The organism is Streptomyces sp. NPDC012474, from assembly GCF_042955185.1.
GTDB classification, from domain to species: domain Bacteria; phylum Actinomycetota; class Actinomycetes; order Streptomycetales; family Streptomycetaceae; genus Streptomyces; species Streptomyces cahuitamycinicus.
On record NZ_JBIBEP010000017.1, the window covers coordinates 171,827 to 212,967 of the forward strand.

General features: G+C 69.4%; 32 protein-coding genes and 1 pseudogene (1 of these 33 cut by a window edge). 19 read left to right on the forward strand and 14 right to left on the reverse strand.

Going from position 1 to position 41,141, the window contains the following annotated elements:
- The 4 genes from ACFY9S_RS30950 to ACFY9S_RS30965 form a co-directional block, all read right to left on the reverse strand.
- On the reverse strand, positions 1–455 hold the 5' portion of the coding sequence (locus ACFY9S_RS30950) for a hypothetical protein (RefSeq protein WP_391134773.1). 37 nt of this gene lie to the left of the window's left edge; the window shows 455 of its 492 coding nt (coding positions 1–455); the start codon lies at positions 453–455; the stop codon falls past the left edge of the window.
- 367 nt (positions 456–822) lie between these two features.
- Positions 823–2,331: a DUF4246 family protein gene (locus ACFY9S_RS30955; protein ID WP_391134776.1), complete on the reverse strand. Its 1,509-nt coding sequence runs from the start codon at positions 2,329–2,331 to the stop codon at positions 823–825.
- Positions 2,332–2,532: 201 nt separating this feature from the next.
- Entirely contained in the window at positions 2,533–4,845 is a 2,313-nt protein-coding gene (locus ACFY9S_RS30960; RefSeq protein ID WP_391134779.1) for an FdhF/YdeP family oxidoreductase, read from the reverse strand.
- Positions 4,846–4,878: 33 nt separating this feature from the next.
- The gene (locus tag ACFY9S_RS30965) at positions 4,879–5,499 is read right to left on the reverse strand and encodes an SRPBCC family protein (protein WP_391134782.1); all 621 of its coding nucleotides are present in this window, start codon (positions 5,497–5,499) and stop codon (positions 4,879–4,881) included.
- Positions 5,500–6,359: 860 nt separating this feature from the next.
- Between ACFY9S_RS30965 and ACFY9S_RS30970 the strand changes: the two genes are divergently transcribed.
- The 6 genes and pseudogenes from ACFY9S_RS30970 to ACFY9S_RS30995 form a co-directional block, all read left to right on the forward strand.
- Entirely contained in the window at positions 6,360–6,725 is a 366-nt protein-coding gene (locus ACFY9S_RS30970) for a hypothetical protein (protein WP_391134785.1), read from the forward strand.
- A 572-nt stretch (positions 6,726–7,297) separates the two neighbouring features.
- Positions 7,298–8,278 (forward strand): alpha/beta hydrolase, encoded by a 981-nt coding sequence (locus ACFY9S_RS30975; protein ID WP_391134787.1) that lies wholly within the window; start codon positions 7,298–7,300, stop codon positions 8,276–8,278.
- On the forward strand, positions 8,275–10,347 hold the full coding sequence (locus ACFY9S_RS30980) for a hypothetical protein (protein WP_391134790.1): 2,073 nt from the start codon (positions 8,275–8,277) through the stop codon (positions 10,345–10,347). Before ACFY9S_RS30975 ends, ACFY9S_RS30980 begins: the two co-directional genes overlap by 4 nt.
- On the forward strand, positions 10,344–11,282 hold the full coding sequence (locus ACFY9S_RS30985; RefSeq protein WP_391134793.1) for an AAA family ATPase: 939 nt from the start codon (positions 10,344–10,346) through the stop codon (positions 11,280–11,282). Before ACFY9S_RS30980 ends, ACFY9S_RS30985 begins: the two co-directional genes overlap by 4 nt.
- A gap of 37 nt (positions 11,283–11,319) precedes the next feature.
- Positions 11,320–14,247: a TIR-like protein FxsC gene (locus ACFY9S_RS30990; protein ID WP_391134796.1), complete on the forward strand. Its 2,928-nt coding sequence runs from the start codon at positions 11,320–11,322 to the stop codon at positions 14,245–14,247.
- Positions 14,244–15,245, forward strand: a pseudogene (locus tag ACFY9S_RS30995) (KGGVGR-motif variant AAA ATPase); the annotation flags it as partial. The gene ACFY9S_RS30990 and the pseudogene ACFY9S_RS30995, both read left to right, overlap by 4 nt.
- A gap of 210 nt (positions 15,246–15,455) precedes the next feature.
- On the opposite strand, the gene ACFY9S_RS31000 reads toward ACFY9S_RS30995, so the two are convergent.
- Together ACFY9S_RS31000 and ACFY9S_RS31005 are read right to left on the reverse strand one after the other, a co-directional pair.
- Positions 15,456–16,028, reverse strand: a complete 573-nt coding sequence (locus ACFY9S_RS31000) for a hypothetical protein (RefSeq protein WP_391134877.1) — start codon at positions 16,026–16,028, stop codon at positions 15,456–15,458.
- A gap of 221 nt (positions 16,029–16,249) precedes the next feature.
- The gene (locus ACFY9S_RS31005) at positions 16,250–17,377 is read right to left on the reverse strand and encodes a SpoIIE family protein phosphatase (RefSeq protein ID WP_391134799.1); all 1,128 of its coding nucleotides are present in this window, start codon (positions 17,375–17,377) and stop codon (positions 16,250–16,252) included.
- Positions 17,378–17,567: 190 nt separating this feature from the next.
- Between ACFY9S_RS31005 and ACFY9S_RS31010 the strand changes: the two genes are divergently transcribed.
- Positions 17,568–20,255 carry a SpoIIE family protein phosphatase gene (locus tag ACFY9S_RS31010; RefSeq protein WP_391134802.1) on the forward strand — a complete coding sequence of 896 codons (2,688 nt, stop codon included), beginning with the start codon at positions 17,568–17,570 and terminating at the stop codon, positions 20,253–20,255.
- A gap of 287 nt (positions 20,256–20,542) precedes the next feature.
- Here the strand turns inward: ACFY9S_RS31010 and ACFY9S_RS31015 are convergent, their stop codons facing one another.
- Positions 20,543–21,865 carry an aldehyde dehydrogenase family protein gene (locus ACFY9S_RS31015; protein ID WP_391134805.1) on the reverse strand — a complete coding sequence of 441 codons (1,323 nt, stop codon included), beginning with the start codon at positions 21,863–21,865 and terminating at the stop codon, positions 20,543–20,545.
- Positions 21,866–21,956: 91 nt separating this feature from the next.
- Between ACFY9S_RS31015 and ACFY9S_RS31020 the strand changes: the two genes are divergently transcribed.
- Both ACFY9S_RS31020 and ACFY9S_RS31025 read left to right on the forward strand, forming a co-directional pair.
- Positions 21,957–22,289: a hypothetical protein gene (locus tag ACFY9S_RS31020; RefSeq protein ID WP_391134808.1), complete on the forward strand. Its 333-nt coding sequence runs from the start codon at positions 21,957–21,959 to the stop codon at positions 22,287–22,289.
- 253 nt (positions 22,290–22,542) lie between these two features.
- A complete protein-coding gene (locus ACFY9S_RS31025) occupies positions 22,543–22,785 on the forward strand; it encodes a DUF5302 family protein (protein WP_391134810.1) in 243 nt (80 codons plus the stop codon).
- Positions 22,786–23,235: 450 nt separating this feature from the next.
- Here the strand turns inward: ACFY9S_RS31025 and ACFY9S_RS31030 are convergent, their stop codons facing one another.
- Positions 23,236–23,733, reverse strand: a complete 498-nt coding sequence (locus ACFY9S_RS31030) for a peptidylprolyl isomerase (protein WP_391134813.1) — start codon at positions 23,731–23,733, stop codon at positions 23,236–23,238.
- A gap of 423 nt (positions 23,734–24,156) precedes the next feature.
- Between ACFY9S_RS31030 and ACFY9S_RS31035 the strand changes: the two genes are divergently transcribed.
- The 3 genes from ACFY9S_RS31035 to ACFY9S_RS31045 all read left to right on the forward strand — a co-directional run bounded on the left by ACFY9S_RS31035 (position 24,157) and on the right by ACFY9S_RS31045 (position 26,293).
- Entirely contained in the window at positions 24,157–24,369 is a 213-nt protein-coding gene (locus tag ACFY9S_RS31035; RefSeq protein ID WP_391134816.1) for a hypothetical protein, read from the forward strand.
- The gene (locus tag ACFY9S_RS31040) at positions 24,366–25,067 is read left to right on the forward strand and encodes a restriction endonuclease (protein ID WP_391134819.1); all 702 of its coding nucleotides are present in this window, start codon (positions 24,366–24,368) and stop codon (positions 25,065–25,067) included. The genes ACFY9S_RS31035 and ACFY9S_RS31040 overlap by 4 nt, the downstream gene beginning before the upstream one ends.
- A gap of 683 nt (positions 25,068–25,750) precedes the next feature.
- A complete protein-coding gene (locus tag ACFY9S_RS31045) occupies positions 25,751–26,293 on the forward strand; it encodes a pyridoxamine 5'-phosphate oxidase family protein (RefSeq protein ID WP_391134821.1) in 543 nt (180 codons plus the stop codon).
- A 281-nt stretch (positions 26,294–26,574) separates the two neighbouring features.
- Here ACFY9S_RS31045 and ACFY9S_RS31050 read toward each other — a convergent pair whose 3' ends face one another.
- Positions 26,575–27,471 carry a phosphotransferase gene (locus ACFY9S_RS31050; RefSeq protein ID WP_391134824.1) on the reverse strand — a complete coding sequence of 299 codons (897 nt, stop codon included), beginning with the start codon at positions 27,469–27,471 and terminating at the stop codon, positions 26,575–26,577.
- Positions 27,472–27,729: 258 nt separating this feature from the next.
- Positions 27,730–28,935 carry a hypothetical protein gene (locus ACFY9S_RS31055; protein ID WP_391134827.1) on the reverse strand — a complete coding sequence of 402 codons (1,206 nt, stop codon included), beginning with the start codon at positions 28,933–28,935 and terminating at the stop codon, positions 27,730–27,732.
- A 409-nt stretch (positions 28,936–29,344) separates the two neighbouring features.
- Between ACFY9S_RS31055 and ACFY9S_RS31060 the strand changes: the two genes are divergently transcribed.
- From ACFY9S_RS31060 to ACFY9S_RS31075, 4 genes are all read left to right on the forward strand, one after another.
- On the forward strand, positions 29,345–30,193 hold the full coding sequence (locus ACFY9S_RS31060; protein WP_391134830.1) for an alpha/beta hydrolase-fold protein: 849 nt from the start codon (positions 29,345–29,347) through the stop codon (positions 30,191–30,193).
- 651 nt (positions 30,194–30,844) lie between these two features.
- Positions 30,845–31,525, forward strand: a complete 681-nt coding sequence (uppS, locus tag ACFY9S_RS31065) for a polyprenyl diphosphate synthase (protein ID WP_391134832.1) — start codon at positions 30,845–30,847, stop codon at positions 31,523–31,525.
- Positions 31,526–31,671: 146 nt separating this feature from the next.
- Complete coding sequence (locus tag ACFY9S_RS31070) at positions 31,672–32,286, forward strand: ATP-binding cassette domain-containing protein (RefSeq protein WP_391134868.1); 615 nt, start codon at positions 31,672–31,674, stop codon at positions 32,284–32,286.
- Positions 32,283–33,104 carry an ABC transporter permease gene (locus tag ACFY9S_RS31075; RefSeq protein ID WP_391134835.1) on the forward strand — a complete coding sequence of 274 codons (822 nt, stop codon included), beginning with the start codon at positions 32,283–32,285 and terminating at the stop codon, positions 33,102–33,104. Before ACFY9S_RS31070 ends, ACFY9S_RS31075 begins: the two co-directional genes overlap by 4 nt.
- A gap of 183 nt (positions 33,105–33,287) precedes the next feature.
- On the opposite strand, the gene ACFY9S_RS31080 is transcribed toward ACFY9S_RS31075, so the two are convergent.
- The 3 genes from ACFY9S_RS31080 to ACFY9S_RS31090 form a co-directional block, all read right to left on the reverse strand.
- Positions 33,288–34,376 carry a polyprenyl synthetase family protein gene (locus tag ACFY9S_RS31080; protein ID WP_391134838.1) on the reverse strand — a complete coding sequence of 363 codons (1,089 nt, stop codon included), beginning with the start codon at positions 34,374–34,376 and terminating at the stop codon, positions 33,288–33,290.
- 144 nt (positions 34,377–34,520) lie between these two features.
- Complete coding sequence (locus tag ACFY9S_RS31085) at positions 34,521–35,723, reverse strand: polyprenyl synthetase family protein (RefSeq protein WP_391134841.1); 1,203 nt, start codon at positions 35,721–35,723, stop codon at positions 34,521–34,523.
- A gap of 49 nt (positions 35,724–35,772) precedes the next feature.
- Positions 35,773–36,594, reverse strand: a complete 822-nt coding sequence (locus ACFY9S_RS31090; protein ID WP_391134844.1) for a squalene/phytoene synthase family protein — start codon at positions 36,592–36,594, stop codon at positions 35,773–35,775.
- Between the two features lie 245 nt (positions 36,595–36,839).
- Between ACFY9S_RS31090 and ACFY9S_RS31095 the strand changes: the two genes are divergently transcribed.
- Positions 36,840–37,286 carry a substrate-binding domain-containing protein gene (locus tag ACFY9S_RS31095; RefSeq protein ID WP_391134871.1) on the forward strand — a complete coding sequence of 149 codons (447 nt, stop codon included), beginning with the start codon at positions 36,840–36,842 and terminating at the stop codon, positions 37,284–37,286.
- A 121-nt stretch (positions 37,287–37,407) separates the two neighbouring features.
- Positions 37,408–38,229, forward strand: coding sequence for an AbgT family transporter (locus ACFY9S_RS31100; RefSeq protein ID WP_391134874.1), 822 nt, complete (start codon positions 37,408–37,410; stop codon positions 38,227–38,229).
- Between the two features lie 9 nt (positions 38,230–38,238).
- Here ACFY9S_RS31100 and ACFY9S_RS31105 read toward each other — a convergent pair whose 3' ends face one another.
- Positions 38,239–38,493: a hypothetical protein gene (locus ACFY9S_RS31105; protein ID WP_391134847.1), complete on the reverse strand. Its 255-nt coding sequence runs from the start codon at positions 38,491–38,493 to the stop codon at positions 38,239–38,241.
- 749 nt (positions 38,494–39,242) lie between these two features.
- Between ACFY9S_RS31105 and ACFY9S_RS31110 the strand changes: the two genes are divergently transcribed.
- The coding region (locus tag ACFY9S_RS31110) for a DUF6531 domain-containing protein (RefSeq protein ID WP_391134850.1) at positions 39,243–41,141 on the forward strand (1,899 nt) is incomplete at its 3' end.

Here is a 41,141-nt window from a genome sequence, read left to right on the forward strand (position 1 = left end):
ATGGTTCGGGCCGTGCGGACGGCGTGCGTCCGCAGTTCCCGGTAGGTGGTCCGTTCGCCGGCCGGGGCCCTGCTCTTGAGGTTGTTGACGGAGGTCGAGGCGCGGAACCAGCGTTCCTGGTCGCCGTAGAGGCGCTGCTGGGCCTGAGCCAGGCAGCCATCGGTGTGCTGGCGGACCTCGGGGCCGCCGGGCAGGGTGAGGGAGAGTTCGGCCCGGCCGGTCCCGAACAGCGCGTCACTGACCCGGCTCTGCTCCTCGGCGTCGCGCGGGCCCTGTCCCGGACGCGGAGGGGTGAGGCCCTGGCGGGTCAGGCAGCGGTCGGTGAGCAGGAGCTGGGCGGCCTTGACGGTGTCGTCGGCGCCGAGTGGCGGGGCTTTCGGGGCTGTGCAGGCGGTCACGACGCACAGTGAGGCGAGGAAGGCGACGGCTGTCGCGCGGCGCGGGTACCTGGGCATGAAGGAGTTCAAGCCCTCCGGCGGCCCGGCGGGGTGCAAGACGTCGCAGGGAAGATCTTTCGCATGATCAACTCAACGGTGACGGAGGGGCCGCAGGAACGGCGGAGACCGGTCCTTCACTCCAGGGAGCGGCGCTCGGGGGTCAGCCCCCCGCGCGGGTAGCTCCTCCCGGGCGCCCCGCTCACGTTTCACGCATGCCACGTTCGCGGCGCTCGGTGAAGTCGTGCGCCGGGCAGGACCGCTCCGGCTCCTGGGCTTCGCCATCACCGTCGACACCGAGTTCACGTTCCCGGACCGACTGCGGGAGCTGAGTACCCGCAGGGGCGCCGTGTCCGAGTGCGCACCCGGCCATGCGAACCGGAAAAGGTCAGTGCTCGCAGAGGGAGAACTCCCGTTCGTAGAGCTGCTCGTTGTGTTCGTCGACGAAGAACTTGCGTTCTTGCATGAGCTGTTCGCGGTAGTTCCTGGCCTGCTCAAGCGTCATGGTCGAGGTGTCGGACCACGGTTGCTGCGGGGGCACATCGGATGTCGAGACGATGGTTTCCGATGGGTCGACCAGAAAGAACGCGAGAATTTTGCGGTGCCCCGGGCGAGTGGGGTCCTTGAGGCGGAATGAGTCGACCCGGTGCTGCAGAATGTTCGGGAACGCAAGGCAGCGGCCGGCTGGGGTCGATGCCGATCCCAGCATCTGGTTCAGCGCGTCTTCGTCCTCCAGGCCATAGACCTCACGCAGACCGTTGTCGTCGTTCTGTTCGTAGTGCGGGTCGTCGAGTGCCGCCCGGAAGCTCAGCCGGCTTTCGGTGATGTTCTCGCTGTCCCAGTAGTAGATTCCGGTGGAGACGATCCGCTCGTTCAGCATTCCCTCGACATGCCAGGATCCGCCACTGTATTCGGGCTTGTCCGGGGTGAGATGAATGGTGGCGAGCTTGACGATGACCTGGAGACGGTGGCCGCGCAGATCGACCCGGGCGGATTCGTCGGGCCGCTCGGGCGGGGTGAAAGCCGGGGCGTCCGGGAGGACGGGACGGCGGTTTTCCCACCAGTCGTCCTGGGCAACTTCCCATGCGCGGAGGGCTTCGGCATAGGCCCCATCCTCACTGTAGGAGGATTTGTCTGGATACTCTGGCTCTGAGTCGTACCAGCCGTACGGATCGGCCTCGATCCGCAGGGGCCGCGGATGGCGCAGATCGTTGAGCACGTTCTCCAGTAGCGGGCGCATACGCGCGAACAAATCCGGCAGGACGGTGGCCAGTGCGTGGTGGAACTCGGGGTGGACGTTGTTGACGTACGAGCGGAAGGCGACATCGCCGTTGTCACTGACGTCGACGTCCGTGGGCAGCCACTGGAACTTCTCGGAGAATTCGTACTTCGAGTAGTGGTTCGTCGGGTTCTGCCAAGCCCGCTCGGACGCTCCGCTCACCCCTCTCACCAGACAGAAGAGTGAGGGATGAACCAGATCCAGCACCTGGCCGTCGGATCCGGGATGCCAGTCCAATTCTGCTTCGGGGACCCGTTCCAGAACCTGAACGGCCTTACACAGCCTCGATCTGAGCGAGTCGTCGACCAGCGTGTCCGACTGCCATACTCCATCGACGGCCGACACCTCGACGCCGGTTCGCTCGTCCCTCAGTGCGGCGTAATGCGCGAGTTCGTCCAGCACATAGCGAACTTGCGCTTCGGTGAGGCCCTGGGTGACGGCCTCTTGCGTCCACCTCGCGACGATGTCGGCATCGTTCATCTTGTCGAACCACCCCGGCTTCGCCCGGATGTGTGCGCTGCACTGCATCATCTGGAGTTCCCGCAGCGTTCGCGGCGGCGTGAACGATATGGAACGGGAAGCCTGAAAAGGCAAGGGGAAAGCAGACAAGCCGGTCAACTCTCTCGGTCCTCACAGTCGGTGCGCGGTGCCGGGAAGGATACGTCAGCAGACTGACACCGCTGCCGTGGACGGAGTGGTCGGGTTCGCGCGCACGGTGGGGACGGCACCCCTGCCGGAACGGGTGGGGACGGCACCCCTGCCGGAACGCCCGGCGGGGCCCGCTGCTGTCGCGGGCCCCGCCGGGATCGTGCCGCCGGGTCAGGCGGAGGTGGGCTGTGTCCGGTTGAGGACGGGTTCGAGGCGGACGACGATGCCCTTCGAGGCGGGCTGGTTGCTGATGTCGGCGACGCTGTCCAGCGGCACCAGGACGTTCGTCTCCGGGTAGTAGGCGGCGGCCGAGCCCTTGGCGGCCGGATAGGGTACGACCTCGAAGTTCTCGGCCCGGCGCTCGGAGCCGTCGGCCCAGACGCTCACCAGGTCGACGTGATCGCCCTGGGCCAGGCCGAGTTCGGTCAGGTCGGCCGGGTTGACGAGCACGACGTGGCGGCTGCCGTGGATGCCGCGGTAGCGGTCGTTGTTCGTGTAGGGGACGGTGTTCCACTGGTCGTGCGAGCGCAGCGTCTGCAGCAACAGGTGCCCCTCGGGCGCCCGGGGGACCACACGCTCGTTGCAGGTGAACAGGGCCTTGCCGACCTTGTTCTTGAAGACGCCCTCGTTCACCGGGTTGGGCAGTTGGAAGCCTCCGGGGCGGGTCACCCGTGCGTTGAACTCGTGGAAGCCCGGTACGACGCGGGAGATGCGGTCGCGGATGGTGCCGTAGTCACCCTCGAACGTCTCCCAGGGGATGTCGGCTTCGCCGTTCAGGGCGCGGCGGGCGAGCCGGCACAGAATGGCGACTTCGCTGAGCAGCAGCAGGGAGGCCGGTTCGAGGCGGCCCTGGGAGGTGTGTACCTCGCTCATGGAGTTCTCGACGGTGACGAACTGTTCGCCGTCGGCCTGCACGTCACGCTCGGTGCGCCCCAGGGTCGGCAGGATCAGCGCGGTGTCGCCGCAGACGGTGTGCGAGCGGTTGAGCTTGGTCGAGATGTGGGCGGTCAGCCGGCACGAGCGCATCGCCGCCTCCGTGGCCTCGCTGTCGGGAGCGGCGCGGACGAAGTTGCCGGCCAGGGCGAGGAAGACCTTGACGCGGCCCTCGCGCATGGCCTTGATCGAGTTCACCGAGTCCAGTCCGTGCGGGCGCGGCGGGTCGAAGCCGAACTCCTCCCGCAGGGCGTCGAGGAAGGTGTCCGGCATCTGCTCCCAGATGCCCATGGTGCGGTCGCCCTGGACGTTGCTGTGGCCGCGCACCGGACAGGCGCCGGTGCCGGCTCGCCCCAGGTTGCCGCGCAGCATCAGGAAGTTGACGATCTCCCGGACGGTGGGCACGCCGTGTTTGTGCTGGGTGATGCCCATCGCCCAGCAGACGATGACGCGTTCGCTCTCCAGCACCTCGTCGCGGACCTTCTCGATCTCCTCGCGGGTGAGTCCGGTCGCGGTGCGCACGTCGTCCCAGTCGACGGTGCGGGCGTGGCGGGCGAACTCCTCGAAGCCGGTGGTGTGGGCGTCGATGAAGTCGTGGTCCAGGACGGTGCCGGGCCGGGCCTCCTCGACCTCCAGCAGCAGACGGTTGAGGGCCTGGAACAGGGCGAGGTCGCCGCCCGGCTTGATGTGCAGGAAGCGGTCGGCGATCTGGGTGCCGCGTCCCACGATCCCGCTCGGCTTCTGCGGGTTCTTGAAGCGCCGCAGCCCGGCCTCCGGCAGCGGGTTGACCGCGACGATCCGGGCGCCATTGCGTTTGGCCTCCTCCAGGGCGGTGAGCTGGCGCGGGTGGTTGCTGCCCGGGTTCTGTCCGACCAGGAAGATCAGGTCGGCGTGGTGGAGGTCGTCGAGGCTGACGGTGCCCTTGCCGGTGCCCAGGGTCTCGCTCAGGGCGAAGCCGCTGGACTCGTGGCACATGTTGCTGCAGTCGGGCAGGTTGTTGGTGCCGAAGGCGCGGGCGAAGAGCTGCAGGACGAAAGCGGCCTCGTTGCTGGCGCGGCCGGAGGTGTAGAAGACGGCCTCGTCGGGGGAGTCCAGCGCCTTCAGCTCCTGGGCGAGGACGCCCAGGGCGTCGTTCCAGCTGACGGGCTCGTAGTGCTCGGAGCCGGGCCGCTTGATCATCGGCTCGGTGAGCCGGCCCTGCTGGTTGAGCCACATGTCGGAGCGGGCGGCGAGGTCGGAGACGCTGTGCTCACGGAAGAAGTCCGCGGTGATCCGGCGCGTGGTGGCCTCGTCGTTGATGTGCTTGGCACCGTTCTCGCAGTACTCGTTGCGATGGCGTCGGCCCGGGGCCGGGTCGGCCCACGCGCAGCCGGGGCAGTCGATCCCGCCCACCTGGTTCATGGTCAGCAGGTCCAACCCGGTCTTGCGCGGGGAGGTCTGCTCCAGGGAGTACCCCAGCGCGTGCACGACCGCGGGGACTCCGGCCGCCCACTTCTTCGGCGGTGACACGGAGAGGGTGGTCTCCGGTTCCTCGTCGGGCGGGTTCTGCATCGGTTCGCCTTTCTCTTGCCGTGTGCACGCCGGTCAGCCGACGGGCCACTGGGCCACGCGGCTCCTGGGCGGTTCCGGATGGTCGTGCTGCACGCGGCCGTTGCGGATGGTGCCGCGCCAGGCCCCGCCCTCCTGACCCAGCCCTTCGATGAACTGCTTGAAGTTCATGAGCTCCCCGCGCACCGACCGGGCCGTGAGCCGGGCGGCCCCGGACGAGCGGGTGAGGATCTTCGCGGCTCCCTGCGGTTGCAGCAGCATCCGGACAGTGATGGCGGTGCCGCCGGACTCCGTCGGCATGAACTCGACCTCGCCCTGATGGGAGGGCTTCTGCTCCAGGCCGCGCCAGGCCAGGTAGGAGTCGGGGTCCTGCTCCACGATCTCGATCGCGAAGCGGTGGCGCAGGGGCCCGTAGCCGATGGTCCATGCGGTCACGGTGGGCCGGAGTTGCTCCACGTCGCGCACCGCGGTCGAGAAGCGGGGGAACGTCTTGAACTGCGTCCACTGGTTGTACGCCGTCCGCACCGGCACGTCGACCTCGACGGTCTCCTCGACGTGCTGCCCCCGCAGCGGACGGCGGCGCGTGACGCCGTCCCCGTCGGTGCGCATCCTCGGAGCGGTCGGCACGGCCCGCTGGGCTTCGTCTTCGTGCGCCATCGTGATCTCTCTTCCGGTGAGGGAGCCGGGCGTCCGGACACCCGGTATCCCCTCGTACGGCGGGGCTTCTCTCCCGGTTCCCCCATCGTGCCCTTCGAGTCACCTCAGCGCCTCCGGGGCCCGCGTGATCCGCCCGCGAGCGGGCGGGCCGGACAGTGGCTTTCCCGCGGCGGCTGAGAGGGCCGGCCCGGAGGTCGGCATGCACGCTCTCCGCCCCCGCAGCGCGCCTCGAACCTGAGCAGGAGTTTTTCCTTCCGCTGGACGTGCGCATGACTTTTTCCGGCAGCGGACGTTCCCGGAAGGGCGGAGTCATGCGAAGAAGAGGACGGTTCTTCGGCCGGAATCCTGCACCCGATGATTTCCGTGCGGCAGGCCGGCTGCTGGGCATCTGGGTCAAGTAGTGCGCCAGGTGTATTGATCACGAGCGTTGTTGACAGCACGGCTCGCGACAAGCGACGTGCGGGTCGCGCTCACGGGCGGTCGATCGGTCACTACGCGTTCGACACATACGAGACCGACGTCGCGCTCCGGGCGCAGCTGGGCGGCGAGCAGGTGCCGGCACGGATGCTGTTCGCCAACCAGGAGACGCTCTTCTCGATCTCCGCGGAACCTGTGCCTCCGGGCAGGATGCCGTGGTGCGACGACCGCAGTCCCTGACATCTGTCAGGACCGTTCCCGCCTGCGCCGTCCCTAGCCTTTCGTGCGCGATCTCCTGTCATCCCCGCCCACCGGAACCGCACAAGCCACCTTCCACCGACAGCGGATCCCAGGCCGCCCTCACCACCGTCAGGGTGACCAGTACGCCGACCTGCCGGCCGCAGCCCCGTGCTGACGACGGCAGCAAGAAGAGGAGGACCTTCATGCGACTTCACCTGCGTGTACGTGCCGCCGCGCTGACCGTCGCCGCCGCCCTCGGGAGTGTGGGCCTCATGGCGCCCACGGCCTCGGCCGGCGCTCGGCACCAGTGCACGCTCGAGACGAACGCCTACTACTGCTACAACGTCTACGCCGCGAAGGTGTACGACAAGTTCGACGGCACCGGCAAGGTCGCCGGATATATGTACTCCACCTACAGCTGGTTCAGTTGCCGGCTCGACAACGGCGGTTATGTGGGCGGCCCGCACCCGAACCGCTGGCTGCTGACGAAAGCGGACAACGGAGTCTGGGGATGGATGAAGGACACGTCCGTCAGCTCCGAGACGGACCCGCTGATCCGCTGCAACTGACCGCCTGCGCCCACCGGCCCGGACCGCACCGGCATCGGACCTCCGGAATGTGCTGGGTCAGGACGACCCTGGTCGGCCGGCGGGGCCCGGGGTGAGCGCCTGGGGCAGCCGCGCAGGGCGCCCAGGTCGCACAGCGTCTGCCAGACGGCCTCCCCGGCGTCGGCCGGGGCGTCGTCCGCCCAGGCTTCGAAACCGACGGCACCCAGGCCGCACGCCCGATGCGGAGCCGACCCGAGGCGGCCTGGTGGGCTCCCCGGGGCGTGGACGGCAGCCGCCACGCCCTCGATCCGGTCAGGGACGCTGGCCCTGCCTGCGGGCGCCGTCCGGGGCATACTGCTTCCCCTCGCGGCCCGCCGAGCGGTATCCCCACGCAGCGGGAGTACGCGGCCGTGTCGTCGGCGCGGCTGCCTCCGGCCCGATCGGACCGGAGGAAATTGGTGTTCCCAGGCCCGCGACGGGGAAACCACATGCAACTGGGCGGAGTCCGCTCGCGATACCGGGGTGGCCACGGCCACGACCTCGGAGTCCGCCTGGAACGCCGAGCATGGGGAGTTTCGGGGGTGGGGGGAAACGTGAGGCCGCGTCTGGTGTTCGTGCACGGTATCGGTGGGTTATGCAATCCCACCGCCGAACTGGACGTATGGCTGCGGGCGTTGGCCGACGGCGCCCGGGACGCGGGGCATTCGAACCGAGTCCTCGATCTGATCCAGGGGTGGGCGGCGGACACGCGCTTCGCCTACTACGGTGACCTGTTCCGAGACGCCCAGGCGCAAGGCGGGGCCGCCCAGGTGGACGACGACGAGGCCGTGTTCGTACGGGAGATGCTCAGAGCGGCCGTCACCGAAAGGCTGGAGGAAACCATCCAGGAATCCATCCAGGAACCCATCCGTGGCGAGGAGATTCCGGTGCTGCGCCATGCCCAGGCACAACTCGGGCCCCGGGGTGCTCCCCAGGGGCCCGGCTCGGTGGCCCGCCAGGTGCTCGGCGCCGCGAACACCCTGCTGTCCGTGCCCGGACTGCGCAGCTTCGGTGGCTGGGTCAGCGCCCGCCTGATGGTGGGGCACCTGCGTCAGGTGGCCCGGTATCTGGGGCGTGGTGAGCCGGATGAGGAGGGCCTCACTCTCGACACCAGAATCCGCCGCCGCCTGGAGCGCGAGTTGGACACCGGCGCGCCCACCGTCGTCGTCGCGCATTCACTCGGGACGGTGGTGGCCCTCGAGACGCTGTCCGCGTATCAAGGGGACGTCCCCCTGCTGGTGACCCTCGGATCCCCGGTGGGAATGCGCGCTGCGGTGGGCCTGCGGATGCGCCCCCAGCCGTTACGGGTTCCCGGCTCGGTCGGCCGCTGGCTCAACTTCTGGGACCGGGACGACCTCATCGCCGTACGGCCGCTGCTGGAGAACGCCGTCCGACCCAACGCGCGCGCCGTGCTGCCCCGCAGCAGACGCGTCGACTCGGACGGCATCTCGGTGCATCCCGCCGTCAAGTACCTCGCACAGGCGCGCGTCGCCGGACCCGTCGTCGAGCAACTTCAGGCGGTCACCCCTTCATGAGCGCCTCTATGCCACTGCGCCACGCCCTCGTCATCGCCCCGCAGAACACGGGCCTGGGACTCCTCAGCGAACTGGAGGACGCCGCGCCCTCCCTGCGGGACGCGCTCACACACCACTGGACGGGAGGCTGCACACGCAGCCCTTCGGTCACCTCGGCGCTCCTGTACGGCGATGCAGCCCGCAAGGACGACATCGAGCGGGCGGTGCGGACCGCGGCGGTGAGAGCGGGCGAGGCCGGCGCCGTACTCGTCGTCGCGTTCCTCGGCCACGGCATCACCGACGGGGAGAACCCCGGGCTTCACCTGATGGCCGCGGACTCCCAGGAGGACTGGATCGGCTCCGGGGTCGACGTCGGACAGATGTTGACGGACATGCTGAGAACGCCCGGGCTTTTGGGGCTGATAGCCCTGGTCGACACCTGCCACGCGGGTGGCGCGACGCCCGACATCCGGGCGCTGTCCGCCGGGGTTCGCAGGGGAGCGACCAGGTTCGCCCTGCTCACGGCGGTCGGTGCAACCGAGGAGGCGCACCGGCTCGCCTTCAGTCGTGCCCTGGTGCAGGTGCTCGGCGAGGGGGTGGTCGCATCCGGGGAGTTCCTCAGCCCCGCCGAGGTGCTCACGGCCGTACGCGCAGTGGTGCCGGACCAGACCGCCCACTTGGTCGAACACGACGGCACGCGATTCGGCGAGCCCCTGTGGATCGCGCGCAACGCCAGCCACTTCAGGGGGATCGCCTCGGTCCTCGGCCCCATCGCGACCGAGAAGCTGGCGGAGGCGCTGGCCCCGATAGGCGGCTCGGAGCTGCTGCCGACGCCCGTGACCGACCTCCTGGTGCTGGAACGGCTGCACGAGGCACTGAACCTCCGTACGGCCTCGGACGCGACCGAAATGGCCTGGGCCCTGCGGGTCGTCGACGGTCTGCGCGTCGTGCTGCGCACCGTCGATCTGCTCTATTCCTGGCCGGGACAGCCGCTGACCACCGACCGGCTCAAAGACGCCCTCCGGTCGGCCGCCGGACTGCCGGAGAAGGAACTGCCCGAGACTCACGGCAGTGAACTGCTCCGTGACGCGGTGGAGTTCCTCCGGTTCCGGGCCCGTCGCCCCGGCGAGTCGCCCACGGCGCGGCTCGCGGTCTTCGTGGCCGCGCTGGCCGCGGACGAGGGGCGGAGCGAGGACAGCCCGGACCTCGCCGTCTGGGCACGCGCGGTCGGTGCCAAGGTCGAATTGGGCGATGCCTTCGAGGCCCTGCGCAAGCAGCGGGACAGAACCCGGCTCCGGCTGATCGTGAGCCTCCATGCCGCTCTCGCCGACGAATGGCCGGAGACCCTGGAGGCATGGCTGGTGGACGGCGGTCAGGTGCACGCGCACGAGACGTTCGATTGCCGGCCGGACCAGCCGGGTGTCGAGGCGGCGCTGGCCCGGGCACTCAAATGGGGCTCCCAGGCGGGCGGGGAGGCAGGAGCGCTCCGTCGCGTCGAGGTCGCCGCGTCCGCGCCGCTGCTGCTGCGCTGGCGGCCGGAGCTGACCAACTTCGGTGAGCGGCTCGGCGATCGGTACGACGTCGTGATGCGCTGGAGCGAGCGGCTGTGCCCGCCGGAACATCTCTTCTGGATCAACTGGCGGGCCCGGGAGAAGCTCACGGCGATGCGCGAGGCCGGAGCGGAACACGCACCGGTGGACTGGCTGGGCCCGCAACTGACCAGGAACCCGGGCGAGCTCGTCGAGCGGTTCCTGCGCGGTGTGTACGTTCGGGCCATCGGACTCGGGCACCGGCCGAAGGACTTCGAGCAGATCATGGAGATCCTCTTGGCGTACGCCCCCATCGTCCTCTGGCCCGGGGTGGAAGGCCGCATGCCCGGCGGCTGCCGGAGCAGCCTCGACCAGTACTGGAACCTGTTGCCCACAGAGTTCAGCGAGGCCTACCGTCGCAGCTGGGGCCAGGGGGTTCGGGCGGCCGGACGAGGCGGCCGGGATCACCTGGCCCTGTGGCGGAGTGTGTGGCACGACCACGAGTGGCTCGACTTCTGCGACTGGTTCGGGCGTATCGACGAACGGGGGGAGCCCGCATGACTTGGCAGCCCTATTTCGCGGGCGACGGTGTTCCGCGCGACGTCGATCTCGGTGATCCGCCGCCATGGCGGAGCTTCCCACGGCAGCCCCTGCACCGGCAGTTCCAGCCGCCGCCGGGACTCGTCTGCGCGGTCAACGCCGCCCTGGCGCTGCGCCGCCCGCTGCTGATCACCGGTCCGGCGGGTTCGGGCAAGTCCACGGTCATCGAACAGGTCGCGGCGGAACTGAAGCTGGGCCGGCCGCTGCACTGGCACATCACCTCGCGCAGCACGCTCACGGAGGCGCTGTACCGCTACGACGCGCTGGGCCGCATCCACGCGCAGCGGCTCTCCGGACCCGAAAGCAGCGATGACATCGCGCCGTTCCTGCAACTGGGCCCCCTGGGAACCGCGCTCGTGCCGGCCGAGCGTCCCCGGGCACTGCTGATCGACGAGATCGACAAGAGCGATCTGGACCTGCCCAGCGATCTGCTCGACGTCCTGGAGCGCGGAGAGTACGAGATCCCGGAGCTGGCCCGGTACACGGAGAGGGTCGTTTCCGTGCGGCACTGGGACAGCGACCAGGACCGCAGCCCTGTCGAGCGGGGGCGCGTCCAGTGCGACCGCTTTCCGTTCGTCGTGATGACGAGCAACGGCGAACGCGACTTCCCGGCGGCCTTCCTGCGGCGCTGCATCCGTTTCACGATGCCGACGCCGACGGTCGAGGCGCTGCGGTCCGTGGTCGAAGCCCATCTGAACATCGGTACGGATCCGAAGCGGACCAAGACGGTCGACGAACTCATCAGGTCGTTCGTCGAGCGGGTGGCGGCCGGCCAGAGCCTGGCCGTGGACCAGTTGCTGAACGCGGTCCACCTCCTGACCGGCGGCACCGCGCTGTCCGACGCGGACCGGCGGGAGGTCCTCGACCTGGTGCTGCGCGAGCTGTCCCGTGCCTGAGCCGGGCGTTTCGGGGGCAGACCCGTTGGGGCAGGTGGTGGCTGCGCTTCAGGTGGTGGCACCCGGCCTGGACGGCACGGCCCTGGCCGACCTCCTCTGGCTCGCGTCCCGTATGGGCGAGGCCGGGGGAGAGGAGCCCGCCACCGCCGTGCCCGGGCATCCGGACGAGCCCCGCCGGGAACCACGGCCGGTCCCCAGGGCCTCGGCCGCCGAGCCCGGGGCGGAGCCGCAGGCACCGGAGCACCCCTTGCACGAGCGGCTTGCCGGAGCGCCGGCCCGGCTCCGCGGTGACGCCGTCGCGGTGTCGGGGGCCGGGGGCCTGCCTGACGGGCTGCCGCTGACGCGCGCCTTACGGCCGTGGAAACGGCCCTGGCCCCGCGGGCGCAGGGACGAGCTGGACATCGAAGCGACGGTGGACGGCTATGCCCGCAGCGGAGAGCTCGTGCCCGTGTTCCGGCCCGCCCCCGAGCGGTGGTTCGGGCTGGTCCTGGTGGTGGACCGCTCCCCGGCAATGCAGGTGTGGCGGGAGGTGATCGACGACTTCACCGTCGTTCTGGACCGGCTCGGTGCCTTCCGGACCCTGCAGGTGCGCGACCTCAGCTTCGGCGAGCGAGGGCCGGAACTCCGGGACGGGCTGGGGCGGTTGACCGGACCAGGACAGTTGTGCTCGCCGGACGGGCGTCTGCTCGTGGTAGTGGTGTCCGACTGTGTGGCCGGGGGATGGCGGGATCCGGCCGTGTGGCGGCAGCTGCGAGCCTGGTCGCGGTCGGCCCCCGTGGCGCTGCTCAACCCGCTGCCGGTGAAGCTGTGGCGAAGGACAGGGCTCGACCTGCCGACGGTCCGGGCGCTGCCCGGGCCACCCGGCGCGCACAACACCCAGCTGTCGTTCGATCAGCCGCTGCTGCCCGACGCCGGACCCGGTGCGGAGGACAAGGGCACCTGGCTGCCCATACCCGTACTGTCCATGTCACCGCATTCCCTGAGCCGCTGGTCGCGCACCCTGATGCGCACGGCCGCCGACGGATGCGGCGCGGTCCTGGTCCCACCAGGGGGCCGGCCCGCCCGCCGAACCGACCGGCACGGCGGGCCCGTCACGGCACAGAGCTCCGCGCGGCCCGTTCCGCCGGCCGCGGTGAGATTCCTCCGCACGGCCTCGCCCGCCGCCGCCCGCCTGGCCGGACTGTGCTCGCCCTTCGACAAGCTGAGCATCGGCCTGCTGCACCTGATCCGCCAGGAGCTGGTGCCCGAGGCGGGTGTCGCGGACATGGCCGAACTGCTCGTCAGCGGGCTCTTCCCGGTCAGCGCGGACGACGGCGGGGCTGTGGCGCTCCGGGTACCCGAGGAGGTGCGGGATCAGCTCCTGGACAAAGTCACCGAGCACCAGATATGGCGGCTGAACAGGGCTCTGAGCCGTCACCTCTCGTCCCGCCCGGGAGGGAGCGGGCAGCTGACGGCGGTCGTGCCCGGCCCGGCGGGCGGCATGGAGGTCCCGGCCGAACTGAGGTCGTTCGCGCAGGCATCGCAACGGACGCTGGAACTACTGGGACTGACGGCCACCCGGCGGGGACAGAGGAAGGAAGCCCGGCCGAGACAGGGTTGGACGGACATGGCCACAGCCGTCACCCGGTCGCCGAAGGCGGGACTTCGCGCACACACGACGGAACGGGAACGAGTGGTGGACAACCGGCCGTACTTCTTCCTGAGTTACGCACACACGCCGAGCTCGGGCCCTGGCGGCGGAGATCCCGACCACTGGGTATCCGTCTTCTTCCGCGACCTTTGTGACCACATCATGGCGCTCACGGATCTGCCCGCGGGCGCTGCCGCGGGGTTCATGGACCGGGAGATGCGCGCCGGCGACGGGTGGCCCGAACGGCTCGCGGAGAACCTCGCCACCTGCCGGGTGTTCGTCCCCCTCCTCTCGCCGCGCTACTTCACGAGCGAGATGTGCGGACGGGAGTGGTACGCGTTCAACGAACGTGTTGTGCAGGCGCGCTCCTCAGGTGCGCTCGGGCCTGCGTCGCCGATCGTCCCAGCCCTGTGGGCGCGGGTCGAGTACGCCCAGCTGCCGGACTCCGTGCGTCATCTCCAGGTGGCGTCGGCGGAGTTCGGGAAGCGATACATGGAGAGCGGCCTCTATGGCCTGATCAAACTCAACCGGCTGCGTGACGAGTACGAGGAGACCGTTCTCCAGCTGGCTCAGCGCATCGTACGGACCGCGGAGGAGTTTCCGCTGCCCTCGGGCGCGCCGCGTGCCTACGAACGGACCCCCAGTGCGTTCAAGCCGCGCGGCGAAGGCCCCCGGCGCATCCACCTGACAGTGGCGGCGCCCACCCGGGACACCATCCCTCCCGGCCGCGACGTGCGCCCGTACGGCGACACCGCCCATGACTGGAACCCGTACTTCACCGAGTCCACCCGGCCCATCGCGGCCCTCGCTGAGGAGCTCATACGCGCGCTCGACTACCGGGTCACCGTCTCCTCCCTGGACGACTTGGACGCGAGCGGACCCGCCGACGACGAGGAGTCGACGAGCCGGCCCGGCATCCTCCTCATCGACCGCTGGGCACTCACGGACAGTGCACGCCGACAAAAGCTCCATCTCCTCGACGCCCGGTCACGGCCTTGGGTCAGCGCGATCGTCCCCTGGAACCGTGTCGACGTGCAGTGTCAGGGCGAGGAGGGCCGCGTGCTCGCGAACGACCTGGAGAGCACCCTGCCGCTCAGCCTCGACCGGGGCCGCCGTGCGGGGTCCCGTACCGCCGTGAACGGAGTGCCGACGCTCCGGTCGTTCGTCGACGTGCTCCCCGCGGTCGTCGCCCATGCGACCCGGCAATACCTCAACCATGCCGCGCCGCATCCCCCCAGCGGCTCATACACCCCGCGGCCCCGCCTCACGGGGCCCGCTCTCCCGCCCTACCGCCACCCTGCGGACACAGGGCCCGAGACCGGGGAGGAAGCATGACGACGCCACAGCACGGGCGCATTGTCACGTTCTATTCATACAAGGGCGGTACGGGCCGCACGATGGCTCTCGCCAACACCGCGTGGATCCTCGCCGCCAACGGCAAGCGGGTGCTGACGGTCGACTGGGACCTCGAAGCTCCGGGACTGCACCGCTTCTTCCACCCGTTCCTCGATCCCGCCATGCCGGCCGCCACCACGGGCGTCATCGACCTCGTACAGGAGTACGCCTGGGCGGCGACCACTGGGGGGCCGCGCTCCGGTGCGTGGCATCTGCCCTACGCCGATGTCGAGCAGCACGCCGTGTCGATCATGCCGGAGCGTCTGGGCCTGAGCTTTCCGGAAGGCGGCACGCTGGACTACCTCTCCGCCGGCCGGTACGACCGCGCGTACTCCACGGCCGTTCTGGGATTCGACTGGGAGAACTTCTACGAGCGCCTGGGCGGCGGCCTTCTCCTCGAGGCCCTGCGCGACAACATGAAGCAGACGTACGACTACGTACTGATCGACAGCCGGACCGGGCTCTCCGATACCGCCGACATCTGCACCATCCAGCTTCCCGACGTCCTCGTGGACTGTTTCACGCTCAGCAACCAGTCGATCGACGGCGCCGCCGCCGTGGCCCGCAGCGTCGAGGCGAACGCGGCCGTCCGGGAACCGATCAAGGTCCTGCCGGTCCTGATGCGTATCGACGAGGGCGACAAGGAGAAGGCCGACGCGGGCCGGGCCCTGGCGCGCGCGAAGTTCGGGGGGCTGCCCCGAGGACTGGACCCGGAGGCTTCGGCTCACTACTGGGGGTCCGTCGAGATTCCGTACCGTCCGTACTACGCGTACGAGGAGATCCTCGCCACCGTCAGTGACCCGGCCGGCCTGCCCGGCTCCCTCCTCTCCGCCTTCGAACGCCTCACCGCTGTCATCTCGGACGGTGACGTCACGTCGCTGCCGCCCGTGCCCGAGCCGCTACGGCTGCGATGCCGTGAGGCCTTCGCCCGACGGCGAGGCCCTGCGTGAGACCGATGCCGTGCGAGGGCCGGACTGAGAGGACGGGCCGGCACGCCGTCGACGCGGGCCAGAGTCCGAGCCGGTCTTCGCCGAGGCCCGCCACGGCCAACCGCCGACAGAGCCCCTCGGGATGGCGGAGCCGCAGGAACACGCGCTCCCACTCGGCATCGAAATGTCAGCGGTGTCCAGGGGACCGGCGAGAACGACCTACTTCAGGGCGGATTTCAGCGCTTTCGCGGTGGGCCCTGAATCTGTGGGAGGAACCCTCCAGCGAAACGCGACGCCGTTGCCATCAACGTAGACGAGGGTGCCGCCCCTCTGGGCAGGGGTGATGTCGAACGCAACGGTGTTGACCTGGTGGGTATCGGCCCGCACCACCGGTTTGCCGCCTCCGTCGTCGAAGCCGACGGGGGCGATACTTCCTGCCCCGTCGGTGTTTGAGGCTTTGATGGTCTTCCCGTCGAGCGTCTTCCACCGGAAGCCGCCCTGGGCGGCAGTGGTCGTCACCGAATCCTCGGCCCGATTTCCTGCTCTGAACGCGACCACAGCGAAGAGACCGTGCTCCGGAGCGCCGGCGCCGGCTTGGTCGACGTAGACGACGGTTTCCGGGGTGATCTGCGCGGCGCCCTTCCCGTCGACGCCGGCGGTGTCGGCGGTCTGTCCGAATGTGAGCGCGGTGCGCGGGGTCGGCTGCGGATCACTCGCGCCGTCACCATCAGAACAGGCAACAAGGCTCAGACAGGCTGCGGCGAGCACGAATGCTCTGGCGGCATGGCGCATGATCCCCCCGGACCGACACAGTTGCAGCAGGTGATTGCCGCACCACGCTAGCAAGCCACGGGAACATCGTTGCCCCTGTTGCCAACACGACGGGGATCATGAGTCGCCGGGACGACCTTGCAGAACCGGGCCAGTACGTTGCCGAGGGCAGAGCGGCAAACCGAGAGGTGCGCTTTCCTCCGCGCGGGTTCACGGGCCGACGCCAGCCCCCGGTGCCGACGTCAGCCCCCGGTACCGACGCTTCCCCGGTCCAGTGCGGTGGAGTGCCTCAGTGCGAGGGCCGCGATGTCGTCGTCGAGCCTTCCGCCGCTGTGCCGGAGCAGATCCCGGTGCAGCTGGTCCAGCACCTCGCGGGGGTGCTCCCGGTCCTGCCGCTTCATCCAGTCCGACAAGGGGAAGAACCGGCCCGTGCGGTCCCGGGTCTCCGATACGCCGTCCGTGTAGAGCAGCAATTGATCACCCGGGGCGAAGGAGACGCTGTCGACCCAGTAGCGGTCACCGATGAGCGCCGCGAGGTTGAGGGGCGGGGAGGGGATGGTGGGCTCCAGGACCCTGACCTTCCCACCATGCGCGATCAGTGGCGGGGGATGCCCGCAGTTGAGAAGTCGTAGCCGGCCGCCGCCGTGCGGGATCTCGGCGAGGAGAGCGGTGGCGAAGTGCTCGGGCTGGTCCTGGACGGGAAACGCGGCGCTGTGGCGTATGACGGTGGTCTCCAGGCGGTGGACGATGCCCTGCAGGTCGGGTTCGTCGTAGGCGGCCTCCCTGAAGCAGCTGATCACCGCCGAGGCCGCGCCGACAGCGGACAGGCCCTTGCCCCGCACGTCGCCTATGAGCAGCCGGACCCCGTGCGGGGTACCGATCGCCTCGTAGAAGTCGCCGCCGATCCGGGCCTGTTCCTGGGCTGCCAGATACAGCGATTCGATCTCGACGCCCTCGATGCGGCGCGGCAGCGGGCGCAGCAGCACCTTCTGGGCCGTGTCGGCGACAAGCCGGACCTGGAAGAGCGTCTCCTCCCGCTGAAGCCGGACATGACTACCGTATGCGGCCGCCAAGGTGACCGCGATGATCGCGGCCGACGTGTACTGCGTCCCCAGATCGGTGTGGAAGAAGCTGAGGACGATCATGAGCAGGAGGCAGAACACCCCCAGCGACATCGTGGGGAGCACCGGCCACATCGCGGCCGCAAGGGCGGGTGCGGCGGGCAGGAGGCGGCTGAATGCGATCTCCCTGGGGGTGGAGAACGCCAGGCCGGCGATGAGAACGGTCAGGATCAGCGGCGACAGCCGGGCAGCTTCCCATCGGCCGCTGTAGGCGGGGCGACGGCGCCACGGCCGTGCAGACGTGATCACAAAAGCATCTTATCGGTCCAATCGGGCACGGGGGGTGGAAGGATCTTCCGCGCACGAGATGCCGCGGCGGACGATCTGGGTTCCGAGAGGTGAGAACGCGCGGCGCACGGCTGCGCAAAAGCCCGAGACCGGTCGAACAAGGATCGGACGCGCCCTGGCCACTTGGGATCACCAGTGTTACAAAGGTCGCATGGCGAGTCCTTTCGCCCGTCTTCGACACCTGTCGGTCAAGCGTCTGATCATCAAGAGCACGCGGACTGTTGCCGGGCAGGTGTTGGTTTTCCAGGTAGCCCTGGTAGTGCTGCTCGTGGCCTGCGGCGTCTTCGCTCTGATCCTGCAGTCGGAGCGGGACACCAGCGCCGAGGCCAGGCGCCGCTCCATGGCCGTGGCGCAGACCTTCGCGCACTCGCCAGGCGTCCAGGCGGCACTGCGGACCCCGGACCCCAGCAAGACCCTCCAGCCGCTCACCGAGGCGGCGCGCCGGGCCGCCGACGTCGACTTCATCGTGGTCATGGACACCGAGGGCATCCGGTACACGCACCCCTTGCCGGACCGGATCGGGCGGCGGTTCGTGGGTGAGATCGGGCCGTCGCTGGCAGGGAGGGTCTACGTGGAGAGCGTCGACGGGCCGCTCGGCCGCGAGGTACAGGCCACGGTCCCGGTCGAGAGCGCCGACAGCGAGGTGGTGGCCCTCGTCTCGGCCGGGATGAAGGTCGAGAATGTCGAAAGTCAGTTGAACCGGCAACTACCAATCATCCTGGGCGCGGGGGCGGGAGCGCTCGTGCTGTCCGCCACCGTGACGGCGCTGGTGGGCAGGCGGCTGCGACGGCAGACACACAGCCTGGCCCCGGACGAGATGGCGCTGATGTACGAGCACCACGACACAGTGCTCCACTCCGTTCGCGAAGGGGTGCTGATCGTGGCCGCCGACGGACGGCTGATGCTGGCGAACGACGAGGCCAGACGACTGCTGGAGCTGCCCCGGGACATCGAGGGGCGGCTCGTCTCGGAACTGCCGGGCCTCGATCCCGAGACGAAGGCGCTCCTCGCCTCCGGGCGTGAGGTCACCGACGAGGTGCACCTCGCGGGAGAGCGGCTCATCGCGGTCAACCAGCGGCCCACGGGTCGCGAGGGAGGCCCCAGAGAAACGGTGGTGACACTACGCGACTCCACCGAGCTCCAGGCGGTGACGGGCAGGGCGGAGGTGGCACGGGAGCGGCTCAGGCTGCTGTACGACGCCGGACTGCGCATCGGCACCACCCTGGACGTGCTGCGCACCGCCGATGAGTTGGCCCGGGTCCCCATCCCCCGCTTCGCCGACTTCGTCACCGTGGACCTGGCCGACGCCGTCCTGCACGGCGAGGAGCCGGCCCCCACGGGGACGGACATGCGACGCGCGGCCGTGTCCGGCATCGTGGACAACCACCCGCTCACCGAACAGGGCCGGCTATTCGACTATCTCCCCGCCACGCCGCAGGCGCGCGGCTTCGGCAGCGGCCGCTCCCAGCTCGTGAGCGATCTGCCGACCGCCACGGACTGGCGCGTGCAGGACCCGGAGCGGGCCAAGGCGATCATCGACTACGGCATCCACTCCCTCATCACCGCCCCCATCCAGGCCCGCGGCGTCGTGCTGGGCATGGCCACCTTCTGGCGCACGCAACAGCATGAGCGCTTCAACGACGAGGACGTGTCGCTGGCGGAAGAACTGGTGGCCCGTGCCGCGATCAGCATCGACAACGCCCGCCGCTACACCCGCGAGCACGCCCTGGCGGTCACCCTCCAGCGCAGTCTGCTGCCGCAGGCCATGCCCGAGCAGAACGCCCTCGACATCGCCTACCGCTACCTCCCCGCCCAGTCGGGCGTGGGCGGAGACTGGTTCGACGTGATTCCCATGCCGGGCAGCCGGGTGGCACTGGCCGTCGGAGATGTGGTCGGGCACGGCCTCCACGCCGCCGCCACGATGGGACGGCTGCGTACGGCGGTGCACAACTTCTCCGCCCTCGATCTGCCCCCCGACGAGCTGCTGAGCCATCTGGACGACCTGGTCGGAAGCATCGACCAGAGCGAGGCGGCGGAGAGCGCGGCGGGCGTCGTGGGCGCGACCTGCCTGTACGGGATCTACGACCCCGTGACGCGCCGCTACGTCATGGCACGGGCGGGGCATCTGGTGCCCGCGCTGGTCCGGCCTGACGGGACCGTCACGTTCCCGGACGTGCCCGCCGGTCCACCGCTGGGCCTCGGCGGCATGCCGTTCCAGACCGCTGAGTTCTGCCTCGATGAGGGAACCCAGCTCGTCCTGTACACCGACGGCCTCATCGAGGACCGCAGACGCGACCTGGATGTGGGAATGGAGCTGCTGCGCGAAGCGCTCACCGGCAGCCCGGGTCGGTCACCCGAGGAGACCTGCCAAAACGTGCTGGACCGTGTGCTTCCCGGACGCCCCAAGGACGACGTCGCCCTGCTCGTCGCCCGCACGCGGCAACTGCCGCCCGACCGGATCGCCGACTGGGACGTACCACCGGACCCCGCCGCTGTCGCGGGTATGCGCGACGCCGTGTCCCGAAAGCTCGAAGCATGGGGCCTGTCGGAGGTCGCCTTCACCCTGGAGCTCATCCTGAGCGAGCTCATCACCAACGCCATCCGCTACGGCTCCGGGCCGATCCACGTGCGGCTGATCCGCGACCGGACGCTGATCTGCGAGGTGGCCGACGGCAGCAGCACCTCGCCACATCTGCGCTACGCCGCGACGACGGACGAGGGCGGCCGGGGCCTGTTCCTGGTGTCGCAGATGGCTGAGCGCTGGGGAACCCGGTACACCCCGCAAGGAAAGGTGATCTGGGCCGAACAGGCCCTGCCCCAAGGGCTTGCGGATCATTGACACGTCGTCTTGATCTCGCTGTGGGGATCTCCCGCCGGGCCGAGGACCCGAGCCCGGCGGACCCCAAGGACGTCGGGCTGCCGAGCCATCCACCCCTGATCAGTCCCGTGTCCAGGGCGATGATGCAGACGGCGATCGCTCACTCGATCCGGGCGTGTCGCGGGTGACACGGCCATGGCCGCCGTCCTGCCTGTCACGGAACCCTCCGACCACGGCCCAAGTCCGGCCGGGCGTTGCACGACAAGCAGATGATGAGCTGAGGCCGCGTCGGATACCCGCCGGGCTCGTCAGCGCAGCGGCTTGTCCAGGACCGCCTTGCGGTGGCTGAAGGTCTCTATGGAGTAGCGGCCGTGGTAGTTGCCCATGCCGCTCTCTCCCACCCCGCCGAACGGCAGGTCGGAGACGGTCAGATGGGCCAGCGGCAGGCCGTACCCCAGGCCGCCCGAAGAGGTCTCGGCGGCGAACCGGCTCCGTGTCCCGTCGGACTCGGTGAAGACGTACAGGGCGAGCGGCTTGTCCCGGTCGTTGACGAAGTCGATCGCCTCGTCGAGGCCGGGGACCGTGACGATCGGGAGGATGGGGCCGAAGATCTCCTCGCGCATGACGGGCGCGTCGGCGGCGACGTCGGCCAGGACGGTGGGCGCGAGGTACTTCGCCGCCCGGTCGCTCGTGCCGCCGACCACGGTGCGGCCGGAGTCGAGCAGGCCGGCGAGCCGGTCGAAGTGCCGTTCGTTGATGATCCGCCCGTACTCGCCGGAGGCGGCCGGGTCGCTGCCGTACAGCGCCTTCACGGCGTTCGCGAGCAGCGGTTCCAGGGCCGCCGCGGTATCCGGATCGGTCAGGACGTAGTCGGGGGCGACGCAGGTCTGTCCGGCGTTGAGGAACTTGCCGCGGGCCAGCCGGTCCGCGACGACGGCCAGGTCGGTGTCGCGGTCGACGAACGCCGGTGACTTGCCGCCGAGTTCGAGCGTGACCGGGGTGAGGTGCTCGGCGGCGGCGCGCAGCACGATACGGCCGACCGTGCCGTTGCCGGTGTAGAAGATGTGGTCGAAACGCTCGGCCAGCAGCGCCGTGGTCTCGGGAACGCCGCCCTCCACCACGGCGACCGCGTCGGTGTCGAGGTACACCGGCAGCAGCCGGGCCAGGACGGAGGAGGTGGCGGGGGCCAGCTCGCTCGGCTTGGCGATCACCGCATTGCCGGCGGCCAGGGCCCCGACCACGGGGGCGAGCAGGAGCTGGGCCGGATAGTTCCAGGGCGCGATGACGAGAACGACGCCGAGGGGGTCGTACTGCGTCCAGACCGTCACGTCGGCGCCGAGGTGGGCCGGGGCAGGGGCGGGCTCGGGGCGCAGCCAGTCGGCGAGGTGGTCGAGGGTGTGGTCGATCTCGCGGACGGTGAAGTCGATCTCTGTGCGGAAGGCCTCTGTGGGGCTCTTGCCCAGGTCGGCGTGGAGGGCGGCGACCAGGTCCGTGCCGTTCTCGGTGAGCATGTCACGCAGTCGGCGCAATTGGGTCACGCGCCACTCGGCCGGCTTGGTCCGGCCGGTGCGGAAGGTGGTGCGCAGGCGGGCGACGACGTCGGCGGGCTGCTCAGGGGCGGAGTGGTTCACGGGTACCTCACAGGGCTCACAGTCAGATGTATATGCCAACCTTCTGCCCGCCCTCCTGCATTCCACCGCTTCCGCACCCCATCCGTGCCGTGTGTCACAGCGGATCGAGCCCCACTCGCCGACCAGGAGTGAATCCCGCGCCGACAACCATCCCGTCGCCGACGTCCTGCGCCGCGGCTGCCGCCAGGCGGGATTCGAGCCGCGGATCGGCTGCTCCTCGCACGGCTGCCAGGAGGCACAGGCCATGGTCGCCGCCGGGCCCGGCATCGCCCTCGCCCTCCGCCTGGCGCTCACCAGCCGGCGCAGCGACGTACACCTTCTGTCCTTCGCGTCAGACGCCCCGGCCCCCACCCGTCGCACCCTCCTCGCCCGCGGGTCCCTTCCGCTCCCGCAGCCCGCCCCACCACCCCACCCGAGCAGGTGATGGATCGCGTCCTGTGCGCGGTGGCGCAGCGGTTCACCGCGCCCGGCCTGCACCGGGCCCGGCCTGCACCGCGCCCGGCCTGCATCGGGCCCGGCTCGGGACGGTTCGCCGCGGCTGAGTTCACGGACCACTCGGCCGTGGCCTGTACGACCTGCAAGGTTCCGTCAGGGCCGGACCAACGCCGACGGTGGACCTCACGCGGCACGCGGCATGACAAGCTGTGCTCTCCAACGCCCGAGCCCAGGAGGTCACCATGGCCGAAGAGTCTGCAACACCAGAAGGTTCGGAGCCGGCTGACGCCGAGAGCCCCGCCCTCACACCCGACGCTGACGGCCAGTACGACCTGAAGCGCAAGTTCCGGGAGGCTTTGGCCCGTAAGCGCGGTATGCAGGCGGATGCCGCCGACCTCGCGGCGAATCCTCACGCGTCGAAGATCCGCGGCGCGCACGGCCCGGCTGCCAACCAGCGTTCGTTCCGGCGTAAGAGCGGCGGCTGAGGCGAGAACGACCGCTAGACGAGACCCGGCAGGACACAGCCCGCCAACTCTTACCGACGAGGCGGCTTGTGCCCTGCCGGGGGCGAGGGAGGGCCTGCTGTGGCGTACGGACTCGGTGTGTCCCGGAAGTACTGAGGGCGAGCCGGTGCGCCGCTCCCGAAGGAACCGACGTCCGGGCCTGAAGCAGACCGCGGGGAACGGCGATTGCAACCCCAACGCCCCGCCCGGCCCGGGCCGTGACGCCTCGGGAGAACCATGCCCGGTCCGCCCGGCGTCCCTGCAGACCAAGTGAGCCGCCTGTACGGAGCCTTGAACGGCGACGCCCAGTCCTCCGCTGTCACCTCGGGCAGGTGCCCGCAGCCTGATCCAGCGCTACGGGCACGGGAGACATACGCGGCAGTCAGCCCGGGTCGATCACTCCGACCACCTGCCCGGACCAGCGGCGTACGCTCAGAGAGCGCCGCAGTCGGCGATGGTGATGGTGGCCGAGGTACGGCCGGACCGCGAGCCGTAGCCCTCGATCTTCCGTACGACCTCCATGCTGCTCTCGTCGGCGACCTCACCGAACACGACGTGCTTGCCGTCCAGCCAGGACGTCACGATCGTGGTGATGAAGAACTGCGAGCCGTTCGTGTTCGGGCCGGCGTTGGCCATGGAGAGCTGGCCGGGCTTGGTGTGCTTGAGCGTGAAGTTCTCATCGGCGAACTTCTCGCCGTAGATGCTCTTGCCGCCCGTACCGTCACCGCGGGTGAAGTCGCCGCCCTGGAGCATGAACTCCGGGATGACGCGGTGGAAGGACGAGCCCTTGTAGCCGAAGCCCTTCTCGCCGGTCGCCAGCGCGCGGAAGTTCTCCACGGTCTTGGGGGCGACGTCGTCGAACAGGTCCATGTTGATCCGGCCGGCGGGAACATCGTCGATGGTGATGTCAAAGAATACCTTGATAGTCATGCCCCCCATCTTGACACCTGGCGCCCTCCGGGCCGATTCGGGCACCCCGAGGACCCTCCGCGTGCTTACCGACCGTGGCGGCCTGGTTTTCTCTCGATGGTGCGCATGAGCAGGGGTGCAGGGGTGCAGGGGGGTGCTCATCAGCGGTACCGGAAGCATCCAGCCACGCACTGTGCCTTCCACCGCCGCGGCGGCCGTTCGGGTGCTCCGACCCGAGCACTACCACTGGCAACGTCCTGTTCAAGCCTTCCTTGATCACCACATGTGCTGCTGCGGGGACCGATTGTCACTGCCGGCTGTCACCATGGGCGGTCCGGTCGCTTCGAGGGGGAGGCATCCATGCCTTGGATAGCTCCGTATGTGCGTTCTGACGGGACACCGGTGCGGGGGCATTCGCGGTGGCCCGCGGGTGCCAGACGAGAGATGACGATCTTCGCCGGCTTCGCGTCAGCCGTGGTTGCGTTAGGCAACGGCAACGGCAACGCCTCGGCGGGGAGCGGAGAGGCGGCCCCGCGGCCGCAGTCGACCGTGCGGTATCCGATCCGGTTCGACGACGCTCCGCCGCCGCGCATCGCGCAGCCGCGGCCCACGGTGTCGTATCCCGTCCGGTTCCCTGAGGCGGAGGTGAGCCGATGACGCGCCGGCGGCCGCCGGCACGGCGGCGTCCCCGACGCCCGAGCAAGCGGCAGCAGCAGAAGGACGCTCAGCTGATCGTCTTCGCTGTGTTGGCGGCGGCGGTCATCGGCTTGGTGGTGATGGTGGTCAACTGGCTGATCGCCCACTGGTGGGTGCTCCTCGTTACCCTGGTGCTCGCCGTGCTCGCCGGCATCGGCCGGCTCTCCAACCTCCGGCAGCAGGCCCGTTGGAATGCCGTCCGCGCGCAGGGCCTGCGCTACGGGCTGCCTCAGCTGGATGCGCTGCATCACGCCAAGTTCGAGGAGGCGGTCCGGGATCTGATGCGCCGCGACGGCTGCCAGGACGCTCAGCGGGTCGGCGGGGGCGGCGACCTGGGTGCAGATGTGAAAGCCACCGACCCGCTCGGGCGGCGCTGGGTGATCCAGTGCAAGCACCGCCGCAACGGCGTCCGGGGCTCGGCCGTGGGCACGCCGGATCTACAGGTCCTCAACGGGACAGCGCGGCCGGTGCACGGCGCGGACATCGCGGTGATCGTGACGAACGGCCGGGTGACCAGACCGGCGGTGGACTTCGCCAAGCAGCAGCGGTTGCACGTGGTGGACCGCCAGACCCTGGCTGTGTGGGCCTCGGGCTCCCGGCCGTTGTGGGAGCTGCTGCGGGCTGTTCCGCCCCCCAGGCGGCCCACGTCGCTGAGCTGAACCGCGGAGCTTGTCAGGCTGCGACCTCGCGGTTGAGGGCGACTCGGCGCAGTGGCCGGGGTCCCCTCAACAACAAGATCACCCTCCACCCCTCGCCGCACGGGTCCGTCGAGGATGCGCAGGCCGATGTCAGGCCGGCAGTGGGGCAGGCAGGGAGGCCGGAGGCCGTCAACCGGCGGGCTTCGTCGCGGTTGATGGCCTCCGGCCGCGGTCCCTGCGGCGTAGCAGCGGCCAGTTGCTGCACCTTCGACTTCCGGGACGAGGCACGCGAAGCGCTCGGTATGGTGGCGGCGGACCGCGTCACCTGCGGTTGGACCGCCGTGCCGGGGCCGGCCCGACCCGGATCCGGCCCCGGCGGCGTGGCCCGGCCCGAGCCCCTCGGCCGGCCTGCTCTACCCTGATGGGCACGGCCGGTGCGATTTTCGGCCTGAGCGGCGATGCAATCAGGTCACGTGAGTCTTGTGAACACCGGGCCGTGGCCCGGACATAGACGCTCGCACTCCCTGGGCCCAGTGGACCGCTGCACACGACTGAATGCCTGTCAGGGAGGACCGTTGCACCACGACGAGCGGGCAGAGCGGCCCGGAAGCCAGGGAGAGCATCAGATCCAGCGTGATCTGGGCACCGTAGATCGCGCAGATCGCTTCTACGGCGAACAGGTGCTCGACCGGCTCAACTCGCGGATGACGGAGTTCGTTGCCCGTCAGGAGATGTTCTTCCTCGCCACTGCGGACGGGCACGGGGAGTGCGACAGCACGTTCCGGGCCGGACCACCCGGCTTTCTCCAGGTGATCGATGCCACGACCCTGGCATACCCGGAGTACCGCGGGAACGGGGTCATGGCCTCGCTCGGCAACATCCGGGAGAACCCACACGTCGGGATCCTGATGATCGACTTCTCCCAGGACCGCATCGGCTTGCACGTCAACGGCCGCGCCCAGTTGGTCACCGACGAGGCCATGCGCCGCAGGTACCCCGGCCTCCCTGTCGATGCGGTCCCGGGCCGCCGTCCTCAGATGTGGGTGGAGGTCGAGGTCCAGGAGGCATACATCCACTGCTCGAAGCACATACCGAGGCTGGTCAAGGCGCCGCTGCGGCAGAGCGTCGACGGGGGACAGGGTGCGGCCCGTGACGGCGGGCAGGCGTGGGGCACGGACGACGTCAGGCGCAAGGGCGGCGACTACTTCGGAGCGGCGGCCCGAGGCCACGGGCTGGCTCCGCGCTGAGAAGGGAACACGGCGGCGGCGCTTCGCGGCGTGGGGGGGGCTACGCCCCGAGTCCTTGGCCGCGACCGTTGCCTCGACGGTCCGCGATCGGCTACTGAGCGTGTTCCCTATGGTCGCCGGTGGCTGACTGCGACGATTCGCAGGGCGGAGTGAGTACGGCCGCCCCGGCGGCTGTGCCTTTGTGACCTTGTGTCCCCCTGGCCCGTGGCTTCCTTCGGCCGAATAATCGGCGCACGGACTCACCAAATGGAGATGGCGTCCCAGTCCAAGGGAGACGCGCATCAAACGCCCATCAGGACACGATCAAGTGCCGCCCGGCCTGCAGGTCCCCAGTTCGGCTTGCCGCCGGGAAGACCCCGATCTCCGTTCTGCCCCATGAGCATCAGGAAGAGGCCCTTCATCGCGGCCAGCCCGCGCGCACGCCGGATCGCAGCCTCGTCTGCATGCGCGTACATCTCGAAGAACCGTGAGGCCATGCCCGCGGGTAGCAGCACCCATGCGGCGGCGAGATCCCACGCCGGATCGCCGGCGCACATGGCACCGAAGTCGACGATGCCCGAGAGGGTTCCGTCCGAGACGACGACGTTCGCGGGATGAAGGTCAGCGTGCACCCATACCGCCGGGCGTTCCCACTCGGGGGCCGCTACGGCATCGTCCCAGACAGCCCGGACCTCGTCGGCAATGTCACCGGGGACCACAGCTTCGAAGAAGTGGTCGAAGCCGTCCGTGCACTTCTTGGGGTGAGCGCCGAAGTCCGAGCTGATCGGCGCCTCGGCGGGTGCCTCCACGTGGAGCGCCCTGAGGAAGCCGGCCAGTGTGTCGGCCGCGTGGGCGCCGCGGCGGATCGAGCCGTGGTCCAGCGGCTGGCCGTGGACCCACGTCATGACGGTCCAGTGCTTGGGGAAGCGCTCGGACGGTTCGCCGAACCGGACCGGAGACGGCACCGGGAGCGGCAGGCGCGGGGCCAGCACGGGTAGCCACCGCCGCTCCTTGAGCTGGAGTTCAGGGGTGGGGTCCATGCGCTGCATGCGCACGGCCAACTCGTCCCCGAGACGCCACATCTGGTTGCCCCAGCCGCCCGCCACCTCCCGGATGGTCAGCCCTGCGAGGTCTGGATGTTGCTCCTTCAGCAGGTCGCGAACCAGGTCTGCGGTGATCTCGATCTCGATGTCGGTCATGCGAAGTCACAGTAGTGAGGGCAGGTCCACCGGATCACCGATGGAGACGTTCTGCCTCGCCGCCCGGACCTCCCACGAGAGGCTGCAGGAGGACGAGCGGGGCCGATCACCCGCCAGTCCACCTGGTGTGAGACGGCCTGGCTGTCCAGCGGCCCGTTGCCTGCCCCGGGCTCCTGCGCACCGTCCCCGGCGTGGAGGCCGTCGCCGGCTGCGAGGCCCGGCTGGGGGAGTGATGGGCCGTGGGGGGTGGATCTGCGGTCAGTCTGTGAGCACGTAGCAGGTGGCGTGGGCTGCGCCGTGCTCGTTCCAGTCCCATTTGTCGGTGGGCCAGGTGAACCAGTGCGTGTCTCGCTCGGCGGACTCTGCGCGCCAGGCGGCGGGGGAGGCCGGGACTGCCCGGTCGCAGGCGGCATCGGCTCGCCGCCGGGCCTCGTCTGCCCCCGGGTAGGTGAGGTTCAGCTCCGGCTGGGCCAGGACGCGGGCGCCGTGCTTCGTCTCGCACGGGCGGCCTACGACCATGCGGTCCGAGCTGGTGCCGGTGTGCGGGTCGAAGCAGGCGCCCGGCTCCAGTTCGTCGATCTCCCGGACCGTGTCCTGCGCGGGGAGCTGACGGGCGGCGGACGGCAGCTTCGGGGCGGGCGCGCCGTGTCGGCTGATGGTCAGCTCGGCCCGGATTGTCTTCAGGCTGCGCAGCGAACCCCACTTCCGTGCCTTCAGGGCTCCCAGATCGGCCGAGGCGCGGGTGAGGCGTCCCTCGCCGTCGGCGTGGAGCTCGAGGTCGACGGGCAGCGGCGCGGCGGCCTCGTCGGTGCCGCGGTGCAGCAGGTCCCGCAGGTCTTTGGGGAACAGGGCGAGGGCCGCGGGAGCGGGGGTGCGGACCGTGTATGTGCGGCCGGTCCGCGCCGCAGCGGACTTCGTCACCCGCCCCCCGGAGGCGAGCAGCTCCAGCAGCGTCCCGCCGAACGGGACCTGAGTGCCGGCCAAGGACTCGACGTTGCGGTTGCCGTCGAGGGTGAAGTCGATCGGGGCATGGCGGATCCAGTACGGCGCGGCGCCCGGCCGCACCAGCACATCCGTCCCGTCGACGGCCACGCCCAGCTGTGACGGCTGGGGGGACGGCGCGGGGGAGCGGCCCAGCAGCGCCTCCCGCTCGGCCGTGGTGACGCGCTTGGTGAAGATCCAGGACCTGGTACCGACGGCGTGCCCCGCCTTCGGGGCCATCCGGCCCTCGCTCGTCAGCTCCGCCTCCCCGGCGCCGAGTTCGAAGGTCGTGGTCTGCCGGAACACGAAACCGTCCGTCGCCAGGGTCGCTTCGAGGGCCTTGGCGGGCTGCTGATCCCTCGGGGCCGAGAAGACGGGGTGCTCGGCCGGTTCACCGGCCGAACACCCCGTGACCAACAGGGCGGCCGCGGCTGTGGCCACACCGAAACGGGCGCGTGCGAGGGAGGGATGACGGGATATCACGACGGTATGACAGCAGCCCCCGCTCCACGGTTGCACGCCGGGCGATAACGGAACCGCAACGCAACCGCGAGGCCGCGGAACCCGCTACCGGCCCCTACGAACCTCCGCTCCACCGGCAGGCGCCTGGGCAGCGGGGTGAAACCTCCGTCCCTGGAGTGCCCCGGCGACCCGGCGCCTTCGACTCAACAGGCGACACCCGTCTCATCGCGTCAGTGGCAGTGGCTCGTACCGATCCACGGCTCCGCACGGCGATCGCGGACCGCCTCACTTTCACCGTCCACCGAAACCAACCGAGTCCTTCTCCCGCGTACACGGAGCCTTCTTCAGCCTCGTACTGAAGGTGCGAGTGGAGCGTCTGGAGGAATATCCCTTGCGGTCAAGGGTGGTGACCGTCCTACGGTTGCTCCCCGTGAGCATCGAGATGCCCTACCAGCCACTTCCGATCGACCAGTCGGACGTGCGCTACATCCACGGGCCTGATTCCGTTCCACAGCCGGGCGTGCCCGCCGGCGAGACGGTCGCGTTCGAGTGGAGCGGCAGCGAGGTCTACCCGGGAACCTTCCGGAAGTTCTGGGTACACGTGCCTGCACAGTACGACCCAGCGGATCCGGCATCCCTGATGGTGTTCCAGGACGGATGGTGGTACCTGGACCCCGCAGGGGAGGTACGCGGCGCGATCGTCCTGGACAACCTCATTCACCGCGGCGACATCCCCGTCACCATCGGCGTGTTCGTCGATCCTGGTGTCTTCCCCGACGCGGAGAACCCGAAGAACCGCAACAACGAGTACGACGCCTTCGACGACCGGTACGTCACCTTCCTCCTCACCGAGATCATCCCGCAGGTCGCGGAGCGCTACACCATCGCCCAGTCGCCCGAAAGGTGGGGCATCTGCGGCGGGAGCAGCGGCGGCAACTGCGCCTTCACCGCCGCGTGGCTGCGTCCGGACACGTTCCGTCGCGTCATCGGATACCTGTCCAGCTTCGCGCAGATGCCGGACGGCAACCCCTACCCGGGCCTCATCTCCCGCGTCCCCCGCAAGCCGCTGCGCATCTTCATGCAAGGCGGCCACCGCGACCTGCACTGGAACGAGCCACAGTGGAACTGGCTCGCCGAAAATCTGCGCGTGGCAGCCGCTCTCGCTGAAGCGGGCTACGACTTCCGCCTCGTCCTGGGGGACGGCGGACACAGCCCCAACCACGGCGGCGTCCTGCTGCCGGACGCTCTGCGCTGGCTGTGGCGGCCCAAGGAGGGTTGATCGATACCTGCATCATGCAACCTGGCGGTGCCGGCCGCGGTGAGATGTGCTGCACCCCGGCCGCACAGAGGAGTGAAGCTCCGGGAAGCGAGTGCACAATCAAGGTCGCTCGCTTGACCAGGAGCGTCGTCGTGCTTGCCTACCCGTCCGCGATCGACCTGCCCAGCTCACGACTACGCTACCCGAGCGGGTAGCTCGCCGAGCGCCGCCGACAGCTCGGCACCCGCTGGCGGCGCCTGCCTGACCTGCAGCCACAGCCGATCCGGTTGCAGAAGGGCTGATGATCTGGAGCGCGGCGCTGGAGTGAGCAGATGACCGCGGCGTCAACCGCTCGTTCCCCACCCTCCGTTCGATCCCTGGCGGTCGCCGCTGCCGTTCGGTGTCACACCGCGAACCCCGACCGTGGCGCAGGCCGTGTTCGACGGGCGTTGCGTCAGGACGGAATGGTCGTTGTACGGGTGGACGACTGGCGAGACGGAATCACCGTCGGCCTGGAGACCGGCTGTCGACGAGGAGTGAATCATGGTGAGCGTGGGTTCCTCGGGCGGGCGAAGTCCCGTTGCTTCTGCGGCCGACGCCGAAGGCGCCCGCTCGCTCGCCGCCGCGTCAAGCGTCGCCGCTCCACCTGCCGTTGTCCCTTCGCTTCGTCACTTGGCCGTCATTCCCGACGGCAACCGGCGCTGGGCCGAGGACAAGGGCCTGCCGAGCCTGGAGGGCCATCGACGCGGCTGCGAGCGGACGCTGGAACTACTCGACCGATGCCGTACGGACACGGGGATCGAGGTCGTCACGCTGTGGACGACGTCCGTGGAGAACCTCCGCCGGCCGCGGGCGGAGGTGGACCAGGGGCTGCCGGTCATCGCCGCGTTCGTAGGACACCTCGCATCCTTGGGACAGTGGCGTATCGGGTTCCTCGGCAATCTGGATCTTCTCCCGCCACCGGTGACGGAAGAGCTCCGCGACCACGCGCACCGCAGCAGCACCGTGCGGGGCCCGCTGGTGAATTTCGCGATGGCGTACAGCGGGCAGGAGGAGATCACCCGAGCAGTGCGCAGACTCCTGGAAAGCCGTACCGCAGAGGGCAACCCCCTTTCCGAGGGCGCGCCGGTCGACGCTGTCGAACTGGCCCGGCATCTCGACACCGCCGGGCAGCCCGATCCGGATCTGGTGATCCGCACCTCTGGCGAGACCCGGCTCTCGGGCTTCATGCCGTGGCAGACGTTGCACTCCGAGCTGCACTTCTCTCCCCTCCTGTGGCCTGACTTCGACGAGTCGGCCTTGGAGGAGGCATGTGAGGACTATCGGAGCCGTCGGCAGCGCAGAGGACTGTGACGTGCCGACCGCCGTCGGAACCGCACCGGGAACACGCATTTGTGATCGAGCAGACGAGGACACCTGTGATGCGAACGACCGGTCGTCAGGCACGTGCGCTGGACGGGGACACCTCGGCCACGGCCACGCGCGGGCCCAGCCTGCACATGAGGGATGTGCGCAAGAGCTACCGCGGCCGCCCGGTCCTCCGGGGGGTGTCACTGGATTTGTTTCCGGGGCAGTTGGTAGGGGTGGTGGGTGAGAACGGCGCGGGCAAGAGCACGCTGTTGCGGATCCTCACCGGCGACCTGGCCGCAGACAGCGGAGTGGCGCAATGCCGGGGGACGGTGGGCAGCTGCCCACAGGACGCGCTGCTCCATGGGGCGTTCACCGTCGAGCAGCACCTGCGGTTCTTCCAGACGGCCTACGGCCTGAACCGTCTCGACCGGGCCTATGAGCTGCTGGATCAGCTGAACTGCACCGGCTACCGGAACCAGCGCGTTGAAACGCTCAGCGGCGGCACCCGGCAGAAGCTCAACCTCGTGCTCGCCCTGATGCACGATCCGCAGGTGCTGCTCCTGGACGAGCCGTACCAGGGCTTCGACTGGGACACCTACCTGCGCTTCTGGGACCTGGCCCGGGCTCTGTGCGACCGGGGCTGCGCAGTGCTGGTCGTGTCCCACCTCGCCTACGACGCCTCCCGCCTGGACATCCTGTACCGCCTGGGCGCAGGCGTGCTGCGCGAAGCGGAACAGTGCGGCACGAGCGGGTGGGGATCGTGAACCGGTGGTGGTCCTGCCTGTGGACCGCGCTGCGGTTCGCGCTCATCGAACAGGCCCGCAACCGGCTGGCGCTGCTCATCGTGCTGCTGTTCGTCCCGCTGTGGACGACCCTGGCGTTCGAGGTGGTGGCCCGGACACCGCTGCGTTTCCACGTGCGCCCGGTGGGCCGCTGGCTGGTCATGGACGCCAACGTCCTCACCCAGATCACCGGGGCACTGCAAGCGCTGACCTTGGTCATCGCCTTCATGATGTTCATCGCCACAGCCCGCTCCGCACTGTTCGACCGGCGCCTGGTGCAGGTCGGCTACCCCCGGTCCTGTCTGGCGGCGGCGAAATGCGCCACGCTGATCCTGGTTGCCGCCGTGGTCGCGGTCTATGCCACCGCCTGGACCCACCTGCTGTGGCACCCGGCGCAGCCCATGGTCTTCGCCGCGGGCATGTTCACCGGCGCCCTCACCTACGGAGCGTTCGGCATCGTGCTCGCGGCCGTGCTGCGCAGCGAACTCGCCGGAATGTTCCTGGCCATCATGACCAGCTCCATCGACCTGTTGTTGCAGAACCCGATGATCAACCCGAACGCCGACAGTCCTGTCGTGCGCTACCTCCCCGCCCACGGCGCGGTGCAGGCCTCCGTCGCAGCCGGTGGCCTGCACACCGTGCCTTGGAGCTCCTTGCTGCTGGGCGCCGGCTGGGCTCTCGGCATGACCGCGCTGGGCATGACGGCCTTCGCCGTACGCACCCGCACGCAGCGCCTACCGGCCACCCAGGCGGCTGATCAGCACACCGCTAGGAGCGCCACTACTTCCGGGGCGCCGTGACATGCCGTTCGCTCGCAGCAGGCCGGGTACCTGGTCTGCCTTGATCGCCGCAAACCGTATGGGGGCCGCCCGGCACACTGAGCTCTCGCCGTGGGCGTCGCGCCCGGGACATGAGGCGCGTTCTTCCTCGGGCGTCCGAGCCGCCGAGCCCACAGGGGCATCGTCACCGGCGTCCGGCGGGCGCTATCGAGTCCGTTCCATGGCCCACTGCGGCAGGTACTCGAAGAACGCGACCGCCTCCGGGCGCCACCTCGGGCGCCAGTCGGCCGCCTCGGCCGAGGCCAGTTCCGCGTAGTGCTGCATGTCGCTGCGCATCTTCGCCGGCACCCCCCGGCGCTCGGCGATCTCGCGGACGGCCGCGATGGTCTCCTCGGTGCAGTTCTGGTCACCGAGCGCGGACTCCACCACGGTCTTCTCGGCATCCGTGGCGGACGCGAGGATGGCATGGACGGTGTAGTTGCGCCGCCCGCCCCGGATGTCGGCCCCCATGGGCTTGCCCATGATGTGTGCGTCTCCGAACAGGTCGAGGTAGTCGTCGCGCATCTGCCCGCTGATCCCCACCAGCCGGGCGTAGCGGCGCAGCTCTTCCTCGATGACGGCGGGTTGGTCGCCCGCGGCGAGCAACCCCAGCTGGATGGGGGCCAGGACCGAGTAGCGGGCGGTCTTGTAGTCGGCCACGCAGTGCAGCGCTTCCTCGTCCGTGGCCGGGGAGAAGTCGCGCTCGAGGTCGAGGATCTGGCCCACGAAGGTGTCCGACGCCGCCCTGGTCTGCACTTCGACCATGGCCTGCCGGATCGCAGGGGGTGCTGTGGACTCCAGCAGTACCCGCAGGGACAGAGCGAGCGCGAGGTCGCCCGCAAGGATGGCCAGTCCGATGGCGGCCTGCGGACGGTCGGGGAACTTGTGCTGGTAGGCGTGGTAGGTGGAGGGGCCGTTCCGGCGGGTGGGGCTGTCGTCGATGATGTCGTCGTGGATCAGCCCGTGCGTCTGTAGCAGCTCGACGCTCAGCGCGGCAACATCCGCTGCCCCGACCGGCTCGTCGGTCACCAGACCGGCGGCTTCATATACCAGCGCCACGCGCATCCGCTTCCCCCCGCGCAACGACAGATCCCGCAGCAGGTTCAGGCACTCGGGCGTGAACCTGCTGAACGACGGCACCTCGAGATCAGTGCCGAGCGTGTGGAAGTACTCCTCGAACAGCGTGCTGAAGCGGCTCTCGTATCCGGCCAGACGCGCCCGGATCTGGACGGTCGGGACAGCGGTGTCAGTCACAGGGGAGACCTCCTGATCGAAAGGACTGGGGACAGGCGCAGACCGGTCGGCGGCAGCCGGGAGCGAAGCACCGGTGTGCGCTGCACTGCCCGGCCGGTGCACCAGCGCTCTACGACGGCCTGTCGGGACTGGGAAGCCCCGGGCTCAGGAGCTGTAGGAGACGGCGGCAACGGCCAGCCCGTGCAACGCGCGGTAGGCGGCGGGCGGGAACGCAGCCGTCTCCAGCGCCTGCACGACGTCATCGTACCGAGCAGTGATCATGGCCTCTGTTCGTTCTCGCGCTCCCGTCGATTCCAGGATGGTTCTCACTTCGCCCGCCCCACGCTCGTCCAGGTCGGACCGGCCCACCAGGTCACCAAGACGCTGCCGCTGCTCGGGACCGGCCATCTGCATGCCCAGAGCCAGGAGCACTGTGCGCTTGCCCTCCCGCAGATCACCCAGTCCCGCAGCACACGCTCCGTCCGTGCTGCCGAACACGTCCAGCAGATCATCCCGGAGCTGGAAAGCCTCGCCCAGCGGCAGCCCGAGGTCCGTGAACCGGTCCAGGACCTCCGCGCCGGCCCCGGCGACGGCAGCGCCCAACTGCAGGGGACGCTCGACTGTCGCAGTAGCGGTCTTGTAGCGGACGATCCGCAACGCCGCCTCGACATCGTCCGCGTCCCGGCCGGTGCCCATCACGTCCAAGTACTGGCCGTACATCACCTCTTCCAGCATCGCGTCGTACAACGCGTGCACCGCTTGCCGCCTTTCGCACGACAGCTGAGCGGTGTGCAGCAGCTCCTGCGCCCAGATCAGAGCAAGGTTGCCCACCAGCAGGGCGCCACCCGCACCCAGCCGCTCCGCTCGCTGCGACGGAACCAGGCGGGTGCGCAGGGCCCGGTGAACGGCGGGGCGGCCACGGCGGCTGACCGAGTCGTCCATGATGTCGTCGTGAATGAGGGCGAAGGCTACGAACAGCTCAAGCGACGCGGCCACCCGCACAGCGGACTCCGAGTCCCCACGGCCGCCGGCGGCATGCCAGCCCACCACACACAGCAGGGCACGGATGCGTTTGCCGCCGGCGGTCAGAAAGGACCGCAGCGTGTCCACGACCTCCGGTGGAAGGTTCCGCCCGCCCGCCGAGCGGATCTTGCCGTCCAGGAAACCCTGCAGTACCGCATCGACTCGCTCGCGCACCGACGGCAGGTCGATCTCTTCCTGGATCGCAGTGGCAGCCGATGTCACAGGCCCACCCCTGCGACCCGGGCCACATGCTGACCGGACGGGCTCGAGAAAAGCGGAACCCGGCAGTTCGGCCCGGCCGGTACGCCCGGTTTCCGCAACAGTCTGCGACGCCTGCAGCGCCACGTCACGCATTTGATCTGCATGCATCCTCAACGACAGGAACGGTGCTGGATCACGCCCGCTCCACAGCGGTCCGGCGCTCCTGAACCAGCAGACGCAGACACGCCACCGGCTGGTCCCGCACGGGACCGCGCGCGACACCGGCACCCCGAGAAGCGATGGCCCGAAGCCGCTGATGGTGCAGACGCAACACACAGCGCACCAACGGACGATGAGGCTCTGCGACTTCGTCGACGATTCGGCTCGCCTCTTCGAGCGTGGCATGCGCCGTGTCGGCGGTCGCTGAGATGAGTGCGCGGACACCGGGAGTGTCCCGGCCCTGCTCGAGATCGCCACGCGTCACGCCGTGCCGCTGAAGGTCATCGACAGGCAGGTAGAGGTTTCCGCCCCGCAGATCCTCCGCCAGGTCGGCGAGGAAATCGGTGCGCTGGCACCCGTCGGCGAGCAGCCGGCAGGAGCGGGCGAACTGCTCGTCACCACCACCTGGCTGCACCAGGCCGGTGGTGAGCATGGCGAACGGCCAGGTGAGCTGATCGATGTATGCCTGGTAGTCGGATTCGTTGACGAAGCCCGGGAAGCCCAGATCGATCTGCGTACCCTCCAGGTAGGACTCAACCCAGCGCCGCGGCAGGCCACACTCTGCGGAAGTGTGCAGGAAGGCCCGGAGCAGCGGGTGCTCCACCCGGCCGGTGTCCAACCCGGTCCGCACCAGGCTCACCCACCGGTCGAAGCGTCGCCTGCGCTCCTCGAGGGCGCCCGAATCACACACATCGTCGGTGAAGGACGCGAACGCGAAACCGGCGAGCAGATGCGGCTGGGATGCCGCCGGCGCCAGAACCCGAGCAGCGGCGTAAGCCGCCGGATCACTACGCATGAGGAACCGCGCTACGTGACCGTAGTCGGCTCGCAGCCGCCGCCCTTCCACTCCCGCCGCATCCAGACACCGCCGCCAAGAACGCACGGGCTTCCCTCGCTCACATAGAGAGGCGTGCAGGCAGGAGGACATACACACCAACGCCGATCCGTCAGATCAACGAACGGAGCACGTCATCTGTCACGCCATCGACCGCACTCTTCGCCCCCAGGGCCAACCACGCGCGCCCGTACGCCAGCACCGGAATCGAGCGGGCGGCCGGATTCCGTGACCGCTACCTGGAGGCGGGAATCCGGCTCCCCGCCTCCAGGATCGTGCGCTCCGCCTTCGACGCCGCGGGGGGCCGCCTGGCTGCCGAGCGACTCCTGCGCGGACGGGTGCGGCCGATGGCGATCTTCGCCGTCAATGACTTCGCCGCGATCGGGTTCCTGGGCACCCTGCGCGACCACGGTCTGCGCCCCGGCATGGACGTGGCGGTGGCGGGCTTCAACGACACGCCGCTGGCGCGGGAGTTGCCCATCCCGCTGACCACCGTACGTTCCCCCATGCACGAGATGGGAAGCCTCGCCGTCGAACTGCTCGTCCGACGTCTTGACGGCGAGCAGGTGAAGTCCGAACGGCTGCCTCCCGAGCTGGTGGTCAGGGCCTCCACCGACCCCACCCTGCCGTCCCCCGTCATCCTGGACCTCTGAGGGCGGGGTCCCGCCGACCTGGGGACGGCCCCCGCCGGACTGCCGGCCTCAACGCCAGGAGCAGCCGGCCGCTCCGGCGGCGGGGACACCACCTCGGCCGCTCGCGATACGCGAGCTGCTCCTGGGGGTCGAGGAGTCATTCCTGACCTTCGGCCCGCTGGGCACCATGATCATCATCATGCTCGGCCTCGCCGTCGCCGACCGCTCCGGCATGCTCGAGTCCCTGGCCCGGCATGCCCTGGGCCGGGTGAGCCCCGGCTACGCCGTGTTCGCGGTCTGCCTCGCCGGCGCGCTGTCGAAGTTCCTCTCCTACAGCGCGTACGTCATTCTCATCCCGCTGGCAGCCCTGGTCTTCAAGGCGGTCGGACGATCTCCCGTGCTGGGCATGATCGTGGGTTTCCTGCCGTCCCGGAGGGAGAGGCGAGTCCGCCCGCGCTGGTCAGGAGGGCTTGATGGTGCCGTCGGGGTAGATGACAACGACCCGGTCCGGGCCGTTGTTCGAGAAGGAGCCGTTCTGTGCCGCGAAGACGACGATGTCGGAGCGGGGGTGAGGAAGTTGGTGTCGTCGATGTTGGGCAGGCCGCCGGTGACCAGGCGGACCGGGCCGGGCGTGCCAGCGGCGGTGACCGGGATCCGCAGCGGTGTTCCCTTGTCGAAGCTGGTGGCCCACAGGGCGCCGTTGTGGAACCGGAGCCCGTTGGCGCCGATCGGCAGGACTTCGGTGGGCACCGGTGCGAGAGCGGTGTCGGTCAGCCACGGGGCGGACGCTCCGCCGGCGACCGGGACGGACGCCGGGGCCAGGACGGCCGCAGTAGCGGCGACCGTCAGCGCGATGACGCCGTTCCTCTTCGCCTTCCCGAAACGCCGGGTGCTCTATGCACCGCGCCGGACCGTGTCCTGGTGCCGCTGCATGACTCTCCTGGGTACATCAGCGGTTGTCTGAAAGGCAGCGTCAGTTCGGCATCCGGTTGAACTTGCGAACGATACGGTCGAAGATCCGGGCCGGAAGGACGCGATGGAACGCGCTGATGCCGGCGGCCGTCGAGCCGGCGGTGCGCCGCAGTTTCGGGTTCTTGTCAGTGGCCGCCGCGAGGATCACCTTGGCCACGGTGGCGGGATCGTCGCCGCCGCTGAGGTTCTTGGCCAGCACTTCGTCGAAGTTGCGCCGTCCTGACGCGTAGAGCGGCAACAGTGTGTCGCCCTGCACGCTGTGGTCCCCGAACGGGGTGTTGATCGGGCCGGGCTCGAGGTGGCCATCCCGGTGGCGAGGCTCCAGCACAGGAGTCGGCCGGTGTACTGGACGCCACGGGCAGGCCGGTCGGATGTGCGGCGGGTGCGGCAAGAGGGCAGAACTCTGCCGGGTTCACTCATCGCGGGGGAGTCCTTCGCAGGGCGTGGGCAGTGGCGGAATGTGCCGGACGGCGTAAGTGTGCATGGAGTGAAGCTGTGGCCACACCGGTCCTGTGTACCGGTCGCTTGCTCTGAGACAAGTCGTGCCGGTGTGGTTTCGCGTTCAAGGGCTGGTAAGCGCTCACTGTGTCTATTACTGCCAGGTCTGAACCTGGCCGAAAAGTGATCGCTAGCCGTGCGCGATGTACCGATTGAGGCCTAGTCGAAGGATTTCGGTCAGTGTGACCCCAGAAATCGATAACGGAACAGACAATTCCCCCCTTCAGGGCTGGCGGGTTACTCGGATGTGTCCACGTTCGCCCAGTGGAAGTGGTCGGGCTGATTCCGGCCCGCATGAGGCGGGTGTTGCGGGGCACGGCCGGACGGTTTGTGTGCTTCTTGTGACAGGTTGTGGGGCTGAGGTGACCGTGTGGGTCACCAGTTCTGACTGTCTGTCTGACTTCCTGTGGGGGGAAGCTGATGCATTCACGTGCTGGAAGCACGTCGTTTCGGCGTGCCCGGAGAACACACAGAACCGCTCTCGTTGCGGCGATCACCACGGCCGCCGTGGTGATCGCCGCAGCACCCGGTCTGGCGGCTATCCCGAAGCCGGAGCTGCCGGAGCCGGAGAGTCCCTGGACGAGACCGACCAAGGTGGAGGCTCCCGCGACGCCGGCCGGCTCGGTCAAAGCGCCGGACTCTCAGGCTGAGGCCGAGCCGTCCGCCGAAGTCGCGGCCTGGCGGGCGGTGCAGAAGGCTCGTGCCACCGGCGGGAAGGCCAAGGGATCCGTGGCCCGCCCGGCGGCCGCTGCCGAGGCCACGCCCTTCACCCCGGAGGGGCAGGGCGAGGTGCCCTGGCACCGCATCATCGATACGCGCCTGAACGATGCGCTGGTGGCGCGGGTGAACGTCTCCAACGGCAACCTGATGCTCGCCGCGACGGACTTCGACATCGCCGGTGTCGGCCAGAAAATTCAGCTCACCCGCACGTACAACTCCCTCGAGGCGCCGTGGGGGAAGGTGTCGCAGCGCTGGTGGCAGGCCTACGAGCGCTATCTCCAGGCCGGCGACGGTGAGGTGGTCGTCTACGACGCCACGGGCGACACGCTGCGGTTCAAGGAGACGTCCACGGGCGGCTACACCACGCCGACGGGCTACTCCAAGGATCTGAAGAGGAACGCGGACGGCATCTACACCCTGACCGACCGCAAGTCGGGCACGAAGGACACCTACGACGAGCACGGCACCCTGACGAAGGTCACGGACAAGAACGACGGTGTGATCACCGTCGACCAGCACGACGAGGGCAGCGAGCACAAGGGCTTCAAGCTGACCGAGACCCGCTCGGGCGGGTGGATCGACCTGGTGAAGACGGACCCCAGCCAGTGGCAGGCCAAGGACCACACGGGCCGCACGGCCGTGTTCGACCTTGACCCGGCGGGCAACCTGGCGAAGGTCACCGACACCGACGGCAAGGCCACCGCCTACGCGTACGACTCCTCTCGCCGCCTGACGAAGGTGACCACGCCCGAGGGCACCATCACGCTGTTCACCTACGACGCCCACAACCGCGTCAGGTCCATGCAGCGCGCCACCGAGGTGACCGGCAACGGCCACATCGGTCCGACCTGGCGCTACGACTACACGGCCGACACCCCCTCCGACGCGGGCACCACGACGGTGACCGATCCCGACGGCGACGCCACCAAGTACGTGCACAACGCGGACGGCGAGGTCACCAAGGTCACCGACCCGCTGGACCACTCACGCCACGCGAAGTACACGAACCGTCTCCTGCAGACCGCGATCGATGCGATGGGCACGGGCATGGACGGCACCGGCGGCAACACCACCACTTACGGCTGGGACGGCCGCAACAACGCCATCTCCCAGAAGCTCCCGCTCGGCGCGACGGCGTCCGTGACGGCTTACCAAACGGTCGCAGGCACGGATCTGCCGAACGATTTCACCACTGCGGACGGCCGCAAGGACACCTTCAAGTACGACACCAACGGCAACACGATGTCGGTGACGACGACCGGTACCGCAGGCGGAACGCGCGAGTACACGTACAACAAGGACACCCCGACCTGCGGCGGCTTCGAGGGCCAGCGCTGCACCGCCAAGGACGCGGGCGGCAAGGTCACCTCGTTCACGTACGACGCCAAGGGCAACCTCAAGACCGTCACTCCGCCGGCGCCGCTGGGCAAGACGACCTACACGTACGACGCGCTGGGCCGGGTGGAGACCGTCACCGACGGGCGCGGTATCAAGACGGTCTACGTGTACGACAACCGCGACCGCGTGACGAAGGTGTCCTCGACCAACGCCACGGTCACCTACTCCTACGACGGCGACGGCAACGTCAGATCCCGCACGGACGCCTCCGGCAGCACGGGCTGGACCTACGACAAGCTCAACCGCGAGAGCGTCCGCACCCTGCAGAACGGCGCCCAGACGGCGCTG

What these genes read in the sequence shown, in the direction of transcription:
- ACFY9S_RS31050 (WP_391134824.1), bottom strand. Translation starts at nt 27,471, where the DNA reads ATGACCGACATCGAGATCGAGATCACCGCAGACCTGGTTCGCGACCTG.
- ACFY9S_RS31030 (WP_391134813.1), bottom strand. Translation starts at nt 23,733, where the DNA reads ATGACTATCAAGGTATTCTTTGACATCACCATCGACGATGTTCCCGCC.
- ACFY9S_RS31045 (WP_391134821.1), top strand. Translation starts at nt 25,751, where the DNA reads ATGACGGAGTTCGTTGCCCGTCAGGAGATGTTCTTCCTCGCCACTGCG.
- ACFY9S_RS30965 (WP_391134782.1), bottom strand. Translation starts at nt 5,499, where the DNA reads ATGGCGCACGAAGACGAAGCCCAGCGGGCCGTGCCGACCGCTCCGAGG.
- ACFY9S_RS30985 (WP_391134793.1), top strand. Translation starts at nt 10,344, where the DNA reads ATGACTTGGCAGCCCTATTTCGCGGGCGACGGTGTTCCGCGCGACGTC.
- ACFY9S_RS30960 (WP_391134779.1), bottom strand. Translation starts at nt 4,845, where the DNA reads ATGCAGAACCCGCCCGACGAGGAACCGGAGACCACCCTCTCCGTGTCA.
- ACFY9S_RS31025 (WP_391134810.1), top strand. Translation starts at nt 22,543, where the DNA reads ATGGCCGAAGAGTCTGCAACACCAGAAGGTTCGGAGCCGGCTGACGCC.
- ACFY9S_RS31040 (WP_391134819.1), top strand. Translation starts at nt 24,366, where the DNA reads ATGACGCGCCGGCGGCCGCCGGCACGGCGGCGTCCCCGACGCCCGAGC.
- ACFY9S_RS30980 (WP_391134790.1), top strand. Translation starts at nt 8,275, where the DNA reads ATGAGCGCCTCTATGCCACTGCGCCACGCCCTCGTCATCGCCCCGCAG.
- ACFY9S_RS31010 (WP_391134802.1), top strand. Translation starts at nt 17,568, where the DNA reads ATGGCGAGTCCTTTCGCCCGTCTTCGACACCTGTCGGTCAAGCGTCTG.
- ACFY9S_RS31035 (WP_391134816.1), top strand. Translation starts at nt 24,157, where the DNA reads ATGACGATCTTCGCCGGCTTCGCGTCAGCCGTGGTTGCGTTAGGCAAC.
- ACFY9S_RS31000 (WP_391134877.1), bottom strand. Translation starts at nt 16,028, where the DNA reads ATGCGCCATGCCGCCAGAGCATTCGTGCTCGCCGCAGCCTGTCTGAGC.
- ACFY9S_RS31090 (WP_391134844.1), bottom strand. Translation starts at nt 36,594, where the DNA reads ATGCGTAGTGATCCGGCGGCTTACGCCGCTGCTCGGGTTCTGGCGCCG.
- ACFY9S_RS30970 (WP_391134785.1), top strand. Translation starts at nt 6,360, where the DNA reads ATGCGACTTCACCTGCGTGTACGTGCCGCCGCGCTGACCGTCGCCGCC.
- ACFY9S_RS31070 (WP_391134868.1), top strand. Translation starts at nt 31,672, where the DNA reads ATGAGGGATGTGCGCAAGAGCTACCGCGGCCGCCCGGTCCTCCGGGGG.